We start from the raw sequence: 55727 nt of genomic DNA on the forward strand, positions 1-55727 counted from the left end.
CGTGCCGAAGATCGTCGACTGGTACATGGAGGGCAAGATCGAGATCGACCCGATGATCACCCACACGATGCCGCTCGACGACATCAACAAGGGCTTCGAGCTGATGCATTCCGGCGAAAGCATCCGCAGCGTCGTCCTTTATTGAGCGCGAAGATGGAACTCGTAACGCAAAACCAATGTTTCGGCGGGACGCAGTCGGTTTACCGGCACGCGTCCGGGGTTTGCGGCGTCGAGATGACATTCGGCCTTTTTATGCCGCCGCAGGCGCGGACGCGTCCGGTCCCGCTGCTGTGGTATCTCTCGGGGCTGACCTGCACGCATGAGAACGCCATGATCAAGGCCGGCCTGCAGCGGTCCGCGGCGGAGCATGGGCTGGGACTGGTTTTCCCCGACACATCGCCGCGCGGCGAAGGCGTCGCCGACGATGAGGCCTACGATCTCGGCCAGGGCGCGGGGTTCTACGTCAATGCGACACAGAAGCCCTGGGCACGACACTACCGGATGTACGATTACATCGTCACGGAATTGCCGGCACTGCTGCAGGACCAATTGCCGATCAATGGTGTCAACGGCATTACCGGGCACTCCATGGGCGGCCATGGCGCGCTGACGATCGCCTTTCGCAACCCGGAAATGTACCGCTCGGTTTCGGCCTTTGCGCCGATTGTCAATCCGACCCGGTCCGACTGGGGCCGCAAGCAGTTTTCGGCTTATCTCGGCGACGACGAGGCCCACTGGGGCAACTACGACGCCTGCCTGTTGCTCAGCGAACACGGCTGGCACGGCGATATCCTGATCGATCAAGGTGCGGCGGACCAGTTTCTGGAACAGCTACAGCCCGAGGCGATGGCGCGGCTGCTGGCGGAGCGGCGGCAGCCCGGCGTCCTCAGGATGCAGGCGGGATACGATCATAGCTATTTTTTCGTGGCGAGCTTTGGCGAGGACCACGTGCGCTGGCATGCAGAGCGGCTGAACGCCGCGTAAGGGAGAGGAAGGCATGGCTTCAAGACTTGGCATCGTACTGGCGGCAACAGTCCTGTTCGGCGGAATTATCGGAGGCGCTGTTGCGCCGGCGCTTGCCCTGGATCCCTCAGCCGGCGATCCAGCGGCGGGCGAGAAAGTCTTTCGCAAGTGTCAGGCCTGCCACGCGGTCGGTGCAGATGCCAAATCGAAAACCGGCCCTGCGCTGACGGGCGTAATCGGCCGGCCGGCCGGCAAGGTCGAAGGCTTCAGCTATTCCCCCGCGCTGACCAAAGAGGCCGAGGCCGGGTTGGTGTGGACGCCGGACAAGATCGGTGAGTTTTTGACCAACCCGAAAGGGTTCCTACCCGGCACCAAGATGAGCTTTGCGGGATTGCGCAAGGATCAGGAGCGCGCCGATCTGATCGCGTACTTGGCGACCTTTCCTTGATGCAAGCAGGAAGGGCCGAACACCAGCAGGAGGAATGTAGCCCCGGCAACGGGGATTAGTATCGCAAGCCGATACCGGGAAAGAGGAGACCGCAAGGTTTTCCCGGGGCGAGCGGGGTGAATTGCCCTGATCGGCAGCACTCAAGAGGAGGATGAAATGAAACGACTTCTTACAATGCTTGCCTTGATGTCGATAGGCGGCGCGCAAGTCGCCCTCGCCAATCCAGAGTTGCAGAAACAGATCGACGACCCCAACCAGTGGGCGATCCAAACCGGCGACTATGCCAACCAGCGCTACTCCAAGCTCGATCAGATCAACAAGGATAACGTTGGCAAACTGCAGGTGGCGTGGACTTTCTCGACCGGCGTTCTGCGCGGTCATGAAGGCTCGCCCCTGGTTATCGGCGACATGATGTATGTCCATACGCCGTTCCCGAATACGGTCTATGCGCTGGATCTCAGCAAGGAAGGTCAGATCGTCTGGAAATACGAGCCGAAACAGGATCCGGAAGTCATTCCCGTGATGTGTTGCGACACGGTCAACCGTGGCGTCGCCTATGCCGATAACAAGATCTTCCTGCATCAGGCCGATACGACGGTCGTGGCGCTGGACGCCAAGACCGGCAAGGTGATCTGGAGCGTCAAGAACGGCGATCCTTCGAAGGGCGAGACCAATACCGCCACCGTTTTGCCGGTGAAGGACAAGGTTATCGTCGGCATATCCGGCGGGGAGTTCGGGGTTCGAGGTTCGGTGACGGCCTATTCGATGGCAGATGGGAAGCTGCTGTGGCGCGGTTATTCCATGGGCCCGGACAGCGATACGCTGATGGATCCTGAAAAAACCACCCACCTGGGCAAGCCCGTCGGCAAGGACTCCGGTACGGCCACCTGGGAAGGCGATCAGTGGAAGATCGGCGGCGGCACGACCTGGGGCTGGTATTCCTATGATCCCGACGAGAACCTGGTGTATTACGGATCGGGTAACCCTTCGACCTGGAACCCGACCCAACGACCCGGCGACAACCGCTGGTCGATGACCATCTGGGCCCGTGATGTCGACACCGGCATGGCCAAATGGGTCTACCAGATGACGCCGCATGACGAATGGGACTATGACGGCATCAACGAGATGATCCTGACGGAGCAGCAGGTTGACGGCAAGGATCGCAAGCTGCTGACCCATTTCGATCGTAACGGCTTCGGCTACACACTCGATCGCGTGACCGGCGAACTGCTGGTGGCGGAGAAATACGATCCGACCGTCAACTGGGCGACCGAAGTGGTCATGGATCCGAAGTCCGACCAGTACGGCCGGCCGCAGGTCGTGGCGCAGTATTCGACCGAAAAGAACGGCGAGGACACCAACTCCACGGGCATCTGCCCAGCGGCGCTCGGCACGAAGGACCAGCAACCCGCCGCCTTCTCGCCGAAGACCGAGCTTTTCTATGTTCCCACCAACCACGTCTGCATGGATTACGAGCCGTTCCGGGTAACCTACACCGCGGGTCAGCCCTATGTCGGCGCCACTCTGTCGATGTATCCGCCGAAGGACAGCCACGGAGGCATGGGTAACTTCATTGCCTGGGACAATAAGGAAGGCAAGATCAAGTGGTCCCTGCCGGAAGCGTTCTCCGTCTGGTCGGGCGCGCTGGCAACAGCGGGTGATGTGGTCTTCTACGGAACGCTCGAGGGCTATCTGAAGGCCGTCGACGCCGCGACAGGCAAGGAGCTCTATCGCTTCAAGACGCCTTCCGGGGTGATCGGCAACGTGATGACCTATTCCCATGGCGGCAAGCAGTACGTGGCCGTGCTCTCGGGTGTCGGGGGCTGGGCGGGTATCGGCCTGGCAGCCGGGCTTACCAACCCGAATGACGGTCTCGGAGCGGTCGGCGGCTATTCCGCCCTCAGCAACTACACCGCGCTGGGCGGCACGCTCACCGTGTTCTCGCTGCCGAACTAAAGGCAATCTTCGCCCACTGAATTGGCGCGGGTGGTGGAAGCCCGCGCCGGTTCGCTCTCTGCCTAAAAGGACGCAAGATGACTAGAACAAGACCAGCCCTGCCGATGATCCTCGCCGCGTGGACGCTTATGGCCGGCGCCGCAGGCGCACAGGACGCCCCGGCGGCAAAGGACAATATCACGGCTGCCCGCCACGAAAATGGACGCTACTACACTGCCGACGACGTTCCGACCTTCAATATCGCCAAGGATGGTACGGTCGACTGGATGACCTATTCGGGCTTCCGCCGCTATCACTCGGAATGCCATGTCTGCCATGGTCCCGAAGGCGAAGGTTCGAGCTATGCGCCTGCCTTGAAGAAGTCCGCCATAACGATGGACTACTACGATTTTGTCGAAGTCGTCACGAACGGGCGCAAGAAGGTGAACGTTGCCGAAAACTCGGTAATGCCCGCCTTTGGTCAGAACGCCAATGTGATGTGCTATCTCGACGACATCTACACCTATCTGAAGGCGCGCGGAGCCGATGCGCTGCCGCGGGGTCGCCCGGCCAAGAAGGAGCCGAAATCGGATGCGATCCGGGATACTGAAAGCGACTGTCTTGGCCATTAGCCGCTTTGCGGCAGCCGGCGTTCTGCTCGTCGCGGTTGCCGGCGCCGCACCGGCGGCGGCTCAGACTTCGGACCTGGTGTCGAAGAAGGCGTTTCGGGTCTGCGCCGATCCGGCCAATCTGCCGATGTCGGATCGCTCAGGTGCGGGGTTCGAGAACCGGATCGCCGAGCTGATGGCGGCGAAGCTAGGGCTGCCGCTGGAATACACCTGGTTTCCCATGGCGACCGGCTTTATTCGCAAGACCCTGCAAGCCAACGCCTGTGATGTGGTCATTGGCTTCGCCCAGGGCGACGAAATGGTGTTGAACACCAACCATTACTATACCTCGGCCTATGTGCTGATCGTCGCGTCGAGCGGTCCGCTGGCCGAAGTCAAGACACTGACGGACCCCCTTCTCAAGGACAAGCGGATCGGCATCGTCGCGGGAACCCCGCCGGCGACGCATATGGCAAGAAACGGGCTTCTGCCAAAAGCGAAGGGATACCATCTGATGGTCGATCGGCGCTATGAGGATCCAGCCGACGACATGCTCGCCGACCTGAAATCCGGTGCCATCGACGCAGCCATCCTCTGGGGGCCGATCGGCGCACCACTGGTCAAGGCAAGCCATCCGGATCTGAAGGCGACGCCGCTTTTGTCGGAGCCGACGCCGCCGAAGCTCTTCTACCGCATCACCATGGGCGTGCGGCAAGGCGAGAAGGTCTGGGAGCGCAAGTTGAATTCCCTGATCCGCCGAAACCAGTCCGAGATCAACGCCATTCTCGCAAAGACGGGTGTGCCGCTCCTGAACGATATGGGGACAGGTCCGCTCGAGCTGCCAAAATGACCCGCCTGCGGCTCCTTTCCCTGTTTTTGCTTGTCGCTTTTCCAGTCGGGGCCACCGAGGAGCCGACCGGCTATCGCGAAAGCGAATACCGCGCCGAGGTGCCGGCAACGCTTTCCGGTGCCACCGTGGTCTCGACCGAAACCGCCTATACGTTGTGGAAGGCGGGCCGGGTTGCCTTCATCGACGTCCTGCCGCGGGCGCCGAAGCCGGAGAACCTGCCGGCGGGAACGGTCTGGAACGAAAAGCCGCGACTATCCGTTCCTGCCGCCCTGTGGCTGCCGAACGTCGGCTATGGCCGTCTGGCGGACACCATGCAGAGTTATTTTCGCGTCGGGCTGGAAAAGGCGACGGGCGGCGACAAGGAACGGCCGGTGCTGTTCTTCTGCCTCGACGGCTGCTGGATGTCCTGGAACGCCGCCAAGCGTGCCCTGGAATATGGCTATACGCATGTCTTCTGGTATCCCGAGGGCACCGACGGCTGGACATCGGCCGGTTATCCGACTGACCGCCTCACACCGGAGCCGGGTGGGCATTGATGATCACTGCCGTGCGGTAGGCTCCCGGAGCTGACCGGGCGCCGGCGCCGCGGAGAGAAACCGTCCGAAAGCGCGCGGCCCGTCACCGGTTGCGATCTCGCCGATAATCTCCAGGCTTTCGGCGTCGATGACGGTGAGGCTGTTTGAAAACCAGTTCGCCACGACGACCTGTCGGCCATCCGTCGTTGTGTCGATGCCCTCCGGATATTCGCCGGTATCGATGACGGTGACCGTGGCCAGGCTTTGCGCGTCGAAGACGCTGACACTGTCATCATACTGGTTGGTGACGAACCCCCGGCCTGAGGCAAAGGTCACCGCATAGGGTCGTTCGCGGGTTGCTGCATGGCCGAGAACCCGACCGCTGAGCGGATCGACGGCCGTCACCGTGTTGCTGCCGACATCTGCGGAGAACAGCCGGCCGTCCGGCGAAAACGTGACGCCGAACGGACGCAAACCGACGGTCACGCGATGGCGCAGCGTCAGCGTCTCGGCGTCAAAAATGGAGACCTGGTTGGCGTCCCGGTCGGCGGTCGCCAGCCACTGCCCGTCGGGGGAAACGGCAAGGCCGGCTGGTGCACTGCCGGTTGAAAGCACGTTCAACGTGGCAAGGCCGTCAGCGGCGACGACCCAGACCCGCGCATTGTACCAGTCCGACACAAAAAGCCGGCCGCGCCGCTCATCGACCGCAATCCCGATCGGCCCGCCGTCAAGGCTGCGCTCCGCTTCCGGCGTAGAGGCCGGCATGCCGTAGCGGCGCAGCATCTTGCTTTCCGGGCTGACGGTGAAGACCGCACCAAGCTCAGGGGCGACTGCGATGCCTGCCGGCTGGCCCGGCACTGGAACCCGTTCGACCTCGGCCATTCGGTCGAGATCGATCACGCTCAGATCGCTGGACGACTGATTGGTGACATAGGCATAGTCCGCGAAAGCGCTTCCTGGGGTCGTCAGGCCGACGAGCACCGCGGCGAGGAGGAGGCGCCTATTTGCCAAACTTCTTTTCGAGCGCATCGAGGCCGGCCTTATATACCGCGCCAACCGCGGCGAGGGCTGCCTCGTCGTTCAGGTTGGCGGGGGGATCATTGTTCGGATAGCCGCGATAGAAAGCGCCCTTCCATTCGATATGCGAGCCGCCGCCAGTGTTCGGGGTCACTGTCAGATGTCCGGAATAATTGGTGACGGGCAGCACCTCCACGGCGACTTCGGTGATGCGGTAGGAGTAGGACATTTTCGCTGCATCATACTTATAAAGGACTTCGGAGATTGTCGGGCCGCCGGCCGCTTTCAACGTCAGCACGCGCGTGGCGTCGAGTGCATTGCCACCCTGGCCGGTGGTCGAAGAAACGGCCGGGTGCCAGCTCATATCCTGGAAATTGCCGATCACTGCCCAAACTGCTTCCGGTGCCGCTGCGACATCGACCGAGAGCGCCAGCTTCTGCCGTGTCGGGCCGTGGGCCAGGGCCAAGCTTGGCAACATCAGCAAGAATGTCAGCAGGAAGTGACCGAAATATCGCATGATAGGCCTCACGATTTGAAGAAGTGATTTTTCAGGATGTAACGGATGCCGCGCATCCAGCTTTCGTCAGTGTTCGACCGGATATCAACTGCAAGGCCGCGCAGCGTCTCGCCGGAGCGCACGTCGCGCAGCACGAGGTTCATCGACAGGATGAGGTTGGATATCTTCTGTACCTCACCGACCAGCACATAGTCGGCGCCGAGTCGGGCGGCCATGCGCACGTCGCAGCCGTAGCAGTCGGCCGGGTTGACCGTACTGGCGAGTTCGGTCGCCACGGGATCATTCGAGAGGATGACGAAACCTTCCTCGACGAAGCGGTCGCGTGTAGCGCCCTCCAGCAGCTTAATCCGCGCTGTTTCGTCGGGACGCACACCGTTGTAGGCGCCCTCCGTCGACCAATCTGTGAAGGTCATGCCGAGGAACGCCACCTTGGCGCCCGGCTTCAGCGGCTTGTCCAGAGCCGCCAAGGCAACCGTGGTCGAAAAGGCCAGTATAAGCGCGATCAAAATGCGTTGCATGGGCTAAGCGTAGCACACACATTTTGCTAAACCACGCTCCTTAAGTATCGGTTTTGCAACACAAACTGCGCTGTTAATCTTCCGAAGGCAGGAAGATTGGGAGGTCGTTCCGGCAATGTCTAGCCTTTCGCTTACGCTTGCCGTTTTTTGCGCGACGGTGCTCGTCGCGCTCCCTTTGCGGGCGATGGAGGTGAAGACGGCCGTGCTGCGGGTTGACCGTGTGGCCGGCCCGCCGATCTCGCGGCTCGATGCGCCGCCTACCGACCTGGGTTTTGCCGGCGGGATGCTGGGGAACGAAGACAATCGGACGACCGGCCAATTCACGGGCATGGACTACACGCTGAAAACGCGAGCAGTTTCGCCGGAGCAGGCGGCCGCCGCGCTCGATGCGTTGAAAGCCGAAGGCATCGGCCTCATTGCGGTGATCGCCGAGGGCGATATCCTCAAGGCTCTGTCTGACAAGGCCGGGCCCGAGGTGCTGCTTTTGAACGCCGGCGCTCGCGACGAGACGCTGCGCGACGGCGACTGCCGAGCCAATGTGCTGCACGTCTCGCCGAGCCGCTCCATGCTCAGCGACAGTGTCGTCCAGTTCCTCATGTGGAAGAAATGGTCGCGCGTCCTGCTGATCCACGGTTCGCATCCCGAAGACAAGCTGCTCGCCGACAGCTATCGCAAATCGGCCGCTAAATTCGGTGCGGAGATCGTCGAAGAGCGCGAGTTCGTCGACACCGGCGGCGCTCGGCGCACCGATACCGGCCATGTCATGGTGCAAAGACAGATCCCGATATTTACTCAGGATGCCGAGGATTATGACGTGATCGTCGCGGCCGACGAAGCCGGCGTCTTCGCGCCCTACCTGCCTTATCATACCTGGGACCCGAAGCCTGTTGTAGGCTCTGCGGGCCTGCGTGCGGCGTCCTGGCATGCCGCGCATGAAGCTTGGGGCGCCACGCAGTTCCAGCGCCGCTTCGAGAAACTGACCGGCCGCAATATGCGTGAGGAGGACTACCAGACCTGGCTTGCCATGCGTGTGATCGGCGAGGCGGTGACGCAGTCGGGCAAGGCCGACCCCGCGACCATCAGGGCCTATGCCCTTTCGCCGGACTTCGAATTGGCGGCGTTCAAGGGCCAGAAGCTGACCTTCCGCACCTGGAACGGGCAAATGCGCCAGCCGGTCCTTTTGACCGATGGCCGGGTGACGGTGTCCGTTTCGCCGCAGGACGGCTATCTGCATCAGCATTCGCCGCTCGACACGCTGGGCATCGATGCACCCGAAACCGCCTGCCAAGCCTTTGGAGGATAGAATGCTGAGATCCGTACTGGTGCTCCTGCCGGCCGTTCTGATGTTTGCCGGTCCTGCCGAGGCCAACAAGGTGTTCGTCACCAATGAACGCAGCAACAACGTGACCGTGCTCGACAGCCAAAGCTGGGAGGTGATCGCCACTTTTCCGGCCGGCAACAGGCCGCGCGGCATCACGATCAGCCCGGATGGCAAGGAACTCTATGTCTGCGCCTCGGACGACGACACCGTCCGGGTCTTCGATCCCGAAACCTACAAGGAATTGCATACGCTGCCGTCAGGCCCGGATCCGGAACTCTTCGCTCTCGATCCTTCAGGTAATCCTCTCTACGTCGCCAACGAGGACGACAATCTGGTAACCGTCGTGGACGTCAAGACGCGCCAGGTTCTGGCCGAGGTGCCCGTCGGCGTCGAACCGGAAGGTGTTGCAGTCAGTCCGGACGCCAAGACGATCATCAATACCTCCGAAACCACCAATATGGCGCATTTCATCAATGCCTCCACCTACGAGATCGTGCACAACGTGCGGGTGGACCAGCGCCCGCGCTATGCCGAATTCACGGCCGACGGCAAGAAGCTTTACGTGAGCTCTGAAATCGGCGGCACGGTTTCGGTGATCGACCTGATGGCGCCCGAACCGGCGATCGCCAAGAAGATCAGCTTTGCCGTGCCGGGCATTCAACCGGAATGGTTGCAGCCGGTGGGCGTCAAGGCGACCAAGGACGGCTCGCGTGTTTTCGTGGCGCTCGGCCCGGCCAACCGTGTCGCGGTGATCGACGCTGTGCGCGACGAAGTTATCGATTACCTGCTCGTCGGACAGCGTGTCTGGCAAATGGCATTCACCCCGGGCGAGGAATTCCTGATCACCACGAATGGAAACTCTAACGACGTTAGTATCATTGACGTCAAGGAGGAAACGGTGATCCGCTCGGTTCAGGTCGGCGAGCAGCCTTGGGGGGTTGTGGTCGCCCCGAATTAAGCGAGAGCCATGGATTAAGAGATATTGGGAGGATTTTCATCGTGCACAGATTGATTTTCGCGGTGCTTGCGGCGCTCTTTCTGGCAGGTCCGGCCGGTGCCGCGCCGCTTTGCGGCGAGCTCGGCTTTTCCGGATTGCTTGCCAAATGCAACCGGGGCGAGCCGATCGAGATCACGCTCAGTTCCGGCAAGCCGCTGGGCAAGGGTGCCATTGCGCTGCAGTCCGGCGCCTATTACGAAATGCGCATCACGGCGGACGGGTCGGCGGAACTGGCACTCACCGGTGCGCCGTTCTTTCGCGCGATCTGGATGAACGAGATCGTCATCAACGGCATAGAAGTACGTCCCATGGCGATTGACAGCCTCGAATTCGACGAGGCGGGCACAGCGACGCTGTCGTTTATCGCGATAAAGCCGGGCAGCTACGAGGTGAAGATTCCGGACACCTCAAGCGACAGTCAGAAGGTGCAGATTTCTATTCAGTGAGCAGGCTGCACGAGGAGGCCGCTGGACGGCGAGTCCAAAGGCTTGGGGGAGAGCAATGAACCTTTTCAAACGATTTCTGGCCGGATGTCTGTTTGCGTTCGGAGCGACGGCTGCCATGGCCGAGGATCTCCCGCAGTTACGGGCAGCGATGCTGGCGTCGGGTACCGTCAACTGGGAAATCTCCACCATCAAGGGCCATGAGTTCGACCGAAAGAACGGCTTCGAACTCAAGGTCCAGGATTATGCGGACAATGGCGCGACGCGCGTGGCCTTCGAGGGCGGCGAGGCCGACACCATGGTGGCCGACTGGATATGGGTGGCCAACCAGCGTGCGGCTGGCAAGGATTACGTCTTCATTCCCTATTCACTGGCCGTCGGCGGGCTGGTGGTCAAGGATGACAGCGGCATCAAGGCGCTGCCCGATCTTGCCGGCAAGAAGATCGGCATCGCCGGCGGGCCGCTCGACAAGAGCTGGTTGATCCTGCGCGCCTATGCCAAGCAGCAATACGGCATGGACCTGGCCGCCGAGACCGAGCAGGTGTTCGGAGCGCCGCCGCTGATCTTCAAGTCGGCCCTTTCCGGCGAGACGGCAGGCACCATCAATTTCTGGCACTTCCTTGCGAAGATGAAGGCCAAGGGCATGCACGAGCTGATCTCCGTCTCCGATGCCGCAGCGGCGCTCAAGCTCGATCCCGACACGCCGCTGCTTGGCTATGTGTTGAAGGGCGAGTATGCGGCGGCCCATCCAGACATCGTAAAGGCTCTTTATGCGGCATCGCGCGCGGCCAAGGATCTGCTTGGCAACGACGACCAGGTATGGGAGGGCTTGCGGGACAAGATGAATGCGGGAGACGACGCTGAATTCATTGCGCTGCGCGACGGCTATCGCGCCGGCATTCCGAGCGGCAGACCGATCGACGAGGCGGCCGCCGACCGGTTCTTGCGGCTGATGGCGGACCTCGGCGGGGCGGAGCTCGTCGGCAAGGCAACAAGCCTGCCCAATGGATTGTTCCTGCACCTTGACTAAGACGCTGCAAAGCCCTGCGCTGGTGCGCGCATTTTCTCTCGGGCTCCTTCTGCTGCTCTGGATCGTCGCGGCCGAACTGACCGCAGACACGTCCGTCCTGCCTCAGCCATGGGCGCTGTGGCCGTCTTTTGCCGAAGCCGCTGCTTCCGGCGCTTTGCCCTATCATCTCGGCATCACGCTGTGGCGTGTGGTTTGCGCCTTCGTGCCGGCGATGGCCATCGGCGTAGCGCTCGGCTACCTGATGGGGCGCGTTCCTGCCGTCGACCAATGGCTCGATCCGTGGCTGGTCGTGTTCCTCAACCTGCCGGCTCTCGTGCTCATCGTGCTCTGCTATCTCTGGATCGGGCTCAACGAGACCGCGGCGATCATCGCCGTGGTGCTCAACAAGATTCCGAATGTCGCCACGATCCTGCGCGAGGGCGCGCGTGCGCTCGATCCGAACCTTGGCGCGATGGCCCAGGTCTATCGCATGCGGCCGCTGGCGCGACTGCGCCACGTCGTCATGCCGCAGCTTGCACCTTTCATTGCCGCTGCCGCCCGCTCGGGCATCGCGGTGATATGGAAGATCGTGCTGGTGGTCGAGTTTCTTGGGCGCTCCAGCGGTATCGGCTTCCAGATCCATTTCTATTTTCAGCTTTTCGACGTTGCCATGGTGCTCGTCTACGCGCTTTCTTTCGTCGGCGTAATGCTGCTGGTCGAGGCGCTGATCCTGCAGCCGTCCGAACGCCGCGTACGGCGCTGGAGGACGGCATGATCAAGGTTGATGTCAGGCGAAAGGCGTTCGGGGAGGAGGAGATCCTGCACGATATCCGTTTCGAGATGGAGATCGGCGAGACCGTCGCCATCCTCGGGACGTCAGGGATTGGCAAATCGACCCTGCTTCGGCTGATCGCCGGCATCGACCAGGCTTTCGAGGGTAGGATCACCCGGCCGGAAAAGATCGCCATGGTGTTTCAGGAGCCTGTTCTGCTGCCTTGGCGCAGTGTCCTTGAAAATCTGACGCTGGTGCACCCGGAGCTTGGGACGGAAGCGGCGCATTCGGCGCTGGAGCGGATCGGCATCCTTGACAAGGCCCAGCTCTTTCCCGGCCAGCTATCGCTCGGTCAGCAGCGACGGCTGGCGCTGGCGCGCGCTTTTGCCGGACGGCCCGAGCTTCTCGTGTTGGACGAGCCCTATGTGTCGCTCGATGCGGCGACCGCCGAGGAAATGTTGGCGCTGACCGAGGCGCTGATCGCGGAAACCGGCCCTGCCGTCATTCTCGTGACCCACTCGCAGGTCGAGGCGCACCGGCTGGCCCGGAGGTGCCTGCGCCTTACCGGGAGACCGGCGACGATTGCGAGCGATTTGGCGACAGGATCGGCATTGCTCTCCAGGGACGTACATCATGACCGGGCTTGAGATCAGCCACATCAGCTACAGCGACGGATCGCGCAAGGCGCGCGATGGTGTCAGGCGGCCGACGCCGAAAACCGACACTTTCCGCTATATTGCCGCCGACGGCATTTGCCTTGATCCTGCTTTCTCAGGAAGGACCTGAAGACGTTCAAGAGAGAGGAGGAACAAATGCTTAAGCTACATCCGTCCATCGACAACGGTTTTCCGCCTGCAAGTCCGGACTTTCAGGGTGGCACGCTCAAATGCAAATGCGCTACCAATCCGGTGACCGTTAGGATCGGCGCACAGACGGCACACAACCATGCCTGCGGCTGCACCAAATGTTGGAAGCCGGACGGCGCTACCTTCGCGCAGATCGCGGTTGTCAGCCGCGACAAGGTGAATGTCGCCTCAGGTTCAGAAAAGCTGCAGATCGTTGATCCAAGCGCGACAATCCAGCGTTACGCCTGCAAGGATTGCGGCACGCATATGTATGGCCGGATCGAGAACACCAAGCATCCCTTCTATGGCCTCGATTTCGTGCATACAGAGCTCAGCGACGAAACGGGCTGGTCGCCGCCGGCCTTCGCGGCCTTCGTTTCTTCGGTGATCGAAAGCGGGGTCAACCCCGACAGGATGTCGGATATACGCGCTCGCCTGACAGAACTCGGGCTGCCGCCCTATGATTGCTTGTCGCCGGCGCTGATGGATGCAATCGCCACGCACATCGCCAAACAGTCCGGCGCGCTGCCGGCCTGACATTCTGCGCTCGCCATGGCGCCCCGCAACATCAGCGGGGCCGAACGCCTCCTCCCTCGGACCCCGCCCGTTGCCTCCTGTCGGGAGGCGCCAAAACGGGCGGGGGCTGAGGCGTTCACGGCCAAGTCGGTTGAGCGCAGCCCTTGATATTCCCCCTCCGTCCTGCCGGGCATATCCCCCACAAGGGGAGAGGTCGGCGACGTCCCGCTCAATCAGTCCAGTGACCTCGACGTTTGCAAGCTCACTCTCGGGCAGGGCTTAGCTTGTGCCAATCTCCCTCCTCGTGGGGGGATGCCCGGCAGGGCAGAGACGAGTGCCGGGTACCGGCCGGCGGAACAAACGAAATAGCTATTCAGACCTGATAGGGCGAAACTTTCCATTTGATAGAGCAGCCCATTGAAGGCTGTTGTTCCGACGGACCTTTGCCAAACAGCGCGACCATGACCATCGCCTCGTAAAGGTCGCGCCTCAGATCGCCAGGGCCGATCTCCTTGCGCGAGGCGTCCAGTCGCCCGCGATATTGCAGCTTCATGTCCTTGTTAAAGCCGAAAAAGTCTGGCGTGCAGACGGCGCCGTAGGCGTTGGCGACGGATTGGTCCTCGTCGTATAGATAGCGAAAGGGCAGGGCGTTTTGCGAAGCGAAGCGCTTCATGTTGTCGAACGAATCCTGTGGATAGGCCTCGGCATCATTGGCGCTGATCGCCACGAAACCGACGCCGTGATCTTTGAGGTCGATCGCGTCCCGCACGATGCGGGCGATGACCGCTTTCACATAGGGGCAGTGATTGCAGATGAAGGTGACGACCAGCCCCTTCGGGCCGGCCTGATCGAATATGGAGTGGGTGAGACCATCTACTCCGGGAAGCCTCGCGTCGACCGCCGGCCAGCCGAACTCACAGACAGGAGGGGTAGCGGCCATGGTTCACGCGGCTTTCTTCATGGCGCCATCGGACGCCGCGCGGATGGCCGCAATGTTTTTCGCGTAGGCCTCCTCGTTGCCGCCTTTGAACACCGCGGAGCCGGCAACCAGCACATCCGCACCGGCCGCGGCAACGAGCGGCGCCGTTTCCGGCGTCACGCCACCGTCGATCTCGATGTGGATCGGACGGCTGCCAATCATGGACTTCACGCGGCGCACCTTCTCGACGACGGATGGAATAAAGGCCTGGCCGCCGAAGCCGGGATTGACAGTCATCAGCAGGATCAGGTCGAGCCGCTCCAGCACATATTCGACGACGGTTTCCGGCGTCGAGGGATTGAGCGAGACGCCGGCCTTGCAGCCGAGGTCGCGGATCGCCTGCAGCGATCTGTCGAGGTGGGTGGTTGCTTCGGCATGCACGGTGATGATGCCGCAGCCGGCGTCGGCGAAGGCGGCGAGAAAGGGGTCGGCCGGTGCGATCATCAAATGGCAGTCGAACATCTTGTCCGTTCGGTTCCGGATCGCTTTGATGACCGGTGGACCGAAGGTGATGTTCGGCACGAAATGGCCATCCATCACGTCAAGGTGGATCCAGTCGGCACCGGCCTGGCAGACGGCCTCGACCTCTTCGCCGAGCCGCGAGAAATCTGCCGACAGAACCGAGGGGGCTATGATGGTCTTGTGGCTCATGACGAGATCTCCGAAGGATTGGCCTGGTCTATGGCAAACACGCGACTCGCGGAAATATCTCGAGCCGTGATGGTCGACAGTTGCTCCGCATCGATGGGTCCGACGCTTTCCTCGAACAGGCGGTTCGCCTGCCGCAGCCGGGCGCGGTCGAGCGCGTTGCGGATCGAGCGCGCATTGGCGAAATGCGGCTGGCGCCGACGACGGGCGATGTAGTCGCTCATCACGGTCGCCGCCTTGGCATCGAAATGATAGCCCTGGCGGCTCAGCATGCTCTCGGCGATCGATAGCAGCTCCCCGTCGTCGTAGTCGGGGAAATCGATGTGGTGAGCAATGCGCGAGCGGAAGCCTGGATTGCTCTCGAAAAATCGGTCCATCCGGTCGGCGTAACCGGCGAGAATGACCACCAAATCGTCGCGGTTGTTCTCCATCACCTGGAGCAGGATCTCGATCGCTTCCTGGCCGTAGTCGCGCTCGTTGTCCGGCCGGTAGAGGTAATAGGCCTCGTCGATGAACAGCACGCCCCCCATTGCCTTCTTCAGGATCTCCTTGGTCTTGGGCGCGGTGTGGCCGATATATTGACCGACCAGATCGTCACGCGTGACGGACACCAGATGCCCTTTGCGAATATAGCCGAGCCTGTGCAGCAGATTGGCCATGCGCAAGGCGACCGTCGTCTTGCCGGTGCCGGGATTGCCGGTGAAGCTCATGTGCAGCGACGGCGCCTCGTGGGTGAGACCCATGGCGCGGCGGGCCCGCTCCACAAGCAGCAGGGCTGCCGTCTCGCGGATCCGCTGCTTCACGGGTTTTAGCCCGACGAGTTCCCGATCCAGTTCGTCGAGGATTTCGGCGACACCGGAGGCTTGATACTCCTCGGCGAGATCGATCGATGTCGGCAGGCTTTCCGTGCTTGATAGAGCTTCCGGCATCATTTGCTCCTTCTAGCGCCGCGTTTCCCAGGCATAGTGCTGGCTGCGACCGCGGCTTTCCGTCCGGGTCATCCGCAGCTTCGGTTCGATGTCGGGACGGTTGACGATGAAGGACATCGTAACCGTCTCCAGGCCGCGGCTGGAATCGAAGGCATTGAGGCGGATGTAATCTTGCGGATGGGCGTTGCGGCAGTCCTCCAGCTCCATCATGACGCCCTTGGCGTCCTTCAGGTCGAACATCGGATTGCCCCACATTTCCCAGTAGGTGTTGCGGGGGTGGGGGTCGTCCGTATACTCGACGCCGATCGCCCAACCCTTGCCGAGGCAATACTCCACCTGTGCCGTTATCTGCTCGTCCGTCAGGTCCGGCAGGAACGAGAAGCATCCTTGGGTGATACGCATATCGTCTCTCCTCTTATGTCCGTCAGGCGACGCTCACGCTCGGTACGAAGTCCGAGGTGTCCGTCGGGGTGTAGTTGAAGCTGATGTTGCCCCAGGTATCGAGGGCCGCTTCGAGCGGCTTGCACCACTTGGCCGCCGCCCTGAGGATCTCGGGACCCTCACGGGCGATGTCGCGGCCTTCGTTGCGGGCAAGCACCATGGCTTCCAGCGCGACGCGGTTGGCGGTGGCTCCAGCCTGGATGCCCATGGGATGACCGATCGTGCCGCCACCGAACTGCAGCACGACGTCGTCGCCGAAGAGATCGAGCAACTGGTGCATCTGCCCGGCATGGATGCCGCCTGATGCCACCGGCATGACCTTCTTGATGTCGGCCCAATCCTGCTCGAAGAACAGCCCGCGCTGAAGGTCCACCTCGTTCTTCGTTTCGCGGCATACGTTGTAGTAACCCTGCACGGTCATCGGGTCGCCTTCGAGCTTGCCGACGGCGGTGCCCGCATGCAGGTGGTCGACGCCGGCAAGCCGCAGCCATTTGGCAATGACGCGGAAGGAGATGCCGTGGTTCTTCTGCCGTGTGTAGGTGCCGTGACCGGCGCGGTGCATGTGCAGGATCATGTCGTTCTGCCGGCACCATTCCGAGATCGACTGGATTGCCGTCCAGCCGATGATGAGATCCACCATGACAATGACCGAGCCGAGTTCCTTGGCGAATTCCGCCCGGCGGTACATCTCCTCCATCGTGCCGGCGGTGATGTTGAGATAATGCCCCTTGACCTCGCCGGTGACAGCCGAAGCGTGGTTGACGGCTTCCATGCAGTAGAGGTAGCGGTCGCGCCAGTGCATGAAGGGCTGCGAGTTGATGTTCTCGTCGTCCTTCATGAAGTCGAGGCCGCCCTTCAGGCCCTCGTAGACGACCCGGCCATAGTTCTTTCCCGAAAGGCCGAGCTTCGGTTTGGTGGTGGCGCCAAGCAGCGGCTTGCCGAACTTGTCGAGCCGTTCGCGCTCGACGACAATGCCGGTCGGCGGACCCTTGAAGGTCTTCACATAGGCGACGGGCAGGCGCATGTCCTCGAGCCTTGCCGCCTTCAGCGGCTTGAACGAGAAAACGTTGCCGATGATCGACGCCGTCAGGTTGGCGATCGACCCTTCCTCGAAGAGGATCAGGTCGTAGGCGACATAGCAGAAATACTGCCCGGGCGTTCCGGGCACCGGGTCGACCCGGTAGGCCTTGGCGCGGTATTGGTCGCAGGCCGTCAGGCGGTCGGTCCAGACGACCGTCCATGTGGCGGTCGAGCTCTCGCCGGCAACGGCGGCGGCAGCTTCGATCGGGTCGACTCCTTCCTGCGGCGTGATCCGGAAGAGCGCGATCAGATCAGTGTCCTTCGGCTCGTAGTCGCCGTTCCAATAGCCCATCTGCGCGTATTTGAGGACGCCGGCCTTGTAGCGTTCCTTGCCCTTGATCTCTGTCTTTGCATCGGCGTTCATGACACAGTCCCTTTCTCTGGATGATGGGTCAGGCGGCTTGCGACCGCGCCGACTGGGGTTTGAGTGAGCCGCTCGCGTAGCGACTGGCCATCTCCGCCATCGGCACGACCTTGATGCGGGATGCGTTGCCGGCGGTGCCGAAGGCCTCGAAACGGGCCTTGCAGACCGCCGACATGGCGTCCATGGCGGGTTTCAAGAACTTGCGCGGGTCGAATTCGGTGCGGCTCGTATCGGCGACGCGGCGAAAGGCGGCGGCTGCCGCCAGGCGCAGATCGGTATCGATATTGACCTTGCGTACGCCGAAGCGGATGCCGCGGACGATCTCCTCGACGGGCACGCCGTAAGTTTCCCGCATCTCGCCGCCGTGGGCGTTGAAGACATCCTGCCACTCCTGCGGCACCGAGGAGGAGCCGTGCATGACGATATGGGTGTCCGGCAGCCGGTGATGGATCTTCTCGATCACGTCCATGGCGAGCACTTCGCCGGTGGGCTTGCGGGTGAACTTGTAGGCGCCATGCGACGTGCCGATCGCCACAGCCAGCGCATCGACTTCGGTCTCGGCCACGAAGCGGGCGGCTTCGTCCGGATCCGTCAAAAGCTGCGAACGATCGAGCGCGCCTTCGAAGCCGTGCCCGTCCTCGGCTTCACCATGGCCGGTTTCGAGCGATCCGAGGCAGCCGAGTTCCCCCTCGACCGAAGCGCCGACCATATGGGCGAGGCGGCTCACTTCCGCAGTGATCGCGACGTTATAGGCGTAGTCGGCGGGAGTCTTTGCATCCTCCTTCAATGAGCCGTCCATCATCACCGAGGTGAAGCCGTGCTGTATCGCAGTAAGGCAGGTCGCGACATTGTTGCCGTGATCCTGGTGAATGCAGAGCGGGATGTCGGGATACATCTGCTCGAGCGCTTCCATCATCTTGGCGAGCATGATGTCGTTGGCATAGGAGCGGGCGCCGCGTGAAACCTGCAGGATCACAGGAGCGTCGCAGGCGCGCGCCGCCTCCATGATCGCCAGCCCCTGTTCCATGTTGTTGATGTTGAATGCCGGCACGCCGTAAGTGTGCTCGGCGGCATGATCGAGCAGCTGGCGGAGCGTGATACGGGCCATGGTGTCAAGCCTCCTTCGATGAACTGATGACGTCTTTGCTCGCCAGCGGACCGGTGCTCATGAGCGGCGCCTCCCGGAAGTCCCGGCGGACAAGCTCCAAGGCTTCGGCGACGACATGATCGGCGGTGATGCCGAAATGGCGGTAGAGGTCTCCGGCCGGTGCCGAGGCTCCGAAGCCGATCATGCCGACGAAGGCACCGTCCGGCCCCATCCAGCGATCCCAACCGAGGCGGCCGGCTGCTTCGACGGCGATGCGCGGGGCATTTCCGAGAACCTGCTTCCGGTACGATGCATCCTGGATCTCGAACTTCTCCCAGCAAGGCATGGACACCACCGCCGCTTCGACACCCTCTTCGGCCTGCAGGCGTTCCGCTGCGGCAAGGGCGATCTCGACTTCGGATCCAGTGGCAAGCAGCGTGACGTCGCGGGGCCCGCGTGCTTCCTTCAGGACGTAGGCTCCGAGCGCCGACAAATTCTCGTCCCCGTCCGTTTGGCGCAGCATCGGCAAGGCCTGCCGCGAAAGAGCAAGGACGCTCGGCCGGTTCTTCTCACCAAGCGCGATCTCCCAGCATTCGGCCGTCTCAATGATGTCGGCGGGCCGGAAGACATTGAGGTTGGGGGTGGCACGCAACATGGCCAGATGCTCGACCGGCTGGTGGGTCGGTCCGTCCTCGCCGAGCCCGATGGAATCATGGGTCAGCACATAGATGACGGGCAAGCCCATCAGCGCCGAGAGACGCATCGCACCGCGCGCATAGTCGGAAAATACCAGGAAGGTCCCGCCGTACGGAATGAAGCCGCCATGCAAGGCGATGCCGTTCATGGCGGCCGCCATGCCGTGCTCGCGGATGCCGTAATGCAGATAGCGGCCTTTGAAATTGCCCGGCGAGATGGGCTGGGTCTGCGACGTCATCGTCAGATTCGAGCCGGTCAGGTCGGCGGAGCCGCCAATCGTCAGCGCTGTCGCACCATTGATGACCTCCAGCGCCATCTGCGAGGCCTGACGTGTGGCGACCTTGGATGCTCTCTTGCGATGTGCGGCTCGGAATTTTGCCAGAAGATGGGCGACATCACCGTCCAGCTGCCGGCCGACAGTCTGCTCGTAGCGCTTCTTCGAGCGCGAGGCGTCGAGCCGGATTTCCCATGCCTCGCGGGCCAAGCGGCCCCGCACGGCCACGCGTTCCCAGGCCGACTTGATCTGAGGCGGCACGAAGAAAGGCGGATGCGTCCAGGCGAGCTTTTCGCGTGTCGCGGCAATTTCCTTGTCGCCGAGCGCCGCCCCATGGGTCTTATGCGAGCCCTCCATGCTGGCCGCCCCCTTGCCGATCCGGGTGCGGCAGGCAATCAGCGACGGTTTGCGGCTCCGGCGCGCCCGCTCGATGGCCTTCGCCACGGCCTCGGGGTCGTGGCCATCGACGCGTTGCGCATCCCAGCCGGCTGCACGAAAACGGGCAAGCTGGTTCATCGAGGTGGAGAGGTCGGTCGATCCGTCGATCGATATCCGGTTGTCGTCCCAGAGCACGACCAGCTTGCGCAGCTTCAGATGTCCGGCAAGGTCGATCGCCTCGTGGCTGATGCCCTCCTGCAGGCAGCCGTCGCCGGCCACCACATGGGTGAAGTGGTTACAGAGCGAACCCGAGAAGCGGGCAGCCATCATCTGTTCGGCTATCGCCATGCCGACGGCGGTGGCTATGCCCTGGCCGAGCGGGCCGGTGGTGGTCTCGATGCCTAGGGCATGGCCGTATTCGGGATGGCCGGCCGTTTTCGAGCCAAGTTGGCGGAAGGCTGAGAGTTCGGCCATCGGCATGTCGGCAAAGCCCATCAGGTGGTGGATGGAGTAGAGCAGCATCGAACCGTGGCCAGCCGAAAGCACGAAGCGGTCGCGATCCGGCCAGTCGGGCAGGGAAGGGTCGATCTTGATGAAGCGGTTGAAGAGGACGGTGACTGCGTCGGCCATGCCCATCGGCATACCGGGGTGGCCGGAATTTGCCTTCTCAACGGCATCCATGGCGAGAAACCGGATGGCGTCGCCCATGTTGCGTTCCGATGCGGCGGCACGGGGTTCGATCTGCTGCGAAACATTCATGGTGGTCTCCTCACGACATGCGGTGTTTGCGTTCGAGCAGTTTGTGGATGAGCGGCGTGAAAATCAGCTGCATGGCGAGATCGAGCTTGTCGCCCGGCACCACGATGGAATTGGCACGCGACATGTAGCTGTTGTGCAGCATCGACAGCAGGTAGGGAAAATCGATGCTGCGCGGATTGGCAAAGCGGATGACCAGGATGGATTCGGCCGGCGTCGGTATCCAGCGCGCAATGAAGGGATTGGACGTGTCGACGATCGGCACGCGCTGGAAATTGATGTCGGTCAGGGAAAACTGCGGGCAGATGTAGTGTACGTAGTCCGGCATGCGCCGAAGGATGGTGTCCGTCACGGCCTCGGCGGAGTAACCGCGCGTCGCCTTGTCTCGATGGATCTTCTGAATCCATTCGAGGTTGACCACCGGAACGACGCCGATCTTCAGGTCGCAGTGTTGGGCAAGATTGACCGTGTCGGTGACGGCGCAGCCATGCAATCCCTCGTAAAACAGCAGATCGCTGTCGCCAAACTCCTCCCAGTTCGTGAATGTGCCGGGTTCCGCACTGTATTTCGCAGCCTCGGCGTCGTCATGCACGTAGTGACGGGTGCGGCCGACGCCGCGCCTGCCATATTCGGCAAAGACGCTCTCGAGAATCTCCAGTTCGTTCGCCTCGGCGGAGAAATGGGTAAAGTCGACGCCTCTGGCCTTCTCGTCGGCGATCTTGCGGCGCATGCTTTCCCGGTCGTAGCGGTGGAAGGCATCGCCTTCGATGAACGATGCCGAAACGTTCTCGCGCTTGAAGATCTTCTCGAACGTGTCCTTGACGGTGGTCGTGCCGGCGCCGGACGAGCCGGTGATCGATATGATTGGGTGTCTCGCTGACATGCGGCTCTCCTCAGGCCCGAAACAGACCGCGCTTGCCGAAGAGCGGTGCGCGTTCGCCGATCATGTTGGGGTCGACGTGATAGCGGGCGATGCGCTCCACCTCGCGACGCGAACCGAAAATCAGCGGTACGCGCTGGTGCAGGTTTTCCGGGACGAGATCGAGAATGCGCGTGACCGACGTCGTGGCTGCGCCGCCGGCGTTCTCGACGATGAAGGCGATGGGGTTGGCCTCGTAGACCTGCCGCAGCCGGCCATGGCTGTAGCCTTTTCGGCCGTCTGCGGGATACAGGAAGATCCCGCCGCGAACGAGAATCCGATAGGTATCGGCAACCAGCGAGGCGATCCATCGCATGTTGAAGTCCCGCTCGCGCGGCCCCTCTGCACCGGCGAGGCAGTCGTCGACATAGAGCCGGACCGCTTCTTCCCAGTGTCGGTAGTTCGACATGTTGATCGCGAATTCGCTGGTGCGCTCGGCGATGTTGACCGACTTGTATCCCTGTACGAAGCAGCCGAGCCGACTGGAGAAGATGAAGATCTCCGTGCCCTTTCCGAGCGACAGTACCAGCGCGGTTTGCGGTCCGTAGAGGAAGAAGCCTGCCGCCAGCTGTCGGTTTCCGGCTTGCAGAAAGGACTGCATGAGATCCGAGTCCGGTCCTTTGACGGCGGGCAGCACGGAGAAAATCGTACCGACGGAGACGTTGGTGTCGATGTTGGAAGAGCCGTCGAGCGGATCGATCGCAACCGCAAGGCGCGCATTCGGATCGAGCAGTACGGGGTTGTCCAGTTCTTCCGAGGCGTAGCATGCGACCGGCGCGCCCTGCAGACATGACAGGAAAAGGCCGTCGCACACGACGTCGAGATCCTTCTGCAGGTCGCCGTCGCTATTGCTGCCGCCACGGGTGCCGTTGAACGCCGTTCCGAGCGCGCCCTGGTTGACGAGTTTGCGGACGTCGAGGGCGGCTGTCGCCAACCGTTGTACTACTGCGGCCACTTCCCGGGCGATATCGTCGCCAGTGGCCACGCGTGAGGCAAGATAGGCCTCGAGAGTCGCGCCGGACATGATGTCTCCTCCCAGATGTCCGGTGCAGGATGGCGCAATCCGGGAGTTTGTAAAATTTATTAGATTGACTTCAGAAGTTAGAATTTCTTACTTTCGTTCATGCGCAACGTGACACTTCGCCAACTTCGCACCGTCCAGACCGTTTGCCGGCTGGGGAAGATCAATCTTGCTGCCGAGGCTTTGGGTCTGACGGGCCCGGCGCTCACGCTGCAGATCCAGCAGCTGGAACGGGACGCCAATGTCCCGTTGTTCGACAGGACGCGCGGCGGCATGGTTCCGACGGCGTTCGGTCTTGCTTTCCTTGAGGCGGCGCGGGCGGTTGAGGAGAGCCTCACCAGCCTCGAGGACTCGATCAGTGCCATCAAGGGGCTCAGAACCGGGCGATTGCGCCTTGGCGTCGTATCGACCGGAAAATATTTCGCGCCGCAACTGATTGCCGCCTTCCGCGATCAGCTCCCCGCCATCGAGATCAATCTCTTTATCGGCAACCGAGCCGAAGTCATCGCCAAATTGAGAGACCATGAGATCGATGTTGCGCTGATGGGACGGCCGCCGCGCGACTTCGAGGTGCGCGCAGAGGTGTTCGGCGACCATCCGCTGGTCTTCATCGCCCCCGCCGGACACCCGCTCGCAGGTTTGCTGGAAATTTCGCGGGAGCGGATTGCGCAGGAACAGTTTCTCGTGCGGGAAAGGGGTTCGGGGACGCGTATCTCGCTTGAGATCTTCCTGAGTGACACGCCGCACAAGCTCGAGGAGTTGGGCACAGAGATCGCTTCGAACGAGACGATCAAGCAGGCGGTCATCGCCGGTCTTGGGATTGCCTTCATCTCCGCCCATACCATCGAGCAGGAGGTGAAGCTCGGCCGGCTCGTCATTCTCGATGTCGTCGATACGCCGATCCGCCGGCAATGGTTCAGCGTGTCGCGCCTGGACCGTGCCACAACTCCGGCAATGCAGGCTTTCGAGCGGTTTCTGCTTGCGACGGGCGCGCGATATCTGCCGGTGGTAAGCAAGCCCTATCCCGCCAACGCCTTCGGTTAGGGCGAAGAAGGAATCTGCTCTGCGGCTACGGGCGTTCGGGAGGAAGATGCGGTTATTTGGCCCCCGTGGCCGCATCCGCTCGACTGGTTTCGAGCGGAAAGTGCGATGTCGATAGACACCTAGGTCTTAATTGCCGGGCCTAAAGCGGTTTGCTACCCTTCAAGGGAGGCTGCGTAATGCCGTAGTCACGCGAACCCGATTTGCCAACCCCCGGCGACGGCGCCGCCGGGTCTTGCCGGAGCGGGAGAAAGCCGTTCCGGCCTTTCACCCAAGCAGCGCTCTTTGCGAGCAAAGCTTGTTTCGTGTTCGATCCAGATGCAAGGGCGCCTGCAAATGCGGGAGCGAGCACACCAATCGGACGAATGGAGGAAACATGTCCTGGCATAAACCAAAATTCATCGAAGTCAGCTGCGCGATGGAAATCACCCGCTACGCTCCTGCGGACGGAGATGAGCCCATCCTCTTCTGACGCTCCGCCGCACGATGGTCGGCTCACAACGCGTCTCGGGATAGACCAGTGAATGAAGCGTCCGATCTTCGTCTTATCGTCTTGGGGGCCGCCGCCGGCGGCGGTCTCCCGCAATGGAATTGCGGCTGTTTGAATTGCACGCTGGCGCGCGATCCTGCCTCCGCCGTCAGGTCGCAGACCCAATCGTCGCTGGCCGTCAGCCTCGACGGCGAGGCCTGGGCCGTCTTCAACGCCTCTCCCGACATCCGCCAGCAGATTCAGAACAATCGACCCCTGCAGCCGCGCCGGCTGCGTCACACCCCGATCAAAAGCGTGGTGCTGACCAATGGTGACATCGATCACCTGGCGGGATTGCTCGACCTCAGGGAAAAACAGGCCTTCGCCGTTTTCGCAACCGGCGCAGTCAGCCGGATCCTTGCCGACAATTCGATCTTCGGCGTTCTCGATCAGGACCTGGTTTCGCGAAACAACATCGCCATCGAGGAACCGTTCTCTCCGCTGCCCGGTCTCGAGGCGCGGCTCTTCGCGGTGCCCGGCAAGGTTCCGCTTTTCCTCGAAGGCGGCGAACCGGATCTGAACATCGAGGGCGAAAACACGGTCGGAATCGAGCTCAGGGCCGGCAGCAGGCGCGTCTACTACATTCCGGGCTGCGGCATGCTGACCGACGGCCTTGCAGCGCGCCTGCGCGATGCCGACGCATTGTTCTTCGACGGCACGCTTTTCAATGACGACGAGATGATCGCCACCGGTACGGGGCGCAAGACCGGCCGCCGCATGGGCCACATGCCGATTGCCGGCGAAGGCGGCAGCCTCGACGCACTCGCTGCCTTGAACATTCGCCGAAAGGTCTATGTCCACATCAACAACACGAATCCGATCTGGCGGCCCGGCTCCGAGCGCGCCTACGTCGAAAGCCGCGGCTTCGACGTCGGGTTCGACGGCATGGAGGTCCAGCTTTGACGACGGCAACCGACAAGCAAGCGTTTCACGCCCGCCTACTGGAAATCGGCAAGGAACGCTATCACGACAAGCACCCCTTCCACGTCATGCTCCACGGTGGCCACTCGACGATGACGCAGGTGCGGGCCTGGGTCATCAATCGCTACTACTATCAGAGCCGAATTCCGATGAAGGACGCTGCGTTTCTGTCGCGTTGCGAGGACCCGCAAATGCGTCGGGCCTGGCGCTCGCGCATCGAAGATCATGACGGCGGCGTCAACGAGGGCGGTGGCATCCGCCGTTGGCTGCGTCTCGCCGAAGCGGTCGGACTCGATCCCGCCTATGTCGCCTCGACAAAGGGGGTCCTGCCTGCGACCCGGTTTGCCGTCGACGCCTATGTGTCGTTCGTGCGCGAGAAGCCGCTGCTCGAGGCGGTGGCCTCCTCGCTGACCGAGCTTTTCGCGCCCAAGATCCATTCGGAGCGCATCGCCGGGCTTCTCGAGCACTATGCGTTCGCCGACGACGCGGCGCTTGCCTATTTCCGCCAACGGCTCAACGAGGCGCCGCAGGACGTGGCATTCGGGCTTGCCTATGTCCTCGACCACGCCGACACGCAGGAAAAACAGGATGCCGCCGCCGCGGCACTTACCTTCAAGACGGATGTGCTGTGGTCGCAGCTCGATGCGCTCTATTCGGCCTATGTCGCACCCGGCCGCATTCCGCCGGGAGGCTGGGACGGGCGGGAAGGCGTCATCGGGGAAACTGTCTCGACGGAGGCCGCCGAATGACCGCCGATGCGCCGGTGATTTCAGGTTCCAGCGTCGTCAAGCTGGCGCGCGGGGTACGGCTGCGCGAAGACCGGGTGCGCGGCCAGATGGTCCTGCTGGCGCCGGAGCGTGCCATGGCTCTGGACGAGATCGCCGTTGCCATCGTGCAAGCGCTTGATGGCAAGCGGAGCCTCGATCGGATTGCTGACGACTTTGCCGCCCGGTTCGAGGCCCCCGTCGCGCAGATTGCCAGCGACGTGAAGGCTTTCGTCCACGAGCTTGCCGTCCGCCGCATGCTGGAGATCGTCGAATGAAGCGTGGCGCCGCCCTTGCAAATGGTATCGTGCGCGAGGTTTCGCGCGTGCCTCCTCCGATGGCGATGCTCGCGGAGCTGACGCATCGATGTCCGCTCGCCTGCCCCTATTGCTCCAACCCGGTGGCGTTGACGCGGGCAAAGGATGAACTTTCGACCGGGGAATGGATAAACGTCTTCGAGCAGGCGGCCGACCTCGGCGTGCTGCATCTGCATTTGTCGGGCGGCGAGCCGGCGGCACGCCGGGACCTCGTCGAGCTGACGCGGGCGGCGGTATCCCTCGGGCTCTATACCAATCTGATCACGTCGGGCGTGGGTTTGACCGAAGCCAGAATCAGCAGCCTGGCCGATGTCGGGCTCGACCATGTCCAGCTCTCGATCCAGGGCGTTTCGCCCGAAAGCGCCGACCGGATCGGCGGCTACAACGGCGGACATGAAAGAAAGATCGCGGTCGCGGGCTGGGTGGCGGATGCCGGGATCCCGCTGACGCTCAATGCCGTCTGCCACAGGCAGAACATGGGCGAGATCGAGGCCATGATCGAACTGGCGATACGGCTGAAGGCGCGCCGTATCGAAGTCGCAACGGTGCAGTTTCACGGCTGGGCCGAGCGCAACAAGGCGGCGCTCATGCCGACGCGCGAACAGGTCGAACAGGCGACGCAAACGGTCGCGGCGGCGCGCGAAAGATATCAGGGCATCTTGGTGATCGACTATGTGCCGGCCGACTATTACTCCAGCTATCCAAAGGCCTGCATGGGCGGTTGGGGCCGTGTCGGCCTGAACGTCACACCTTCGGGGCGCGTGCTTCCGTGCCATGCCGCGGAAACGATCCCGAGCCTGTCTTTCGAGAATGTGCGCGAAGCCGCGCTCGCCACGATCTGGTACGAAAGTGACGCGTTCAACGCCTATCGCGGCGAGGACTGGATGCCGGACCTGTGCCGGAGTTGCGAGCGCAAGAAGGTGGACTTCGGCGGCTGCCGTTGCCAGGCGATGGCGCTTGCCGGCGACGCCAGCGCAACCGATCCGGTTTGCATCCGCTCGCCGCTTCGCGATCGCCTGACGCGCGAAGCGGATAAGCTTTCGACTACGCCATCGGCGACGTTGACCTATCGCGGCCGTTAAATGCTCTTGGGTCTCCCGCCTTTGGGCGATTGATCCGGTCCGGCAAGCCATACAAAGAGGACAGCTCCACAAGCAACGTGCCAGCGTCCTTTGCGCGTCTGATAAGACGCGCGGTGCTGTAGGAGATCACTTCGCCGTGAGGCTTCGGCTCCGGCTTGAAACAAGAATGAGCCGCACCAGTTCCCCAGCAAATTCAGCTTGTATTCGGAGGGTGCCGATGGACCTCTTTTCCCGTAAAGCCGGATTTCTCGCGCTCGCGTCGGTCGCCATGCTCGCCTCCGGCCTCGCCCTTGGCCCGGCGCGAGCCGAACTGCTCGCCCGCGTTCCCGCCGCGCGCGAAATGGCAGTCTGCGGCGACATGTTGTTTGTCGGAACGAAAGGTTCCTCGGTCTATGCCGTGCCGTTGTCCGGCGGCCGCGCCCGGCGGGTTGCCTCCGGATTCTCCGCCGCGAACGGAGTCGCATGCTCCGGCGGTCGTTTGTTCGTCGCTTCGCGGGACAGCATAACGGCGTTCGATATCGGGCGTGGGGGTGCTCTCTCCGGCAGGCGCGATATTCGCCGAGACTTGCCGAATTCGGGAGCCCATAGCTTTCGCTATATCGCCGTTGGCCCTGATTCCCGGCTCTATGTCTCGTTCGGATCGCCTTGCAACATTTGCTCGCCGCGCGGCCTGCAGGGCACTATCGTCAGCATGAAGCAGGACGGGTCCGACCTTCGACGAGTCGCCTGGGGTGTGCGCAATTCGGTTGGCTTCGACTGGCGCGGCGGCACCATGTTCTTTACCGATAACGGCGCTGACGGAATGGGCGACGATGTTCCACCCGACGAGTTGAACGCGCTTCGGCCGGGCGGCTTTTACGGCTTTCCCTACTTCGGAGGCCGGGTCCGGCTCGAAGGGTTTGAGGACGCCCGGCCACCCGCTCGGCAGATTTCCCCGGCGTTCAACTTTCAGGCGCATGTCGCCGCCCTGGGGATCCATTTCTTCCGCAGCCTCGGCGGTGACGCTCTGGTCGCCCAGCACGGCAGTTGGGACAGGTCGGTTCCCGTCGGGTATCAGGTCGTGCGGGTGCGCTTCCAGGGCGGTCGCCCGGTCTCGGCGGCGACCTTTGTCCGAGATGTCGGGCGCCCGGTGGACGTCAAGGAAGCGCCGGACGGTTCCGTCCTCGTATCCGACGACGCCGGAGGCGCGATTCACATATTCAGGCGATGACGCCCCGATGATGCCTTCAGGACTCGTTGGCGGCTTGGTTGGTATGAGCGCTTCGAGATAGCCGGGTCCAGGAGCGCGGACCGCGGGCTTGCCCTATCGCCACATGCCACGCATGCGGGCTCCAACATCGACCCGGACCTTTCGTGCTTCTCGCTCGCCGGGAGCCGACGGTTTGGCGACCGGCCAGGCGGAGCATTCGAAGAACTGCAAAAGCGTTGCCGGAATGAAGCGGCTTCTCGACGCATAGACGTGGCGATCGCCCTGGGCATTCTGCCCATGCGTGAAAAACCGCTGCGGCGTGACAAGATGCAGGCTGTCCTTGGCGCGGGTCATCGCGACATAAAGGAGGCGTCGCTCCTCCTCGATCTCGGCCGTCGAGCCCACGCCGAGATCGGAGGGAATGCAGCCGTCGACGCAGTTCAAGACGAAGACCGACTTCCACTCCTGGCCCTTGGCCGAATGGATCGTCGACAGGATAAGATAGTCCTCGTCGAGAAGCGGCACGCCGGATTGATCACTGGTCGCATCCGGTGGATCGAGGGTGAGTTCGGTCAGGAACCGTTCCCGCGATGGATAACCGCCTGCAATCTGCTCGAGCTGCAGGAGATCGGCCATGCGCACCTCCGCATCCTCATGAATGCGATTGAGGTGCGGTTCGTACCAGTTGCGCGCTTCACCGATTTCGGCCGGCCATGCGGTCTTTCTGCTGCGCATGCGCTGGAGCATGTCGACAAAGGTAACCCAGTCATCTCCCGAGCGCGGCGGAGCGGGAATTTCGGCGAGCGCCGTCAAGGGTTCGGGGTCGGCGGCCATTGCATCGAGCACCCGGCCCGCCGTCTGCGGACCGACGCCGGGCAAGAGTTGCATCAGCCGGAAGCCGGCCACGCGATCGCGGGGGTTCTGGGCAAAGCGCAGGACCGCCAGCAAGTCCTTCACATGCGCGCTGTCGAGGAATTTGAGGCCGCCGAACTTGACGAAGGGGATGTTGCGCCGGGTAAGCTCCACCTCCAGGGCGCCGCTGTGATGCGAGGTGCGGAACAGAACCGCCTGCTGTTTCAAGAGCGTGCCGCTTTCGCGATTTTCCAGTACCTGCTCGACGATATAGTTGGCCTGGTCGGCTTCATCGCGAACCGTCACCAGCCGTGGCCGCTCGGCGGACTGGCGCTCGGTCCAGAGATTCTTCGTAAAACGTTCGCGGGCGAGTTCGATGACACTGTTGGCGGCAGTCAGGATCGGTTGCGTCGAGCGGTAGTTCCGGTCAAGCGTGATGATGTCGGCCGCCGGAGAGAAGGTTTGTGGAAAATCGAGAATATTGCGTACGGTCGCGGCACGGAAGGAGTAGATCGATTGTGCATCGTCGCCGACGACGGTCAGGCCGTGGCCATTCGGTTTGAGTGCCGTCAGGATCGTCGCCTGCAAGCGGTTCGTGTCCTGATACTCGTCGACGAACACATGGTCGAAGCGATTGCCGATTTCTTCGGCAATCACAGGCTCGCTTACCATCTGCGCCCAGTAGAGCAGGAGGTCGTCGTAATCGAGGACGTTCTGCGCCTGCTTGGCCTCGACATAGGAAGCGAAGAGTTCGCGCAACTGTTTTTCCCATGCCATGCACCACGGAAAGGAGCCGCGCAGCACCGCATCGAGCGTCTGCTCCGAGTTCACTGTGCGCGAATAGATTGCAAGGCAGGTGCCTTTCGACGGAAAGCGGCTTTCCGTCTTGGAAAACCCAAGCTCGTGCCGGACGAGGTTCATCAGGTCGGCTGAGTCTTCCCTGTCATGGATGGTGAAGTCCGGATCGATGCCGATCTCCGGGGCATGATCGCGCAGCAATCTCGCCCCGATCCCGTGAAACGTGCCTGCCCAGGCGAGTGCGTCAGCAACGATGGCGGCCCTCTCGCCAAGTACCTGCCGACAGATGCGCTCCACCCGCCGGCTCATCTCGGCTGCCGCGCGTCGGGAAAATGTCATCAGGAGAACCCGGCGCGGATCAGCGCCATTGACGATCAGATGGGCGACGCGGTGCGCCAGCGTGTTGGTTTTGCCGGAACCGGCACCGGCGATGATCAGGAGCGGTCCACCAATTTTTCCGTCTGGCAGGCCAACGCCATGCTCGACCGCATTGCGCTGCTGATCGTTCAGTTTCTCAAGATACGCCGCGCTCATCGTCCCCCGCTTTTATCGCGCCGATTTTCACCGGCGTATCCCTACCATCCCTTCAATAGCGCATTCGACCGTTCCTCCTGAAGGAGCCTCCCTCCGGTTGACCGATTCGCGACGCAAACGGGAACGAATAATGAACCTAACAGCCGATCCGGCCGTTGCAAAGCCAAGCGGGCGCCGTTTCAGCGGACAAAATCCATACGCCGCCTTTCGCGATCACGGGGCATGTTCCACAGGGCGGGGTGGCCGATCGCGGCGGTATGGTCTATGGAAGGTCACGCGAGCCCGCGGCCAAGACCGTCTTGCCGCGACGCTTGGCACAGCATGCAATTCATCCCTCTGGTTGGATAACGGGAATGCACTCACGTGGCATGGTCGAGAGGATGCGGTTCGGGCAGTCGCTGATCAGGTGGCGGGTCGATGGCCTCTCGGCCTATGTTTTCGCAGCTGCGGTCGTCATCGGTCTTCTTGCGTTGAGATTGGCGCTACGGGAACTCGTCGGCGACACCGTTACTCTCTCTTCGTTCATTCCCGCACTCCTCCTCGTCGCAATGATCGGCGGCCTGAAACCGATAGCCTTCGCGCTCGGGCTGTCGCTACTTGCTGCAATATCGGTACAGTGGATCGAGAATGCGCCCGGGCCGAGCGTTGGCGAAATAGTCGTCTTCGCGTCGACAGTGCTCCTGATCGTGGCTCTCGGGGAATTGATCCAGGCTGCAAGACGCGCCATCGACCGGACGGAAGCTGCCGTACAGGCCCGCGATGCGCACCTCAGATCGATATTGGATACGGTTCCGGACGCCACCGTGGTCAGTTCCACGAATGGCACCGTTGTATCCTTCAACGCCGCCGCCGTTCGGCAGTTCGGATATGTCGAAGAAGAGGTCATTGGTCAGAACCTGCGCATATTGATGCCGGAACCCTACCGTCATGAGCACGACGGATATATGCAGCGGTACCTGAGTACCGGCGAGAAGCGCATCATCGGAATCGACCGGGTCGTCGTCGGGCGGCGGAAGGACGGATCGACGTTTCCGATGAAGCTTGCAGTCGGGGAGATGAAATCAGGCGGAGAACGGTTCTTCACCGGCTTCATCAGGGACTTGACGGAGCGGGAAGAGTCGGCCGCGCGGCTTGAACAGATCCAGGCTGAACTGGCGAGACTGGCCCGTCTTAACGAGATGGGTGAAATGGCATCGACGCTTGCGCACGAGCTGAACCAACCGCTGTCGGCGATCGCAAACTACGCCCATGGCTGCACAAGGCTCTTGCGTGACATGGATGCCAATGTGGCAACGAGGATGCGTGGCGCGCTGGAAGAGATCGCTGGCCAATCCCTGCGCGCTGGTCAGATCATCAAACACCTCCGGGAATTCGTCACGAAAGGCGAAACGGAAAAGGCACCCGAAGACATCCGCAAGCTGGTGGAGGAAGCCGGCGCGCTGGCTCTGGTAGGCTCCCGCGAGAGCGGCGTCAGAACGGTATTCGAATATGTGCCCGGTGCCGAAATGGTGATGGTCGATCGCATCCAGGTGCAACAGGTGCTCATCAATCTGATGCGCAACGGGATCGAGGCGATGCGCCACGTCGAGCACCGTGAACTTACAGTTCGAACGTTGCCGGCGGATCCGGGCGAGATTGCCGTCGTCGTGGAAGACACGGGCGGGGGCATTCCTGAGGAAATTGCCGGCCAGCTTTTCAGGCCGTTCGTCACGACAAAGGCAAGTGGAATGGGCATAGGCCTTTCGATCTCGAAACGCATTGTCGAAGCGCATGGCGGTGAAATGACCGTCTCGAAAAATGCCGCCGGAGGGGCTACTTTCCGGTTCACGCTTCCCGCCTATGTGGAAGAACGGATCAATGGAAATGACTGATTACACCGTTCATATTGTCGACGATGAAGAGCCGGTCAGGAAGTCGCTCGCGTTCATGCTGACGATGAACGGCTATGCTGTAAAAATTCATCAATCTGCTGCCTCCTTTCTTTCATTCGCACCGAATGTCCGCAACGGAATTCTCGTAACTGACCTCAGAATGCCGGAGATGTCCGGCGTCGATCTCATCCGCCGTCTCGGAGATCTGAAAATAAGGATACCGTCCATCGTGATCTCCGGACACGGCGATGTTCCGATGGCGGTCGAGGCGATGAAAGCGGGAGCATTGGACTTTATCGAAAAACCCTTCGAAGACTCGGTGATCATCGAGGCGATCGAAAGGGCATCCGAACAGCTGAGCGTTCCGGAAGCTGACGTCGATGAAATCCGCGATATTCAGGAACGCCTTCACACGCTGAGCGAGAGGGAGCGCCAGGTGCTCTCCGCGGTGGTGGCAGGCTTGCCGAACAAATCGATCGCCTATGACCTGGACATCAGTCCCCGCACGGTCGAGGTGCACCGCGCCAACGTCATGGGCAAGATGAAGGCAAAGAGCCTTCCGCACCTCGTTCGTATGGCGCTCGCGGCGGGCTTCGGGCCCTCTTAATCTTGCAGTCTTGATCTCGCGCAATGCGCGGCCTGCTCGCGGCCTTTAAATGGCGGCTCATCGGCGGGCATGTGCACGCCAGTTTGCGCGGGACTGTAAGTTGTTGGCTGACAGAAGCATTGTCGTCGTTGCACCGGACCAGGGTCTCCGGCGGTCCCTGGCGTTCGCGCTCGAGGTCGAAGGATATTCGGCCGAGTCATACGACGCCTTGTGGAAGGCCGAGGGTTCGTCGAGGGCTTCGCTTTGCACGATCGTCGATGACGAAATATTGAAATCCGAGGCGCAGGCCGCGCAAGCCCTGCAGCGTCTAGGAGGACGCGTCATCCTGCTCGTCGATGGAATGTCGCCACTTCAAGAGCATGACGGCACCATCATCTTGACGAAGCCGATCAGCGGCTCTGATCTTCTGGGCGTTGTGAACAGCCTAGCCGCGATTGCGAAATAGTCGGGCGGGCAGAAGCGGCGTACTCCGTCCCTACGTACCCGGCCTAAGTAGATTCCCTTAGTGATCTAACCGAATTTATCGCCGATGCCCGAATTGGCAATCTCCCTCCGAAACGATCAGGGGGACAAGAGATGTACGCCGCTTCCCAACCTACAGAACAGAGCTTTCCGCAATCCGACAGCATCGCAACCGCCGGGATTCCTGGACCCCATCTTGTTGCGACTTACAGGTCCGGCCAAGAGATCTACGCCGAGGGCGACGCGGTTGAAAAATGCTACCAGGTCGCCACCGGAGCGGTGCGGGTATACCGCCTGCTCTCGGACGGTCGGCGACAGGTCGTATCCTTTCACCTCGCAGGGGAAATGTTCGGCTTCGACGCGGGCGCAACTCGTCGCTTTTTTGCCGAGGCGATCACAGAAACAAGATTGGCGGTTTTCGGCCGGCGTCCGATGCAGGAGCATTCGCGGGAGCTTCTCGCTCTTGCCTTGGCCGGCATGGCGCGCGCCCAGGAGCACCTTCTGGTAATCGGCAGGCAATGTGCGGTGGAACGTATCGCCGCATTCCTACTGGACCTGTCAAACCGTCAGGGGGGCATCCGGCAATTGAGATTGCCGATGTCGCGGCAAGACATCGCCGACTATCTCGGCCTCACGATCGAGACGGTATCGCGGGTCATGACCAAACTGAAAGATCGCAGTGTCATAGCGCTGCGCGACGCAAGAACCGTCGATATCGAGAGGCCGGATGCGCTTCGTTCGCTTTGCAACTGATCCATGCGATCCCGGTGGTCACTCGAGACGCTCGGTCGTCGAGCCCGAAAAGCTTGCAGCTGTTTGCGTGAGGACAAAGACGGGCAGGCTCAACTTCTGCACAAGCGAATTAGATGCCGCGATCATGGACGCAAGAACCGGCTCCATCGCCTTGATGGCCTTGAAGTGATTCCGGCAAGCAACACCTGTCAAGGAACGGATCATGACCGGAATAAGCCTCGACGACACAGTCGCGACGATCGCAGCAGAGTTGCCTGGAGCGGCGGAACTCTTCCGCCGTCATGACATCAGCTTCTGTTGCGGCGGCAACGTGCGGCTCTCGGAAGCCGCCGTAAAAGCCGGCCTCGCTCCATCGGAGCTTCTTTCGGAACTGGAGGCTCTCGTAAAGGCGGCAGGACGAGATGCACCCGAAGAGACATCGGACCTCATCGGCCATATCCTCGACAGATATCACCAAACGCACCGCGCGGAGCTCACCTGGCTGATCCCGCTCGCCCAGAAGGTGGAGCGGGTGCACGGCGGGCACCCGTCGGCACCGATCGGCCTTTCCCAGGTCCTGGAGCGTCTGCGCGACGAACTCGAGAGCCACATGATGAAGGAAGAGCAGATCCTTTTCCCGACCATGCAAAGTGGCGGCGGCGTGGGGATCGCGCATCCGATCGCGAAGATGCGGCGTGAGCACGAGGAGGAGGTGGAGCACCTACGGACCATCGAGCACGTAACCCATGGGCTTTCGCTGCCACCGGGTGCCTGCGCCTCGTGGACTGCGCTTTATACGGGTTTGCGCAAGTTCGCCGACGATCTGGTGACGCACGTGCATCTGGAGAACGCCGTGCTGTTTCCGCGCTTCGAACCTCAATCCCGGGCGGCCGGTTGACACAAGCCATTTCTGGTTTGCGATCTATCTGGCAGGCGCCATACCGGCCCCTGTTTCTGCTCGCCGGGCTGTGGGCGCTTGTCGCTCCAATCGTCTGGTTTCTCCCGGAAGACATCGCGCCGGACAGGGGCGCGTGGCACAGCCGCGAGCTTTCGTTCGGCATGGCTGGCGCTGCGGCGGGCGGCTATCTCCTGACAGCGCTGCCAGCCTGGACGAAGAAGGGCCCGGTTCCGCCCGGCGTCACCATCGTCGCCTCCTGTCTTTGGTGCGTCGCCCGTTTGACGGCGGCGCTCCCGGAGCGTTTGCCGTTCGTCGCAGAAGCAATCGGGGCATCCGCCTATTTCGCGTTCCTCACTGCGGTATTGGCGCACGGTGTCGTTTCCTCAGGAGCCTGGCATCGCCTCTGGGCGCCGCTCGGCACGGCCGCGCTTGGCATGAATGCCGTGCTCTCCCTCTGTGATGGTCTCAGTCCTGCGAGCCGTGCACCGCTGCTTTATGTCATCTTGATCACCTTGATCGGTGGCCGCGCCACGTCTGCTTTCACACGCCGGTGGCTAGGCGCCCGGCATCTCCACCATCGCGATCGGCCGACGCTTTCGTACTTGGCGATCGCGGCCATTCTCGTCGCCGCTTACTTCAGCGGTACCCGTCAGCAGATATCATCGGGTCTCCTGATGACGTTTTCGGGCACTTTGCTGCTAATGCAAATGAAGGAGTGGCAAAGCCTCAGGACCTGGCGCTATCCGGCCTTGTTCATCCTGCACATCGCCTTCGCCTGGACCCCGGCGGCGCTCGTTCTAAGCGGCCTTGCAGCCATTTTCCCCGGCTGGATCCCGTCCACCGCAGCCCTGCATGCACTGACCATGGGCGCGATGGGGACGATGATGGCCGCCTTCATGATGCGGTCGGCCATGGCTCGCGATGGAGAGACCCTTGTCCTCAATCGGACCATGGCCTGTGCCTTCTCGCTCATATCTCTCTCAGCGCTGCTGCGTATTCTCGGGGGCTGGATGAGCGGGACGTATCTCGATCCTGTTGTCGCTGCCGCGATCTGCTGGATGACGGCCTGGGCGCTTTTCTTGGCTTGCTATTTGCCGGCGATAAGCGGACCTGTTCCCAAGCCTGTGTTCAGTGCCGCAATCGGCAGTGAGGTTGTGCGCAGCAGGGGGATCACGACCTCTGGAGGCGAGGCGATGATAGCGGTAAACCAGGTTCGCAAGGAAGCAAGCCATGTACGTAGAGCGATATCAAAATGGGGACTTTATCTTGGACTCGGCCGAACTTGCCGATCGTTTCGGTCTCTCCAAGGACGACTTGCGCCGGAACTTCAGGAAGGGTCTGGTGACGAGCATGGTCGAGCGCGGTGAGGGCGAGGATGCGGGCACCTGCCGCTTGAGCGTGAAGCTTGGAAATCGCATATGGCGCGCAATCCTGAACAGCGAAGATCGGGTTGTAAGCGAAGAAATGACTTTTCGACGCCCAGATCGATAAGGTCGGATTTGCGTGAGAGCCCTGTGACGAAAGCTTCCTTCGCACGGCGTGAAACCAGGTTCCACGACACCGAATTGATCACACTTCTGCCTGCCTTCAGCGGGCCTCGCCTTCATCCATGACCTGAGGCGTGTAGACGGCCGTCTGTGTTCCTTCGTCCAGGAGCGCGCCGCCAATCGCCAAGTAGGTGAAGATGGCGCATATCGCGAGGAGTAAGACGCCGATCAGGAAGGTGGGTGCCGCACGTCCTTCGGGAGCATTGTAGTCGTCTCGGTCGAACATTTTTCTCTCCCATTATCTTTAAAGGAGAACGTGTTCGTCCTTGACGAGTTCCCTTGCGGCCGGGATGGCGCTCCGATCGAAGGCCGTCAGGTTGCGGGACCGGGCCCCCCGGTGCGAGCTGTCGCGGTCCAACATGCGCTCAGGGCCGATCGGGAAGCTATCGTTCAAAGGGATTCGAGAGCAGGCGGACGAAATGGCGGGCTTTGAAGCGCGCTCCTGACGTATTTCCTAACGGAAAAAGCCCCGCTCGGTGGCGGGGCAAGTGACGCATCCAGTTGGCTCATGGACGCGGGGAAGATGTAGCCCCGATGGGAAGCTACGCCGCGACGCTAACCCTGCGTCGCGCCGCACGGAAGGTCTGATTCCGCGATTCCGGTACGCCTTTGCAAATATACTGAGGCGTTTCGAGCGAATTACGCGGATGCGTGCTCTGGCGCTGCGCCGCTGCGGCCGTGCGGAACCGGGCGTATGCTCGCCGGTTTGATCGAAGCACAGGACGGGAAGCGAACGAGGAACTCATGGCCAGCAGCGAAAAGCTGGAGCCGCGACATCCGTGAACGCTGTCCGGGAATCCGAACAGTGGTGGCATGGCCGATCCGACGAGGAAAAGACGTCAATCTTCGCGTCCGGTGCCGGAGGCTTCGCCGGGCTGGAACGCCGGGCACGGACCGCCTCTCGACCGAACGTGAGAAGGAGTTCTTGGAAATGGGAACCAGCGATCGCAACGACGGCAGGATAGAGACGAAGGCCCTCATCGCCGCCGCCATCGATGAAGTCGAAAGACAGGCAGGCGAAAATCCCTTCAGGTTGCGTGTTCAGCGAACGGGCGACAAGCTCGCCATCAATGGAGAAATCGATATGGCCGCACTCGTGATGGTGGTCGTCGGATCGATGGTGGGCACCCCCTAGATCATTTCAACAGTGAACGCGAAAATTGCGCATGCCCGTCGGGAGAATGCGGTGCGGTAGTGACGCTCTGCAAAACAGTGGACCATCGTCGTTATCCGCGACCCGCCCGATCACGCGCGCTGACGCGCGGCAGAACCGATGTGCCGAAGGCTTCGATGAACTCGAGCTGATTGCGGCCGACGTTGTGAAGGTAGATCTCGTCGAAGCCAGCCGCTATATCCTCTTCGATCCAGGCGACGTGCCGCGCAAGATCCGAGGATATTCTGACGTAGGCGTCGAGATCTTCGGGCCGGACGCTCCTCGTCGCGGTCTCGATGTCGCCGGGGGTCCGCAGCGTTTCCGACTGGAACGCGCTGATCGCATTGCTCCTCCATTGGTCAAACGCGTTCTGCCTCGCCTCGTCGTTGCTACGCGCATACGAAATGTGCACCTGGAGATAGAGCGGCTTGCCGGCGCCGCCGCCGCGCCTGAAGGCCTCGACGATTGCGGCGAGCTTGTCTGGCGCCTGGTTGACGGTGATCAGGCCGTCCGCCCATTCTCCCGCCCATTCCGCAGTTTCACTCGTCAAGGCCGCGGCAATCAACGACGGTGCGTGATCGGGTAGGGTGTAAAGCCGCGCCTCGGATACGGCGATGGGTGCGTCCCGCGTGACCGTGCGCCCGGCCCAGAGCTCTCGAATGACGTCGACGGCCTCGCGGAGCCTGGCCTTTCGCTCCGCCTTGTCGGGCCAAACCCCGCCAACGACATGCTCGTTCAGGGCTTCGCCGCTGCCGAGCGCGAGCCAGGCGAGGCGTCGCGGAAACATCTGGGCGAGCGTCGCCCCGGCTTGGGCCGTTATCGCCGGGTGGTACCGCCAGCCGCAAGGAACGGTAACGAGACCGAGGGATCGCTGCGTTGCCTGAAGAGTTGCGCCAAGCCACGCCCAGGCGAAACCGCTTTGGCCCTGGCGCTCGCTCCAGGGCGCCAGATGGTCGGAGGACATGAGACAATCGAACCCCGCTTTTTCGGCCGCCTGCGCCCAGCTCAACAGGTCGCGGGGGTTGAATTGCTCATGAGACGCGTGATAGCCGATCTTCGCCATCTCAATCGTTCCTTCCCGAATGCAGCCATGTGTAGCCGAAGCGATCGAGGTCGATCGTCAGATGCTGCCCGGCAAGCTCGACCTCCTGATCGCTGAGGATATCGGTCAGCTTGGCGTCGATGGCACCAGGCAGTTCGAGTTCTGCCCGCCGCCGTTTGTCTGAGAGATTGTGCAGCGCCACGAGCAGTTCAGTGCCGTCGGAATAAGCCAGAGCGAACAGCGCGGCATCTCCCGCGGGCAGCAGAACCGGCCGGCCCTTATGAAAGAGATCGTGGCGTCGGCGCGCGAGGATCATCGTCTTGACACGGTTCAGAAGCGAATGCGGGTCGCTGCGCTGACGTTCGACATTGATCCGCTTGTAAGAGAATGGCCCTTGGGAGACAGTCGGCTGAACGAGGTTTGCATGCGCTGACGTGGAAAACCCGGCGTTTGCCTCGTCGCTCCACTGCATCGGAACGCGCACGGTCTCGCGGCCGGGCCGGAAAAGTCGTCGCCAAGACCGATTTCATCGCCGTAGACAAAAACCGGGACGCCCGGTGACGACAGAAGCAGGCTGAAGGCGAGTTCGATTCGCGCCTGCTCTCCTTTGAACATCGGCGCAAGGCGCCGCCTTATGCCTCGACCGTAGATCCTCATATCCTCATCGGGGGCAAACGCAGCGTAGGTTTCCTGCCGAACGGCCTCCGACTGGCGCGCCACATTGAGTTCGTCGAGGTTGCGGAGGAAGTTTGCCCAGCCGCAGTGGGGCGGCGGTTCCGGCGCAACCGAGAGCGCCTGGCAGATGACATCGGAACTCTGCCGCGCAAGACCCGCGAAAAAGGCGCCACTCAGGATGAAGTTGAACAGGAGGTCGAGCTTTCCCTCGCCGAAATATTCGCGAAGCTTTTCCGGCGCCAGGTCCGCTTCGCCCAACAGAAGTCCGCCAGGGCGTCTGGCGTCGACCAGCGCACGCATTTCCCGCAGAAAGCCATGGGGGTCCCGCGGGTCCGCGTGTTCGATACCCGTTTCGCCAATCACGAAAGGCGCGGCATCCACGCGAAATCCATCGACGCCCATCGAAAGCCAGTAGTCGACGACCCGGAGCATTTCGTCGCGCACCGCCGTATTGGCAATGTTCAGGTCCGGCTGGAAATGTCTGAATTTATGGAAGTAGTAGGCTTGGGCGAGTTCATCATAGCTCCAGACGCTGTCTTCCTCGCCGGGGAAAGCGGTTTTGTTGTCCGGATCGACGGGAGGCGGATTCTCGGACCAGACGTAGTAGTTGCGGTAGCGGGATCTGGGATCACGGCGTGCCGCCTGGAACCACGGATGCTCATTGGACGTGTGATTGGCGACGAGATCGATGATGACACGAATGCCCTGTTCGCCGGCCGTGTGCTGAAAGTCGAGGAAATCGTCGAGCGTGCCAAGAGGCGTGTCGATGGACAAATAGTCGCTGACATCATAGCCGTTGTCGGCGAAGGGGGACTTGAAAAACGGTAGGAGCCAGACGCAGTTGATGCCGAGCTCGTTTAAATAGGGTACCCGCTCTCTCAGGCCGACGAAGTCGCCAATTCCGTCGCCGTTGCCGTCGGCGAATCTGCGAACGTCGATGCCGTAGATCACGGAGCTCGCGAACCATGGTGCGTCTTTCATCGGGGTCTCCTTCGCGAAGAAGTCCGCGCCACATAAGCCGCGGTCGCCACCGCGCTGCGCGCTCGTGTGCCGCCGTCGAGGCGGGTGAACTGGACCACGACGGGCACATCCGCATCGATGACGGCGCCGAAGGCCTCGTCCAGCGGGAGTGCCTCGGGAAAGATCAGATCGTTGAAGCGGATGTGGCGGACCCGTCTTGGCGCGATCTCCAGTTCATAGGGCCCGACCGCCGGACGGTCCGCATAATGGATGTGCATGCGTATCCTCGCCGCGCTGTCAGAGCAGTTGAGCACGGCGAGCTCGTCGCGGCTGGTGAATTCGGGCTCGGGGCCGTTGCTTTCGAGAGGGATGTGTCCTCCGGCTATCGCCCATCGCTTTTTGCCGAATGCTTGCATGCATCCTCCTAACAGCCCAGAAGCCCGCGCAGGTAAGGCGTCAGAAAGCGCCCCTCGGGGTCCATCTCCTGTCGAAGGGCGAGGAAACGATCCCACATCGGGTAAAGAGCCCTGAGCTCGGGCGCCCGCAGGCTGTGCTTCTTCGCCCAATGTGGCCGGCCGCCGTGGTCACGCAGGATCGGTTCAAGATCGAGAAAGAAGTCCCAGTAGGGCAGGGACGCGTTCTGGTGAAGCGATATGCTTACGGAATCCCGCCCGTGCGCTTCGCTGAGCCATGTGTCGTCGCCCTTGATGTAGCGGTAGAGCAGGCGCCAGCCGACCGAACGGCGCCATCTTTCCTTGATCCGCCCGCGCAACGTCCTGAGGCAAGTCGGTCCCGCCTCCGCAGGGACGCAATACTCCATCTCCTCGAAACGGTATGGCAGATCACTGTGCTGCGGAATGACCTCGTGTGGGCTGCCGATTTCATCCTTGGCCAGCCGGGCGAAGGCGCTGTAATCCTTCTCCTCGCCGGGCGGGTTGATGCAACGGAGCTTCACCTCGTCGGAACGGGGGTACCAATAGAAATCGAAATTCCTGTTCTCTCGGGCAAGCCGCTCGAGTGCCTCCATGCAGGGCTCGAAGGCCAGACACCATTCCTGGCGGTGCAGGTCGTGCAGCGGGTCGAGCTGGAGCCTGGCCCAGGTAAGAATGCCGAGCGTCCCGAAGGAAACACGAAATGCCCGCAGAAAATCCGGCTCCTCTTCAACCCCGAATGTCCTGATCTCTCCTTTGGCCGTGACGAGGCGGCCGCCAACCAGCATCATCGACAGATTATAGAGTCCTCGGCCGGACCCATGCGTACCCGTTCCGATCGCGCCGCCGACGGTCTGGGTTGCCACGTCGCCGAAATTCGAGAGCGTCAAGCCGACGGCCTGCAGTTCCTTGCTCAATCGTGTGAGCTCAGAACCGCTGCCGACCGTGGCCAGATGGCGTCGCGCATCATGCTCGTGCAGACCGCGGATATGGTCGAGGGAAACGAGGATATCGTCCGTGACGAAAAGCCCGCTCGACGAATGGGCGGACCCGATCGGCCTTATGGTGCGGCCCTGCCTTGCGGCCGCACGCACGAGTGCCGTGACGTCCTCCTCGCTGCCGGGCACCTCCACGCGCGACGGCCGAAACCGCAGGCCGCCCGACCAGTTGTGAAAATCCTGGTCCAGGTTTTTTGAAGTGGCACTCCACGGTGTGTTTGGCATCCTATTCCTGGCAATAGGCGATGGTGCTCAAGAGAGCGTGATCAGGCCGGCGGGAGTCGAGCCGCGTCTGCTGCACGATGACCGGCGCGTCGGACTCGATGACGCAAGCATAGGGCGTATCTCGCGGCACACGTTCCGGATCATCGAGATCGTTGAAGCGCAGATGCACGGTTCGACGGGGCGCAATGGCAAGGCGATAGGGACCGGCCGGTTCCCTGTCGGAAAAGAACACTGTGATTTCGATATTGGCCGGAATTTCGCCGGCGTTCAGAATGCACGCGCTTTCATGCGAGACGAGCGCGGGGTCGTCGCTAGCGCTGGAGGAAGGAATATACCCGTCGGCGATTGCCCATCGCCTGCTGCCCATCGCCTGCATCATCCTCAATCCTTAATACAAACTTGTGTCGAAGCTCGCTCGAGGCCAGGCGGCTTCTACGGAATGCCCGGCAAGTCCGCCGTGTTCTCGTCCGGCGCCTGCTGCGCCCCCTGCGGGTTTTGATCGGCTGCGGCATTGCCCAGCGGAGAGTGCTTGAGATTTTCTTCGATCTTCTCGTGGCCCGGGGTTTCGGGCAGGGCGGCACGGAAATTGCGGGCGTAATCTTCCGGCATCTTCGGCGGCATCAGCGGCTCGTAGCGATCGACCAGCGCCTGAATGACCACCGGGCCTTCGACGGCGAACGCCTGGTCCATGATCTCGTCCAACCCGTCGAAAGACTGGATCGTGAAGCCGCGGGCACCCATAGCTTCAGCAGCGGCGGCGAAATCGATCGGAGGCAATTCGCAGGCGAATTGCGGATTGCCGAGAAACATCATCTGTTCCCAAGCGATCTGGTTCAACATGTCGTTTCGGATTACCAATAGTTTCAGAGGGATCCGGTGATGAATTGCCGTTGAGAGTTCTCCAAGCTGCATGGCGAAGCCGCCGTCGCCGACCACCGCATAGACCGGGCGGCCCGGCAACGCGATGCCCGCGGCGATCGCATAGGGCAGGGCCGAGGCCATCGAAGCGAGAGCGCCCGATACCGAGAACATGTGGTCTGCGCCCAGATCGATATGGCGAGCGGTGAGTTCGGTGTTTTGCCCGGAGTCGCACACGAGAACACCGTTTGCGGCGATGCGCTTGCCGAAGGCACCGACTACCGGCTGCGGCTTCAGGGGAGAGCTCTTGTCTTCTTCCATAGACTTCAGTTCCCGCCGCCAAACCTGAGTGGCCTCCTGGGCTCGCTCGAGGAACGATCGGTCCGCCTTCCGTTTGAGCCTCTTGTTGAGCATCCGCAGCGTCTCGTTTGCCTCGCCGACCAGGCCGACTTCCACCGGGTAACGCAGCCCGATGCGCTGCGGGTCGTGATCGATCTGGATACCGGCAGCGGCATTCGGCGCCGGATAGTATTCGATATAAGGGAAAGTCGAGCCGACGATCAGCAACGTATCGCATTGCTGCATGATGTCCTGCGATGGCGCCGTGCCGAGTATCCCGATGCCGCCGGTCGTGAGCGGATCGCCGTCAGGCAACACGGCCTTGCCCAGCAAAGCCTTCGCGACGGGCGCGCCAAGCAGGTCCGCCGTCTCGCGCAGTGCGTCTCTTGCCTCCAGGGCGCCGCGGCCTGCGAGGATTGCGACCTTCTTGCCTGCATTCAGAAGATCCGCCGCTCTTGAAAGATCGCTTTCGAGCGGGACGAGCCTACCGGCGAAATTGCGGCTCGGCATGTGTCCCGGGCGATTGCGGCGTGAGCGCCCGCCGTCGGCCATTCGCTCCTGTATATCGTTGGCGATCGAAAGATGCGCCACCCCACGTTTCGAGAGCGCCGACCGGCAGGCAAGGTTGGCGAGATTTTCCATATGCGCGGCGTCGTTGACCTGCGCATTGTAGACCGCGACGTTGTCGAAGACGCGGGTCAGATCGACGTCCTGCTGCGAAAAGGTCTCGATCAGGTCGTGATACTGCATGCCGGTGATTGCCAAAACCGGCATCTGGTCCAGCTTCGCGTCATAGAGCCCGGTCAAGAGGTTTGTGCCGCCGGGGCCCGACGTGGCGAGGCAAACACCGAGCCTGCCGGTGAATTTGGCATAGGCGCATGCCATGAAGGCGGCGGATTGCTCGTGGCGGACAGAAACGAAGCGGATGCGATCCTGCCGCCTTCTGAGCGCCTCCATGATGCCGTTGATGCCGTCTCCGGGCAGGCCGAACACGACGTCGACTTTCCATTCAATCAGTGTGTCGATGAGAATGTCGGCAGCGTTCGGCATTGTTTGCCCCTCCTCCGCTAGCAGCAAGCACGTGATTTTGCGGGTGTTCGGTTGAAGGTTCGGACCTTCTAATCTCGCCCCCACGGAAATGTTCCACCGGCAAGGCCTTGTCCCGCGGCAATGCCGGGGGAACAAATCGCGCTTGAAAAGTATTCATTTTCAGTCACCACGCACCGGGATGGAAAGATTGGTCTGGAAAAGCGTGTTTACCGGAAGCCCCGCCGGCAAATGGCGTGGGGCACGCCGACCGATCATCAAGGAAGACGAGAATGTCTGGCGCAGTGCGCCGGCGCGGCGACTGGCCTTCCTGATTGATGCAGCCGCCTATTATGCCTGTCTCGAGCGCACGCTCGGGCAGGCGGAAGAGCAGATCTGGATCACCGGATGGGACTTTGATCCGCGCATCAAATTGCGGCCGGCCGATCCGCATGCCGAGGCGCTCGGTACCATGCTTGAACGCCTCGCCGCGCAACGACCAAACCTCAAGATCCGCATTCTCGTATGGGCGATGGGGCCGATCTATTCGGGAAAGTCGCTGCGGCTGTTTCGCAAACAGAAATGGGCTTCGCATCAGCAGATCGAGCTTAGGTTTGCGAGCCATCGCGCGCTGCGCGGATCGCATCACCAGAAGCTCGTCTGCATCGACGACAGCATCGCCTTCGTTGGTGGCATCGACCTTACTGCCCGGCGCTGGGATCAGCCGGAGCACGCGGCCGAGAACAAGCTGCGTCGCGATCCGGACGGTCAACCCTACGATCCGGTGCACGATATCCAGGTCGTGTTCGAGGGTGAGGCAAGCCGCGCGATAGGGGACCTCTGCCGCGCCCGCTGGAAGTCGTCCGTCGGCGAAGAAGTGGAGGCTCCCTGTTCGAAGGCTGTGGCGTGGCCGACCCGCACGACGCCGGTCCTGGAGGATTGCCCGGTTGCAATCGCCCGCACCGAGCCTGCCTCCGACGAACGACGAGGGCGGCAAGAGGCGCTGCGGCTTACACTTGATGCCTTGCGCAGCGCACGCCGCCACATCTACATCGAGAGCCAATATTTCGCCTCGCGAAAAATAGGCCACGCGCTTTGTGAGCGACTGCGGGAGCCGGAGGGACCGGAAATAGTGGTCATCACCACGCACAGCTCGCACGGTTTCCTGGAACGCATCTTCATGGGTGGAAATCGCGACCGCCTCACTCGATTGCTGAAGCAGGCCGACCGTTACGGCAGGATGCGGGTCGGCTACCCTGTGGTGCCTACGGCCGACGGATCCGAACAGGAGGTGATGATCCATTCCAAGGTGGTGGCGATCGACGACCGATTTCTTCGGGTCGGTTCGTCCAACCTCAATCATCGTTCGGAAAGTCTCGACACGGAGTGCGACGTCGCCGTCGAAGCGGCCAGCGAGCAACACCGAGCCGCACTCGCCAGGATCCGCAACAGACTTCTGGCAGAACATCTCGACGTCGAAGCAAGTGAGGTCGAAGACACTTTACGAGAGACAAGCTCCCTGGTGGCCGTCTTCGACAGGCTGAACGCGCGCCGGCGCGGCATACGTCCCTTCGATGGTGTCGACGACGGCGGTGCGACCAGTCTTGTCTGGGGCACCGGGCTCGTCGATCCGCGCAGACCGATCAGGCCGTTCTATCGCCTGCATGTACTGCTGAGACGCTGGGGTGGTCAGGTCTTCGCCTTGTTCGCAAGGCTTCTTCCGTCATCCTGGCGGCCAAACTCAGCGATCGACAGCGAAATCAAGCCAAGTGGCAGCGGCAGGAAGAAATAGATAGCCCGGAAGGCGATCAGCGCGCCGACATTCGCCGTCTGGCCGAGCAGAAACGCAATCGTCGCTTCGAGCACGCCGATTCCCCTGGAACATGGCTGAAGAGAGCGGCCACGTTCGCACCGACATAGGCCGTCGCCGTGTCGAGGAAACTTGGGTCTCCGAAGGTCAGCAGCAACTGATGCAGGCATGCGCTGACGCAAAGGAAATTCGCCGTGCCGACAATTACCTGGCAGGCCGCGATCCGAGACGAGGGCAACTTGAAGGTCCAGCGAAAGACGCGAACCGAAGCGCGGAGAAAGTGCGCAAGCGCCACATAGCCGATAGTGGCTGCAATGCAGGTCGTGCCGAGAAGGAGTGCGGCGGTTCTGGAGAATCCAGTGATGCGCGCGACACCGCCCGGCATGATCAGACAGCAGAGGGCGGCCAATGTGACGAGGCCGAGGCCGACGGTGATGCCGCAGAAGAGGATGACCTTTGCAACCTCCTCAGCACTCAGCCCGCAGCGCGAATAGAACCGATACCGGATGGCACCGCTGCTCAAGGCGGCCCCGCCGACATTGTGGCCGATCGAAAGACTGGTGAACGAGGCGATGGCAACCTGTGGATAGGCAAGCTCGCGCCCGACATAGCGGATGGCAAGCGCGTCGAAGAGCGTCAGGCAGAAATAGGAGAGAAAGACAAAACCGATGCCCGCCAGCAGATGTCCGGCCGGAATCTGCATGATCGAGCTGACGATCGCATCAAGGCTCTGTTGGCTGAGAGTGCGGTAGATCAGCCAGCTCGCCAGGCCAATGGCGGCGGTTATCAATAGTCTTACTAGGAGTTTCCTGAACATCTGTCCTGTTCCTGTGCGTAACCACCGGAACGAAAAGCACGTGCCGCGTGTTCCCGAATGCGGGACCACTCTCGAAATCTGATCATGCGACGGCGGATACGATTCCTCACCTATAACGTCCACAGTTGCTTCGGTATCGACCGGAAGCTTGACCCTGCTCGCATCGCCGCCGTGATCAACGAATGCCGGCCCGACATCATCGCCTTGCAGGAAGTCGACGTCGGTCGCGCGCGCAGCGGCGGAATAGATCAGGCTCACATGATCGCCACGCATCTGCAGATGGAGGCGCAGTTTCATCCGGCTCTTCATTTGGAGGACGAAAAATATGGCGATGCCGTACTGACGGCGCTACCGACGCGGCTGGTCAAGGCGGCCGCCCTGCCTTCCTCCGGCGAACCGCGAGGAGCGCTCTGGGTGGAAATCGACCTCGCCGACGTCAAGCTTCAGGTCATCGTAACCCATCTCGGGCTTCGCGGTTCTGAGCGCCTGCGCCAGGCAACGACCCTGTTGGGGCCTGGGTGGCTTGGAGCAGTGGAGGAAGGTTCCCGCGTGCTTCTGGCAGGCGACCTCAACGCGACTGCGCGTTCCACTGCCTACAGGCTGCTGGCCCGACAGCTCAGGGACGTGCAACTCCTGACCAACGCAAAGCCGCGGCCGACCTTCCCCTCGCGGCTACCGCTCCTGCGGATAGATCACGTCCTTATCGGCGAAGGAATAGGCGTGGCTGCGTGCAACGTGCACAACAGCGCCTTGGCACGCGTCGCTTCCGACCATCTTCCGCTTCTCGCAGAGCTGGATGTCGATCTTCAAACCGACGAACGGAAACGCTGCGAGACGATTGAAGACAATGCGCCATGAATTGCGCCGCAACAAACTGAACCATTGCCGCGGAGCTCGGCGATCAAATGTCAGATGGCGGGCGCTTGACCGCGCTCACATGACCAGTTGCCCGGCCATGTCCTTGGTCAGCAATTTCTGCTCCTCGCGCACCTGTTTTGCCGTTTCGGCGGCAACATCAGAGCCGATCTCGGCAATGCGTGCCGCTTCATCGGAATAGTCGAGAAACGCATTCTGCCAGAAGTTGCAACAAAGGTCGAAGGCCTCGTTCGCATGGTCCGGCGAGGACAGGTCATCAATGAGTTTCAGATCCTGTTCGCTTCGGTTCTTCAGGAAAGCCAGCAACTCGACCTGGTAACGCAGCGTCATCCTCAATGCCTCCGCCTGGAGGCGTCCCATCGAGAGAAGGTATTTTGCACCATCGGCCATCGTCGGCCAGCTTGGCGATGGAAAGGTCGTCGTAGGGCTTGCGATCATATTTGGCATCGACACGACTCCTCGTTCACAGGCTCGTCATTCGGTCGGCAAGACGGCCTCTCGATCGGTCAGCCGCATTGCCAAAAGCGCAGAAGGGATTTTCATCGAGCCATGAGTTTAAGGTGAAACGCTCGGCATTTCGAAAGAAAATTAGGCCGGCCGGTTCGTTCGATCGTTGATCCGCATCAACCTACGTCGATGGTGCAGGGTCTCATGATGCCCGGTTTATACGGGCCGGGCCACATGTGGACGTCGCAGCGTTGGAACGCTGGAGGGAAATCGCAGTCGCTTTGGGCCGATTCCGTTCGTTTGCGGAACCGAGGATCGATCGTCGGTGCCGGTCGAACTGCTACCATCAGTTCGTCGTGGGCCGGTTTAGCTGGACCGCGCGGCGACCCAGCTATGCCATTCATCCTCGCTGCCGTGGAACACGTTGAGGTCGATCCTGCCGTCGACGCCGTGCGAGAGGCCGGAGCCGGAATATTGCCAGAAGAGCCATTTCCGTCCCGGATAGACCTTGGAGGGGTGGGCGGCCACCGAACGCAGCCAGAAAGGATGGTTCGGGAACGCGCCCTTCAAATTGTCGCGATAGAAATCCGGCGCGGTGTAGATGATCGGGCGCTGGCCATAGTGTCTTTCCAGTTTGTCCATGAAGACCTGCATCTTTTCGAGCACCCGCTCGCGCGAGGGGCGTCTTTTGCAGCTCGATTCGCCGTTCCACTCGACGTCGATGACCGGCGGCAGGGCGCCTGCTTCTCGCGGCACGTTGCGGATGAACCAGTCGGCCTGTTCGCCCGCGGTCCGGCACCAGTAGAAGAAGTGGTAGGCGCCGCGTTTCAGCCCGGCTTCCTTGGCCCTGCTCCAGTTCTTCTTGAACATCGGATCGAGATGGTCGCCGCCGTCGGTCGCCTTGATATAGGCGAAGTTCGCCCCCTGTGTCCGCAACTTCGCCCAGTTTATGTCGCCCTGCCAGCGGGAAACGTCAACGCCGTGCACCGCAAGTTTCCTCGGCGAGCTTCTGCCGAAATTGATGGGCTTGGCATCGCGGAAGCGGTGGCCGTAGATCTGCGCGCGTGTCCGTGGTGCCGCGCCGGCTGCCGGGTTTTCCGGGGTGAGCAGGGCGATCGGTCGTTCCGAAGGAACGGGCATGCCAGCTGTTCTGGCCACCGGCACGAATGCCTGCGGCTGCGGAGCGGGACCGGCCCACGCCAGCATTTCCTGTGGCGGGGCCGCTTGCGAAGCGGCCGTGCCGACATTCGCGGCAGGCATGGGACTGGGCGACCGGGCAACGGAGCTTGTCGTCTCCTGCGACGGTTGCTGAGCGGCAACCCTATCCCGATTGGAACTGAACCCGCAGCCCGACAAAACGAGGCCGGCAAGGAGAACGACTGGCACAGCTGAAAGACGCATAGGGACCCGTACGCAAGACTATCGCCGACAGCGGAAAGCGCCGTCGACCCCACTGATGGGAATTGCTAACGGAAAATTACCAAAAAAGACTGAATCCGATCTTTGCCGACGTTGGATTTTGTTCTTCTCGAGCGAGGGAACGGATCGCCCCGATCTGGTGGAATACTGCGCGACAGGCCGCCTTGCTCAACGGTCGCGTGAAAGCCGTTTCGAGCATGAGTTGTTTGCTCCAGCGCAATGATCTTCGAACATTGGGTGCATAAAAGGTGAGGGAAGTACTCATAAATAACGCCGACTGGCTCGTTCCCCGGAAGGAAAACAGCGAATGCAATGCCTCAGATTGTTCCCGCTTGCATCGATCGGCCTCCTGTTTGCGGGCGTCTCGTTGTCGTCCGCGGCGGAATATCGGATCGGCGAACCGTTGCTCCGCCACGGAATGGAGATCGCTGCCGTCTACCTGCAGCCGATCGAAATGGAGCCCCCCGGCATGATGATGCCGGCGTTGGAGGCCGATATCCATCTTGAGGCCGATATTCACGCTGCGGCGGACAACAGGAATGGTTTTGCGGAAGGGGACTGGTTGCCCAACCTGCACGTCGAGTACCGGTTGACCAAAGTCGACGGTGGCGAGGAAACGGCGGGTTCATTCATGCCGATGGTGGCGAGCGACGGACCCCATTACGGCGACAACGTCAAGCTCATGGGGCCGGGCAAATACAGACTTGAACTGACCATCCACTCGCAATCGCACGACGAGACCGCCCATTTCGGACGCCACGTCGACAAGGAGACCGGGGTTGCTCCATGGCCCGAGGGATTTTCCGTCGAATATGAATTCACCTATGCCGGCGTGGGGAAAAAGGGCGGTTACTAAGCCTGTCCTGCTGTGCGAACGGGGCGACCGGTCTTGACGGTAGCCGCTGCCCCGGTAGCTGGGGAGGCCGCGCGCATACGCATCGCCGCGCGGCCTTTCCGCATCCCGCCATAACGACACCAGGAGGAACCATGGCGCCATTTCTGCGCGCCTACTCGGCCTGCAGCCGCTTTGCCGTCGGAGAAACACCCGGCTTGGTTAGCCACCGAACGCCACTACCGGTTGCGCTCTATCGAGCCTGTCACCGATCCGCTGCCAGACCGCTGCTGCGGACAAACCGGGCGAATCCGTGGAACGTCGCATGACCACGACCGTCTTCCTGTTGCGGCCGCAGCAAGATGTCTGGCAGCGGATCGGTGACTGGCTGGCAGGACACCAGCGGCAAATCCGTTGGGTTCAATGGAGCGTCGTTCTTGTGTATGCGGTGCTGCTCGTCGTGCCGGTGCTCCTGCCTATGCCGGGCAACGCGGCGCATGTCTGGGACGACTTCACCCGCTTCGCGCAATTTGCGTTCTGGGGCATATGGTGGCCGATGGTGCTGCTTGCGACAGCGCTCGTCGGTCGCGTGTGGTGCGGGCTCCTTTGCCCGGAAGGGGCGATTTCCGAATTCAGCAGCCGACATGGACGCGGAGGCGGCATACCGCGCTGGGTCAGGTGGAACGGCTGGCCGACAATCGCCTTTGCCGGCACGACGCTCTACGGCCAGATGGTCAGCGTTTATCAATATCCAAAACCCGCGCTGCTGGTACTCGGCGGCTCGACGCTGGCGGCGGCTGTGGTGGGTTATCTCTATGGCAAGGAAAAGCGCGTGTGGTGCCGCTATCTCTGCCCCGTCGGCGGAGTCTTCGGCCTACTCGCCAAACTCGCGCCGCTTCATTTCCGCGTCGATCAGGAGATCTGGCGGCAGAGCCAAGGTGTCGGGCTGAACCCAGGCGTGGTGAACTGTGCGCCGCTAGTGCCGCTGAAGACGATGCGCGGCGCGAGCGACTGCCATATGTGCGGTCGGTGCAGCGGATTCCGCGGGGCGATCCGGCTCGCCCACCGTTCGCCCTCTCATGAAATCGTGCATGTGGCGGGGGAACATCCGAAGCCGTGGGAAACGGTGCTGATCGTCTTCGGACTGATGGGGGTCGCCGTCGGCGCCTTTCATTGGACCGGGAGCCCATGGTTCAATGCGACGAAACAATGGACTGCCGAAAGGCTTGTCGAAAGCAACGTGCTGTGGCCGTTGGAGATTTCCCCGCCCTGGTGGGTGCTCACGAATTATCCCGAAAGAAACGATGTGCTGACGCTCCTCGACGGGGCGACCCTCGTTTTCTACGTGCTCACGACGGCGCTCGCCGCCGGGCTCGCTATCACATTGCTGCTCTCCATCGCTACGCTGTGCCTCGGCCGCTGGAATCCCGGGCGATTTCATCATCTGGCGCAGACGCTCATCCCGATTGCAGCCGCCGGCGTCTTTCTCGGGCTATCCGCATTCTCGGTCACGCAGCTTCGCATGGACGGAATCGATCTGCCTTGGATCGACTACGCGCGCGTGGCCATGCTCATCCTTGCCAGCGGCTGGTCCGGCGCCCTGTCCTGGCACGTCACCGGCCTCTATTGCAGGGGTAAAGGCCGACGCCTGATGGCGCTTGCCAGCATCGGTCTCGCCATCGCGACCGCCAACACGGGCTGGTTCCTGTTTTTCTGGGGTTGGTAGCCGGCCGCCATCGGCACGCATCAATTCGAGCGGGCCGCACTTTGCCATCTGTCGCCGCCAACGACCGGTGCCGTGCTCTCGCGCACGACAAGCTCGACCGGCAGCACGGTTTCGATATCGACGTTCGGCGCATCGGCATTCATCAACCGCAGCAGGATGTTTGCGGCCGCACGCCCGGCGCCGTGCTGCTGGATCCTGACGGTCGTGAGCTTGGGGCGGATAAGTTCCAGAAGCGGCATGTCGTTGAAGCCGGTGACGGAAACCTGGCGAGGACAATCGATGCCGCGTTCGCGCAGTGCCTCGATCGCTCCGAGTGCGAGACGGTCGTTGGCGCAAAGCACTGCGGTGAAAACCTTGCCCGAAAAAACCAAGGCGGTCAGGCAGCGGCGGCCCTCCTGTTCGTCGAAACGGGTGGCGGTGACGATCAGGTCCTCATCGATGGCGGCCGCAAGATCATCCGCGGCCTTTCGGAATGCGGCGAGGCGCAACTGTCCGGTGGAAAGATCCTGGGGGCCAGCGATATGTGCGATCCGCTCATGGCCGAGTTCGCGGAGATGCCGCAGCATCTGGCAGATGCCGGCGTCCTCGTCATTGATGACATAGGGTATGTCGGAAAACTCCACCTTGCGGTTGAGGGTCACGACCGGAAGCCCGTCCTGGGCCGCCTTGGCGATCGAAGGGTCGCTTCGCAGGACCGCCGCATGGATAATGCCATCGACGCCGCGATCGCGCAGAACATCCAGCAGGCGGGTCTCCCGGTCCCTGTCGCTGTCGGTATTGACAATGATCGAGGCGTAACCGAGCGGCTCGAGCACGCTTTCTATGCCGCGCAGGATCGGTGGGAAAATGAGGTTGGTGATGTCGGGGATCATCACCCCGACGCTCATTGTCCGGTTGGTCCTGAGACCCGCCGCGATCCTGTTCGGCCGATAGCCGAGTGTATCGGCGGCCGCCTGGATGCGTTTGACGACCTCTTCCGTGATGTTCTTACGCTCGACCGGATCGAGCGCCCGCGAAACGGTCGAGACATGGACGCCCGTCTCGCGTGCTATATCCTTGAGGGTAATTCTTTTTTTCAGCATTTCCTGTGCCCCGACATGGGACGCCATTCTACAAGGAGGCGACGAATAAGCAATCGATTGCACAATCTTCCTTGACGCTTGACAAACGTCATGTTACCTATTCTGCGCAATCGTTTGCACGCGGATTGCCTTGAGTGACGCAATCTCGGTCGGCGGGCCACATCGATGATTTCGCGGGAAGAGGAGTTCCCGCAGAGGAATGAGCCGTGTGTTGCCGGCTTTATTTTTTGGCGACGCGTGCAATCGATTGCGTACAGTTTCGTGATGGAGAAGGAGGAGCATCAGTGAGACTTGGAAGAACTCGAAGAACTCTCGGTAGATTTTTGGCGGTAACGACCGCCCTGGCTCTTGCGACGGCTGCGCAAGCGCAAACGCTGAAAATCGGCGCATCCTTGCCGATTACCGGTGGCCTGTCGGTCAGCGGCGAGAAGCACAAGCGCGGATATGAACTCTGCACCAAGCTGATCAACGAAGCCGGGGGCATTCTCGGCCGTCAGGTCGAACTTGTGGTCAGCGACAACCGCTCGGATCCGGCGACCGCAATCAACCAGTATGAGCGTTTCATCAATGTCGACAAGGTCGATGCCGTTTATGGCACCTTCTCGAGTCGGCTGACCTTTCCGGTCGGCAGCATTCTTTCCAAATACAACATGGTTCACGCCGTTCCCTCCGGCGGCGCCTTGCGCATCTACGAGCAGGGATATCGGAATCTTTTCTATTTCCAGGTCAGCGCGGCGGAATACACCGGCAAGGACGTGGTCGCCGTGATCAAGGACCTCATCGCTGCTGGCCAAGGCCCGAAGACCGCGGCAATCGTCTCCGCCGATGACTTCTTCGCCAATGCGATTGCGGCTGGCCTGCTTGGCGAAAAGGTCAAGGACCCGGCAACCGAAAAGGAGATTGCCGATCTCGCACCCGGCTATCTCGCAGACGCCGGCATCGAGGTTGTCATGCAGGAGAAATGGCCGGAGGAAGGCTTCAACGACTGGCTGAACCTCGCCAATTCGATCAAGCGCTCCGGCGCCGAGATGATCATCGGCCTTACCGCGTCGGCGGAAGAGGCGGTTCAACTCACTCGCAGCCTGAAAACCGTCGGCGCGACGCCGAAGCTCGTCTATCTGAGCCAGGGCGCACAGACGGAATTTATCGAGGGTGTTGGTGAGAATGCGGCCAACGGCGTGATGATCCACACCACCTGGCATAAGGACGTACCTTTCGAAAGCACTCTTGCCGGCAAGCCCTTCAGCAATGCCGATTTCGTCAAGACCTTCGAGGCGGAATACGGCGTGGAGCCGGATGAAGACAGCGCCATCCCATTCGCCGTCTGCCAGGGCATCGAGCAGGCGATCAGCGGGGCCGGCACCACGGACAACGCCAAGATGGGCGAATGGCTGCATGCGCGCACGAAGGAGGAACCGGTGCGCACTGTGCTTGGCCGCTTCTCGTGGGATGAGCGCGGCCTCGCCAAGGACAAGTCGCACATCATGACGCAGTGGCAGGATGGCAAGCTGAACTTTGTATATCCGACCGGCGAGTTCGAAGGCGTCGTTCCATTCAGCTATCCCAAGGCTGGCTTCTAAGCGTGTCCGGATGTGGCCAAGAACCCGCATCCGGACGGCAGGAAATCGTCTCGAGGAAATGGAGGTCGGGCTAATGCTCGAAGTGAAGAATCTTTGCAAGCATGGGGGCATCAAGGCCGTCGACGGTGCGACATTCACGGTTGAAGGGGGCTCGATCACAGCCCTGATCGGACCGAACGGTGCCGGCAAGACGACAGCCTTCAACTGTATCAGCCGCACGGTCACGCCGACATCCGGCGAGGTCTGGCTCGACGGCGTGCGGATCGATCAATTGCGGCCGCACAAGATCACCGCAAAGGGCCTCAGCCGCACCTTCCAGATCTCCCGCAACCTCTCGGACATGACGGTCATCGAGAACGTCATCGTGCAGTCGCGGGTCGATGGCATCCGCGGCCTGCTGCGACCGGCCATGAGCGCGGAAGAGAAGGACAAGGCGAT

The 55727-nt window shown here is 61.7% G+C and carries 58 protein-coding genes and 3 pseudogenes (1 of these 61 running past the window's edge); 36 read left to right on the forward strand and 25 right to left on the reverse strand.

What is annotated here, in order from left to right; genetic code table 11:
- The 7 genes and pseudogenes from QN224_RS19840 to QN224_RS19870 form a co-directional block, all read left to right on the forward strand.
- Positions 1-145 (forward strand): annotated as a pseudogene (locus QN224_RS19840) (S-(hydroxymethyl)glutathione dehydrogenase); the annotation flags it as partial.
- 8 nt (positions 146-153) lie between these two features.
- Positions 154-984, forward strand: a complete 831-nt coding sequence (gene fghA / locus QN224_RS19845; protein WP_173514371.1) for an S-formylglutathione hydrolase — start codon at positions 154-156, stop codon at positions 982-984.
- Positions 985-997: 13 nt separating this feature from the next.
- Positions 998-1411 carry a cytochrome c family protein gene (locus QN224_RS19850; protein ID WP_173514372.1) on the forward strand — a complete coding sequence of 138 codons (414 nt, stop codon included), beginning with the start codon at positions 998-1000 and terminating at the stop codon, positions 1409-1411.
- Positions 1412-1567: 156 nt separating this feature from the next.
- Positions 1568-3370 carry a lanthanide-dependent methanol dehydrogenase XoxF5 gene (gene xoxF5, locus QN224_RS19855; protein WP_173514373.1) on the forward strand — a complete coding sequence of 601 codons (1803 nt, stop codon included), beginning with the start codon at positions 1568-1570 and terminating at the stop codon, positions 3368-3370.
- A 77-nt stretch (positions 3371-3447) separates the two neighbouring features.
- Complete coding sequence (locus tag QN224_RS19860; protein WP_173514374.1) at positions 3448-3981, forward strand: c-type cytochrome, methanol metabolism-related; 534 nt, start codon at positions 3448-3450, stop codon at positions 3979-3981.
- Complete coding sequence (locus tag QN224_RS19865) at positions 3941-4807, forward strand: substrate-binding domain-containing protein (protein WP_173514375.1); 867 nt, start codon at positions 3941-3943, stop codon at positions 4805-4807. The genes QN224_RS19860 and QN224_RS19865 overlap by 41 nt, the downstream gene beginning before the upstream one ends.
- On the forward strand, positions 4804-5343 hold the full coding sequence (locus tag QN224_RS19870) for a PQQ-dependent catabolism-associated CXXCW motif protein (protein WP_173514376.1): 540 nt from the start codon (positions 4804-4806) through the stop codon (positions 5341-5343). Before QN224_RS19865 ends, QN224_RS19870 begins: the two co-directional genes overlap by 4 nt.
- Positions 5344-5346: 3 nt before the next feature.
- Here QN224_RS19870 and QN224_RS19875 read toward each other — a convergent pair whose 3' ends face one another.
- The 3 genes from QN224_RS19875 to QN224_RS19885 are packed head-to-tail and all read right to left on the reverse strand — an operon-like array spanning position 5347 to position 7374.
- Complete coding sequence (locus tag QN224_RS19875) at positions 5347-6333, reverse strand: beta-propeller fold lactonase family protein (RefSeq protein WP_283978056.1); 987 nt, start codon at positions 6331-6333, stop codon at positions 5347-5349.
- Positions 6323-6856 carry an SRPBCC family protein gene (locus QN224_RS19880; RefSeq protein ID WP_173514378.1) on the reverse strand — a complete coding sequence of 178 codons (534 nt, stop codon included), beginning with the start codon at positions 6854-6856 and terminating at the stop codon, positions 6323-6325. The genes QN224_RS19875 and QN224_RS19880 overlap by 11 nt, the downstream gene beginning before the upstream one ends.
- 8 nt (positions 6857-6864) lie before the next feature.
- Positions 6865-7374 carry a DUF3280 domain-containing protein gene (locus QN224_RS19885; protein ID WP_283978057.1) on the reverse strand — a complete coding sequence of 170 codons (510 nt, stop codon included), beginning with the start codon at positions 7372-7374 and terminating at the stop codon, positions 6865-6867.
- 115 nt (positions 7375-7489) lie between these two features.
- Here QN224_RS19885 and QN224_RS19890 point away from each other — a divergent pair, with 115 nt between their 5' ends.
- From QN224_RS19890 to gfa, 8 genes are read left to right on the forward strand one after another with little or no spacing between them, the layout of a single operon-like run.
- Entirely contained in the window at positions 7490-8677 is a 1188-nt protein-coding gene (locus QN224_RS19890) for an ABC transporter substrate-binding protein (RefSeq protein ID WP_283978058.1), read from the forward strand.
- Between the two features lies 1 nt (position 8678).
- Positions 8679-9653, forward strand: a complete 975-nt coding sequence (locus tag QN224_RS19895) for a YVTN family beta-propeller repeat protein (RefSeq protein WP_173514381.1) — start codon at positions 8679-8681, stop codon at positions 9651-9653.
- 41 nt (positions 9654-9694) lie between these two features.
- Entirely contained in the window at positions 9695-10138 is a 444-nt protein-coding gene (locus QN224_RS19900) for a hypothetical protein (RefSeq protein ID WP_173514382.1), read from the forward strand.
- A gap of 55 nt (positions 10139-10193) precedes the next feature.
- Positions 10194-11165 (forward strand): ABC transporter substrate-binding protein, encoded by a 972-nt coding sequence (locus QN224_RS19905; RefSeq protein ID WP_283978059.1) that lies wholly within the window; start codon positions 10194-10196, stop codon positions 11163-11165.
- Positions 11140-11919, forward strand: coding sequence for an ABC transporter permease (locus tag QN224_RS19910; RefSeq protein WP_283978060.1), 780 nt, complete (start codon positions 11140-11142; stop codon positions 11917-11919). Before QN224_RS19905 ends, QN224_RS19910 begins: the two co-directional genes overlap by 26 nt.
- Positions 11916-12563 carry an ABC transporter ATP-binding protein gene (locus QN224_RS19915; protein WP_283978061.1) on the forward strand — a complete coding sequence of 216 codons (648 nt, stop codon included), beginning with the start codon at positions 11916-11918 and terminating at the stop codon, positions 12561-12563. The genes QN224_RS19910 and QN224_RS19915 overlap by 4 nt, the downstream gene beginning before the upstream one ends.
- Positions 12550-12702, forward strand: coding sequence for a hypothetical protein (locus QN224_RS19920; protein ID WP_173514386.1), 153 nt, complete (start codon positions 12550-12552; stop codon positions 12700-12702). The genes QN224_RS19915 and QN224_RS19920 overlap by 14 nt, the downstream gene beginning before the upstream one ends.
- A gap of 26 nt (positions 12703-12728) precedes the next feature.
- A complete protein-coding gene (gene gfa / locus QN224_RS19925) occupies positions 12729-13298 on the forward strand; it encodes an S-(hydroxymethyl)glutathione synthase (RefSeq protein ID WP_173514387.1) in 570 nt (189 codons plus the stop codon).
- A gap of 352 nt (positions 13299-13650) precedes the next feature.
- Here gfa and QN224_RS19930 read toward each other — a convergent pair whose 3' ends face one another.
- The 9 genes from QN224_RS19930 to QN224_RS19970 are packed head-to-tail and all read right to left on the reverse strand — an operon-like array spanning position 13651 to position 22852.
- The gene (locus QN224_RS19930) at positions 13651-14217 is read right to left on the reverse strand and encodes a thioredoxin family protein (protein WP_269275164.1); all 567 of its coding nucleotides are present in this window, start codon (positions 14215-14217) and stop codon (positions 13651-13653) included.
- A gap of 3 nt (positions 14218-14220) precedes the next feature.
- Positions 14221-14907 (reverse strand): ribulose-phosphate 3-epimerase, encoded by a 687-nt coding sequence (gene rpe / locus QN224_RS19935; RefSeq protein WP_283978062.1) that lies wholly within the window; start codon positions 14905-14907, stop codon positions 14221-14223.
- Positions 14904-15836 (reverse strand): CbbX protein, encoded by a 933-nt coding sequence (gene cbbX, locus QN224_RS19940; protein WP_283978063.1) that lies wholly within the window; start codon positions 15834-15836, stop codon positions 14904-14906. Before cbbX ends, rpe begins: the two co-directional genes overlap by 4 nt.
- 9 nt (positions 15837-15845) lie before the next feature.
- On the reverse strand, positions 15846-16235 hold the full coding sequence (locus tag QN224_RS19945; RefSeq protein ID WP_283978064.1) for a ribulose bisphosphate carboxylase small subunit: 390 nt from the start codon (positions 16233-16235) through the stop codon (positions 15846-15848).
- Positions 16236-16257: 22 nt separating this feature from the next.
- Positions 16258-17718, reverse strand: coding sequence for a form I ribulose bisphosphate carboxylase large subunit (locus tag QN224_RS19950; RefSeq protein ID WP_173514391.1), 1461 nt, complete (start codon positions 17716-17718; stop codon positions 16258-16260).
- Between the two features lie 28 nt (positions 17719-17746).
- Positions 17747-18826, reverse strand: a complete 1080-nt coding sequence (fba, locus tag QN224_RS19955; protein ID WP_283978065.1) for a class II fructose-bisphosphate aldolase — start codon at positions 18824-18826, stop codon at positions 17747-17749.
- A 4-nt stretch (positions 18827-18830) separates the two neighbouring features.
- Positions 18831-20912, reverse strand: a complete 2082-nt coding sequence (tkt, locus tag QN224_RS19960; RefSeq protein WP_283978066.1) for a transketolase — start codon at positions 20910-20912, stop codon at positions 18831-18833.
- 10 nt (positions 20913-20922) lie between these two features.
- On the reverse strand, positions 20923-21792 hold the full coding sequence (locus QN224_RS19965) for a phosphoribulokinase (RefSeq protein ID WP_283978067.1): 870 nt from the start codon (positions 21790-21792) through the stop codon (positions 20923-20925).
- A 10-nt stretch (positions 21793-21802) separates the two neighbouring features.
- Positions 21803-22852 (reverse strand): class 1 fructose-bisphosphatase, encoded by a 1050-nt coding sequence (locus QN224_RS19970; protein ID WP_283978068.1) that lies wholly within the window; start codon positions 22850-22852, stop codon positions 21803-21805.
- 99 nt (positions 22853-22951) lie between these two features.
- Between QN224_RS19970 and QN224_RS19975 the strand changes: the two genes are divergently transcribed.
- The 7 genes from QN224_RS19975 (at position 22952) to QN224_RS20005 (ending at position 28713) form a co-directional block, all read left to right on the forward strand.
- On the forward strand, positions 22952-23893 hold the full coding sequence (locus QN224_RS19975) for a LysR family transcriptional regulator (RefSeq protein WP_269275180.1): 942 nt from the start codon (positions 22952-22954) through the stop codon (positions 23891-23893).
- A 373-nt stretch (positions 23894-24266) separates the two neighbouring features.
- Complete coding sequence (gene pqqA / locus QN224_RS19980; RefSeq protein ID WP_026187092.1) at positions 24267-24362, forward strand: pyrroloquinoline quinone precursor peptide PqqA; 96 nt, start codon at positions 24267-24269, stop codon at positions 24360-24362.
- Positions 24363-24410: 48 nt separating this feature from the next.
- Positions 24411-25322, forward strand: a complete 912-nt coding sequence (pqqB, locus tag QN224_RS19985; protein ID WP_283978069.1) for a pyrroloquinoline quinone biosynthesis protein PqqB — start codon at positions 24411-24413, stop codon at positions 25320-25322.
- Positions 25319-26089 carry a pyrroloquinoline-quinone synthase PqqC gene (gene pqqC, locus QN224_RS19990; RefSeq protein WP_283978070.1) on the forward strand — a complete coding sequence of 257 codons (771 nt, stop codon included), beginning with the start codon at positions 25319-25321 and terminating at the stop codon, positions 26087-26089. Before pqqB ends, pqqC begins: the two co-directional genes overlap by 4 nt.
- The gene (gene pqqD, locus QN224_RS19995) at positions 26086-26382 is read left to right on the forward strand and encodes a pyrroloquinoline quinone biosynthesis peptide chaperone PqqD (RefSeq protein ID WP_283978071.1); all 297 of its coding nucleotides are present in this window, start codon (positions 26086-26088) and stop codon (positions 26380-26382) included. Before pqqC ends, pqqD begins: the two co-directional genes overlap by 4 nt.
- On the forward strand, positions 26379-27503 hold the full coding sequence (gene pqqE, locus QN224_RS20000; protein ID WP_283978072.1) for a pyrroloquinoline quinone biosynthesis protein PqqE: 1125 nt from the start codon (positions 26379-26381) through the stop codon (positions 27501-27503). Before pqqD ends, pqqE begins: the two co-directional genes overlap by 4 nt.
- A gap of 217 nt (positions 27504-27720) precedes the next feature.
- On the forward strand, positions 27721-28713 hold the full coding sequence (locus QN224_RS20005) for a PQQ-dependent sugar dehydrogenase (protein WP_283978073.1): 993 nt from the start codon (positions 27721-27723) through the stop codon (positions 28711-28713).
- Between the two features lie 93 nt (positions 28714-28806).
- On the opposite strand, the gene QN224_RS20010 is transcribed toward QN224_RS20005, so the two are convergent.
- Positions 28807-30876: an ATP-dependent helicase gene (locus QN224_RS20010; protein WP_283978074.1), complete on the reverse strand. Its 2070-nt coding sequence runs from the start codon at positions 30874-30876 to the stop codon at positions 28807-28809.
- Between the two features lie 353 nt (positions 30877-31229).
- On the opposite strand from QN224_RS20010, the gene fixL reads away from it, so the two are divergent.
- From fixL to QN224_RS20045, 7 genes are all read left to right on the forward strand, one after another.
- Positions 31230-32747, forward strand: coding sequence for an oxygen sensor histidine kinase FixL (fixL, locus tag QN224_RS20015; RefSeq protein ID WP_283978075.1), 1518 nt, complete (start codon positions 31230-31232; stop codon positions 32745-32747).
- Positions 32740-33354, forward strand: a complete 615-nt coding sequence (gene fixJ, locus QN224_RS20020) for a response regulator FixJ (RefSeq protein ID WP_283978076.1) — start codon at positions 32740-32742, stop codon at positions 33352-33354. Before fixL ends, fixJ begins: the two co-directional genes overlap by 8 nt.
- A 100-nt stretch (positions 33355-33454) precedes the next feature.
- Positions 33455-33799 carry a transcriptional regulator gene (locus tag QN224_RS20025; RefSeq protein WP_283978077.1) on the forward strand — a complete coding sequence of 115 codons (345 nt, stop codon included), beginning with the start codon at positions 33455-33457 and terminating at the stop codon, positions 33797-33799.
- Positions 33800-33930: 131 nt separating this feature from the next.
- Positions 33931-34569: a helix-turn-helix domain-containing protein gene (locus tag QN224_RS20030; protein WP_283978078.1), complete on the forward strand. Its 639-nt coding sequence runs from the start codon at positions 33931-33933 to the stop codon at positions 34567-34569.
- A 202-nt stretch (positions 34570-34771) separates the two neighbouring features.
- The gene (ric, locus tag QN224_RS20035) at positions 34772-35446 is read left to right on the forward strand and encodes an iron-sulfur cluster repair di-iron protein (protein ID WP_283978079.1); all 675 of its coding nucleotides are present in this window, start codon (positions 34772-34774) and stop codon (positions 35444-35446) included.
- Entirely contained in the window at positions 35443-36813 is a 1371-nt protein-coding gene (locus tag QN224_RS20040) for an NnrS family protein (protein ID WP_283978080.1), read from the forward strand. Before ric ends, QN224_RS20040 begins: the two co-directional genes overlap by 4 nt.
- On the forward strand, positions 36713-36937 hold the full coding sequence (locus tag QN224_RS20045) for a DUF6522 family protein (protein WP_289624729.1): 225 nt from the start codon (positions 36713-36715) through the stop codon (positions 36935-36937). The genes QN224_RS20040 and QN224_RS20045 overlap by 101 nt, the downstream gene beginning before the upstream one ends.
- Positions 36938-37033: 96 nt before the next feature.
- Here the strand turns inward: QN224_RS20045 and QN224_RS20050 are convergent, their stop codons facing one another.
- Entirely contained in the window at positions 37034-37219 is a 186-nt protein-coding gene (locus QN224_RS20050; protein ID WP_283978081.1) for a hypothetical protein, read from the reverse strand.
- A gap of 705 nt (positions 37220-37924) precedes the next feature.
- On the opposite strand from QN224_RS20050, the gene QN224_RS20055 reads away from it, so the two are divergent.
- Complete coding sequence (locus tag QN224_RS20055; RefSeq protein WP_283978082.1) at positions 37925-38128, forward strand: hypothetical protein; 204 nt, start codon at positions 37925-37927, stop codon at positions 38126-38128.
- Positions 38129-38219: 91 nt separating this feature from the next.
- Here the strand turns inward: QN224_RS20055 and QN224_RS20060 are convergent, their stop codons facing one another.
- From QN224_RS20060 to QN224_RS20090, 7 genes are read right to left on the reverse strand one after another with little or no spacing between them, the layout of a single operon-like run.
- Positions 38220-39209, reverse strand: coding sequence for a TIGR03885 family FMN-dependent LLM class oxidoreductase (locus QN224_RS20060; RefSeq protein ID WP_283978083.1), 990 nt, complete (start codon positions 39207-39209; stop codon positions 38220-38222).
- Position 39210: 1 nt separating this feature from the next.
- Entirely contained in the window at positions 39211-39504 is a 294-nt protein-coding gene (locus QN224_RS20065; RefSeq protein WP_283978084.1) for a hypothetical protein, read from the reverse strand.
- Positions 39505-39518: 14 nt separating this feature from the next.
- On the reverse strand, positions 39519-40844 hold the full coding sequence (locus tag QN224_RS20070; protein WP_283978085.1) for an alpha-amylase family glycosyl hydrolase: 1326 nt from the start codon (positions 40842-40844) through the stop codon (positions 39519-39521).
- On the reverse strand, positions 40841-41239 hold the full coding sequence (locus QN224_RS20075) for a sensory rhodopsin transducer (RefSeq protein ID WP_283978086.1): 399 nt from the start codon (positions 41237-41239) through the stop codon (positions 40841-40843). The genes QN224_RS20070 and QN224_RS20075 overlap by 4 nt, the downstream gene beginning before the upstream one ends.
- 8 nt (positions 41240-41247) lie before the next feature.
- Positions 41248-42477, reverse strand: a complete 1230-nt coding sequence (locus QN224_RS20080) for a D-arabinono-1,4-lactone oxidase (RefSeq protein ID WP_283978087.1) — start codon at positions 42475-42477, stop codon at positions 41248-41250.
- 1 nt (position 42478) lies between these two features.
- Positions 42479-42856 carry a sensory rhodopsin transducer gene (locus QN224_RS20085; RefSeq protein WP_283978088.1) on the reverse strand — a complete coding sequence of 126 codons (378 nt, stop codon included), beginning with the start codon at positions 42854-42856 and terminating at the stop codon, positions 42479-42481.
- Between the two features lie 53 nt (positions 42857-42909).
- Complete coding sequence (locus QN224_RS20090) at positions 42910-44724, reverse strand: thiamine pyrophosphate-binding protein (RefSeq protein ID WP_283978089.1); 1815 nt, start codon at positions 44722-44724, stop codon at positions 42910-42912.
- A gap of 120 nt (positions 44725-44844) precedes the next feature.
- On the opposite strand from QN224_RS20090, the pseudogene QN224_RS20095 reads away from it, so the two are divergent.
- Positions 44845-46492 (forward strand): annotated as a pseudogene (locus QN224_RS20095) (phospholipase D-like domain-containing protein).
- Here QN224_RS20095 and QN224_RS20100 read toward each other — a convergent pair.
- Positions 46390-47327 (reverse strand): annotated as a pseudogene (locus QN224_RS20100) (lysylphosphatidylglycerol synthase domain-containing protein). The pseudogenes QN224_RS20095 and QN224_RS20100 sit on opposite strands and share 103 nt — an antisense overlap.
- An 84-nt stretch (positions 47328-47411) precedes the next feature.
- On the opposite strand from QN224_RS20100, the gene QN224_RS20105 reads away from it, so the two are divergent.
- Positions 47412-48185, forward strand: coding sequence for an endonuclease/exonuclease/phosphatase family protein (locus tag QN224_RS20105; RefSeq protein WP_283978091.1), 774 nt, complete (start codon positions 47412-47414; stop codon positions 48183-48185).
- A 75-nt stretch (positions 48186-48260) separates the two neighbouring features.
- On the opposite strand, the gene QN224_RS20110 is transcribed toward QN224_RS20105, so the two are convergent.
- Positions 48261-48650, reverse strand: coding sequence for a hypothetical protein (locus QN224_RS20110; RefSeq protein WP_283978092.1), 390 nt, complete (start codon positions 48648-48650; stop codon positions 48261-48263).
- Between the two features lie 366 nt (positions 48651-49016).
- Complete coding sequence (locus tag QN224_RS20115) at positions 49017-50051, reverse strand: GH25 family lysozyme (RefSeq protein ID WP_283978093.1); 1035 nt, start codon at positions 50049-50051, stop codon at positions 49017-49019.
- 325 nt (positions 50052-50376) lie between these two features.
- On the opposite strand from QN224_RS20115, the gene QN224_RS20120 reads away from it, so the two are divergent.
- Positions 50377-50925 carry an iron transporter gene (locus QN224_RS20120; RefSeq protein WP_283978094.1) on the forward strand — a complete coding sequence of 183 codons (549 nt, stop codon included), beginning with the start codon at positions 50377-50379 and terminating at the stop codon, positions 50923-50925.
- A gap of 301 nt (positions 50926-51226) precedes the next feature.
- Positions 51227-52627, forward strand: coding sequence for a 4Fe-4S binding protein (locus QN224_RS20125; RefSeq protein ID WP_283978095.1), 1401 nt, complete (start codon positions 51227-51229; stop codon positions 52625-52627).
- Positions 52628-52647: 20 nt separating this feature from the next.
- Here QN224_RS20125 and QN224_RS20130 read toward each other — a convergent pair whose 3' ends face one another.
- Positions 52648-53709: a LacI family DNA-binding transcriptional regulator gene (locus QN224_RS20130; protein WP_283978096.1), complete on the reverse strand. Its 1062-nt coding sequence runs from the start codon at positions 53707-53709 to the stop codon at positions 52648-52650.
- A gap of 323 nt (positions 53710-54032) precedes the next feature.
- On the opposite strand from QN224_RS20130, the gene QN224_RS20135 reads away from it, so the two are divergent.
- On the forward strand, positions 54033-55289 hold the full coding sequence (locus QN224_RS20135) for an amino acid ABC transporter substrate-binding protein (RefSeq protein WP_283978097.1): 1257 nt from the start codon (positions 54033-54035) through the stop codon (positions 55287-55289).
- A 73-nt stretch (positions 55290-55362) separates the two neighbouring features.
- Positions 55363-55727: the 5' portion of an ABC transporter ATP-binding protein gene (locus tag QN224_RS20140; protein ID WP_283978098.1), read on the forward strand. The gene runs 379 nt beyond the window's last position; the window shows 365 of its 744 coding nt (coding positions 1-365); its start codon is at positions 55363-55365; its stop codon lies off the right edge, out of view.

Origin of the sequence: Sinorhizobium sp. 7-81 (assembly GCF_030124405.1) — a bacterium.
Classification (GTDB): Bacteria; Pseudomonadota; Alphaproteobacteria; order Rhizobiales; family Rhizobiaceae; genus Sinorhizobium; species Sinorhizobium psoraleae.

Coding starts and splice junctions, on each gene's coding strand:
- fghA (WP_173514371.1), top strand. CDS start 154: ATGGAACTCGTAACGCAAAACCAATGTTTCGGCGGGACGCAGTCGGTT.
- QN224_RS19850 (WP_173514372.1), top strand. CDS start 998: ATGGCTTCAAGACTTGGCATCGTACTGGCGGCAACAGTCCTGTTCGGC.
- xoxF5 (WP_173514373.1), top strand. CDS start 1,568: ATGAAACGACTTCTTACAATGCTTGCCTTGATGTCGATAGGCGGCGCG.
- QN224_RS19860 (WP_173514374.1), top strand. CDS start 3,448: ATGACTAGAACAAGACCAGCCCTGCCGATGATCCTCGCCGCGTGGACG.
- QN224_RS19865 (WP_173514375.1), top strand. CDS start 3,941: ATGCGATCCGGGATACTGAAAGCGACTGTCTTGGCCATTAGCCGCTTT.
- QN224_RS19870 (WP_173514376.1), top strand. CDS start 4,804: ATGACCCGCCTGCGGCTCCTTTCCCTGTTTTTGCTTGTCGCTTTTCCA.
- QN224_RS19880 (WP_173514378.1), bottom strand. CDS start 6,856: ATGCGATATTTCGGTCACTTCCTGCTGACATTCTTGCTGATGTTGCCA.
- QN224_RS19885 (WP_283978057.1), bottom strand. CDS start 7,374: ATGCAACGCATTTTGATCGCGCTTATACTGGCCTTTTCGACCACGGTT.
- QN224_RS19890 (WP_283978058.1), top strand. CDS start 7,490: ATGTCTAGCCTTTCGCTTACGCTTGCCGTTTTTTGCGCGACGGTGCTC.
- QN224_RS19895 (WP_173514381.1), top strand. CDS start 8,679: ATGCTGAGATCCGTACTGGTGCTCCTGCCGGCCGTTCTGATGTTTGCC.
- QN224_RS19905 (WP_283978059.1), top strand. CDS start 10,194: ATGAACCTTTTCAAACGATTTCTGGCCGGATGTCTGTTTGCGTTCGGA.
- QN224_RS19910 (WP_283978060.1), top strand. CDS start 11,140: ATGGATTGTTCCTGCACCTTGACTAAGACGCTGCAAAGCCCTGCGCTG.
- QN224_RS19915 (WP_283978061.1), top strand. CDS start 11,916: ATGATCAAGGTTGATGTCAGGCGAAAGGCGTTCGGGGAGGAGGAGATC.
- QN224_RS19920 (WP_173514386.1), top strand. CDS start 12,550: ATGACCGGGCTTGAGATCAGCCACATCAGCTACAGCGACGGATCGCGC.
- gfa (WP_173514387.1), top strand. CDS start 12,729: ATGCTTAAGCTACATCCGTCCATCGACAACGGTTTTCCGCCTGCAAGT.
- QN224_RS19930 (WP_269275164.1), bottom strand. CDS start 14,217: ATGGCCGCTACCCCTCCTGTCTGTGAGTTCGGCTGGCCGGCGGTCGAC.
- rpe (WP_283978062.1), bottom strand. CDS start 14,907: ATGAGCCACAAGACCATCATAGCCCCCTCGGTTCTGTCGGCAGATTTC.
- cbbX (WP_283978063.1), bottom strand. CDS start 15,836: ATGATGCCGGAAGCTCTATCAAGCACGGAAAGCCTGCCGACATCGATC.
- QN224_RS19945 (WP_283978064.1), bottom strand. CDS start 16,235: ATGCGTATCACCCAAGGATGCTTCTCGTTCCTGCCGGACCTGACGGAC.
- QN224_RS19950 (WP_173514391.1), bottom strand. CDS start 17,718: ATGAACGCCGATGCAAAGACAGAGATCAAGGGCAAGGAACGCTACAAG.
- fba (WP_283978065.1), bottom strand. CDS start 18,826: ATGGCCCGTATCACGCTCCGCCAGCTGCTCGATCATGCCGCCGAGCAC.
- tkt (WP_283978066.1), bottom strand. CDS start 20,912: ATGAATGTTTCGCAGCAGATCGAACCCCGTGCCGCCGCATCGGAACGC.
- QN224_RS19965 (WP_283978067.1), bottom strand. CDS start 21,792: ATGTCAGCGAGACACCCAATCATATCGATCACCGGCTCGTCCGGCGCC.
- QN224_RS19970 (WP_283978068.1), bottom strand. CDS start 22,852: ATGTCCGGCGCGACTCTCGAGGCCTATCTTGCCTCACGCGTGGCCACT.
- QN224_RS19975 (WP_269275180.1), top strand. CDS start 22,952: ATGCGCAACGTGACACTTCGCCAACTTCGCACCGTCCAGACCGTTTGC.
- pqqA (WP_026187092.1), top strand. CDS start 24,267: ATGTCCTGGCATAAACCAAAATTCATCGAAGTCAGCTGCGCGATGGAA.
- pqqD (WP_283978071.1), top strand. CDS start 26,086: ATGACCGCCGATGCGCCGGTGATTTCAGGTTCCAGCGTCGTCAAGCTG.
- pqqE (WP_283978072.1), top strand. CDS start 26,379: ATGAAGCGTGGCGCCGCCCTTGCAAATGGTATCGTGCGCGAGGTTTCG.
- QN224_RS20005 (WP_283978073.1), top strand. CDS start 27,721: ATGGACCTCTTTTCCCGTAAAGCCGGATTTCTCGCGCTCGCGTCGGTC.
- QN224_RS20010 (WP_283978074.1), bottom strand. CDS start 30,876: ATGAGCGCGGCGTATCTTGAGAAACTGAACGATCAGCAGCGCAATGCG.
- fixL (WP_283978075.1), top strand. CDS start 31,230: ATGCACTCACGTGGCATGGTCGAGAGGATGCGGTTCGGGCAGTCGCTG.
- fixJ (WP_283978076.1), top strand. CDS start 32,740: ATGACTGATTACACCGTTCATATTGTCGACGATGAAGAGCCGGTCAGG.
- QN224_RS20030 (WP_283978078.1), top strand. CDS start 33,931: ATGTACGCCGCTTCCCAACCTACAGAACAGAGCTTTCCGCAATCCGAC.
- ric (WP_283978079.1), top strand. CDS start 34,772: ATGACCGGAATAAGCCTCGACGACACAGTCGCGACGATCGCAGCAGAG.
- QN224_RS20050 (WP_283978081.1), bottom strand. CDS start 37,219: ATGTTCGACCGAGACGACTACAATGCTCCCGAAGGACGTGCGGCACCC.
- QN224_RS20055 (WP_283978082.1), top strand. CDS start 37,925: ATGGGAACCAGCGATCGCAACGACGGCAGGATAGAGACGAAGGCCCTC.
- QN224_RS20060 (WP_283978083.1), bottom strand. CDS start 39,209: ATGGCGAAGATCGGCTATCACGCGTCTCATGAGCAATTCAACCCCCGC.
- QN224_RS20065 (WP_283978084.1), bottom strand. CDS start 39,504: ATGATCCTCGCGCGCCGACGCCACGATCTCTTTCATAAGGGCCGGCCG.
- QN224_RS20070 (WP_283978085.1), bottom strand. CDS start 40,844: ATGAAAGACGCACCATGGTTCGCGAGCTCCGTGATCTACGGCATCGAC.
- QN224_RS20075 (WP_283978086.1), bottom strand. CDS start 41,239: ATGCAAGCATTCGGCAAAAAGCGATGGGCGATAGCCGGAGGACACATC.
- QN224_RS20080 (WP_283978087.1), bottom strand. CDS start 42,477: ATGCCAAACACACCGTGGAGTGCCACTTCAAAAAACCTGGACCAGGAT.
- QN224_RS20085 (WP_283978088.1), bottom strand. CDS start 42,856: ATGATGCAGGCGATGGGCAGCAGGCGATGGGCAATCGCCGACGGGTAT.
- QN224_RS20090 (WP_283978089.1), bottom strand. CDS start 44,724: ATGCCGAACGCTGCCGACATTCTCATCGACACACTGATTGAATGGAAA.
- QN224_RS20105 (WP_283978091.1), top strand. CDS start 47,412: ATGCGACGGCGGATACGATTCCTCACCTATAACGTCCACAGTTGCTTC.
- QN224_RS20110 (WP_283978092.1), bottom strand. CDS start 48,650: ATGCCAAATATGATCGCAAGCCCTACGACGACCTTTCCATCGCCAAGC.
- QN224_RS20115 (WP_283978093.1), bottom strand. CDS start 50,051: ATGCGTCTTTCAGCTGTGCCAGTCGTTCTCCTTGCCGGCCTCGTTTTG.
- QN224_RS20120 (WP_283978094.1), top strand. CDS start 50,377: ATGCAATGCCTCAGATTGTTCCCGCTTGCATCGATCGGCCTCCTGTTT.
- QN224_RS20125 (WP_283978095.1), top strand. CDS start 51,227: ATGACCACGACCGTCTTCCTGTTGCGGCCGCAGCAAGATGTCTGGCAG.
- QN224_RS20130 (WP_283978096.1), bottom strand. CDS start 53,709: ATGCTGAAAAAAAGAATTACCCTCAAGGATATAGCACGCGAGACGGGC.